The sequence below is a fragment of the Nostoc sp. DedQUE02 genome (assembly GCF_034531035.1).
In the GTDB taxonomy this organism is placed as follows: Bacteria; Cyanobacteriota; Cyanobacteriia; order Cyanobacteriales; family Nostocaceae; genus Nostoc.
In genome coordinates this window covers 115,343-173,013 of sequence record NZ_JAVRBY020000006.1, presented here as the reverse complement: position 1 = coordinate 173,013, position 57,671 = coordinate 115,343, and the positions used below count along the sequence as shown (strand labels likewise).

General features: G+C 42.1%; 41 protein-coding genes and 4 pseudogenes (2 of these 45 running past the window's edge). 19 read left to right on the top strand and 26 right to left on the bottom strand.

Annotation, left to right across the window (positions count from 1 at the left end):
• Positions 1-958 carry the 3' portion of a vanadium-dependent haloperoxidase gene (locus RMX98_RS08615; RefSeq protein WP_322676580.1) on the top strand. Its footprint begins 860 nt before the window's first position, so only the last 958 of its 1,818 coding nucleotides appear in the window; the start codon falls outside the window, past its left edge; its stop codon occupies positions 956-958.
• 320 nt (positions 959-1,278) lie between these two features.
• On the opposite strand, the gene RMX98_RS08610 is transcribed toward RMX98_RS08615, so the two are convergent.
• Positions 1,279-1,431, bottom strand: coding sequence for a hypothetical protein (locus tag RMX98_RS08610; protein WP_322676581.1), 153 nt, complete (start codon positions 1,429-1,431; stop codon positions 1,279-1,281).
• 92 nt (positions 1,432-1,523) lie between these two features.
• Between RMX98_RS08610 and RMX98_RS08605 the strand changes: the two genes are divergently transcribed.
• Positions 1,524-2,111 (top strand): HD domain-containing protein, encoded by a 588-nt coding sequence (locus tag RMX98_RS08605; protein WP_322676582.1) that lies wholly within the window; start codon positions 1,524-1,526, stop codon positions 2,109-2,111.
• Positions 2,112-2,121: 10 nt separating this feature from the next.
• On the opposite strand, the gene RMX98_RS08600 is transcribed toward RMX98_RS08605, so the two are convergent.
• Positions 2,122-3,147, bottom strand: coding sequence for a 2-hydroxyacid dehydrogenase (locus RMX98_RS08600; protein WP_322676583.1), 1,026 nt, complete (start codon positions 3,145-3,147; stop codon positions 2,122-2,124).
• Between the two features lie 567 nt (positions 3,148-3,714).
• Between RMX98_RS08600 and RMX98_RS08595 the strand changes: the two genes are divergently transcribed.
• The 5 genes from RMX98_RS08595 to RMX98_RS08575 all read left to right on the top strand — a co-directional run bounded on the left by RMX98_RS08595 (position 3,715) and on the right by RMX98_RS08575 (position 9,079).
• On the top strand, positions 3,715-4,107 hold the full coding sequence (locus RMX98_RS08595; protein ID WP_322676584.1) for a hypothetical protein: 393 nt from the start codon (positions 3,715-3,717) through the stop codon (positions 4,105-4,107).
• A gap of 255 nt (positions 4,108-4,362) precedes the next feature.
• A complete protein-coding gene (locus RMX98_RS08590; RefSeq protein WP_322676585.1) occupies positions 4,363-5,655 on the top strand; it encodes a DNA methyltransferase in 1,293 nt (430 codons plus the stop codon).
• A gap of 36 nt (positions 5,656-5,691) precedes the next feature.
• Entirely contained in the window at positions 5,692-6,480 is a 789-nt protein-coding gene (locus RMX98_RS08585) for a hypothetical protein (RefSeq protein ID WP_322676586.1), read from the top strand.
• 108 nt (positions 6,481-6,588) lie between these two features.
• Positions 6,589-8,307, top strand: coding sequence for a precorrin-3B C(17)-methyltransferase (gene cobJ / locus RMX98_RS08580; protein WP_322676587.1), 1,719 nt, complete (start codon positions 6,589-6,591; stop codon positions 8,305-8,307).
• A gap of 415 nt (positions 8,308-8,722) precedes the next feature.
• Positions 8,723-9,079, top strand: a complete 357-nt coding sequence (locus RMX98_RS08575) for a hypothetical protein (protein ID WP_322676588.1) — start codon at positions 8,723-8,725, stop codon at positions 9,077-9,079.
• Between the two features lie 414 nt (positions 9,080-9,493).
• Here the strand turns inward: RMX98_RS08575 and RMX98_RS08570 are convergent, their stop codons facing one another.
• The 3 genes from RMX98_RS08570 to RMX98_RS08560 form a co-directional block, all read right to left on the bottom strand.
• Positions 9,494-9,841, bottom strand: coding sequence for a cupin domain-containing protein (locus RMX98_RS08570; RefSeq protein WP_322676589.1), 348 nt, complete (start codon positions 9,839-9,841; stop codon positions 9,494-9,496).
• A complete protein-coding gene (locus RMX98_RS08565; protein ID WP_322676590.1) occupies positions 9,838-12,732 on the bottom strand; it encodes a glycerol-3-phosphate acyltransferase in 2,895 nt (964 codons plus the stop codon). Before RMX98_RS08565 ends, RMX98_RS08570 begins: the two co-directional genes overlap by 4 nt.
• Positions 12,733-13,125: 393 nt before the next feature.
• Positions 13,126-13,302 (bottom strand): hypothetical protein, encoded by a 177-nt coding sequence (locus tag RMX98_RS08560; RefSeq protein WP_176727114.1) that lies wholly within the window; start codon positions 13,300-13,302, stop codon positions 13,126-13,128.
• 247 nt (positions 13,303-13,549) lie between these two features.
• On the opposite strand from RMX98_RS08560, the gene RMX98_RS08555 reads away from it, so the two are divergent.
• A complete protein-coding gene (locus tag RMX98_RS08555) occupies positions 13,550-14,509 on the top strand; it encodes an SGNH/GDSL hydrolase family protein (RefSeq protein ID WP_322676591.1) in 960 nt (319 codons plus the stop codon).
• Between the two features lie 199 nt (positions 14,510-14,708).
• Here the strand turns inward: RMX98_RS08555 and RMX98_RS08550 are convergent, their stop codons facing one another.
• The 7 genes from RMX98_RS08550 to RMX98_RS08520 all read right to left on the bottom strand — a co-directional run bounded on the left by RMX98_RS08550 (position 14,709) and on the right by RMX98_RS08520 (position 21,666).
• The gene (locus RMX98_RS08550; RefSeq protein WP_322676592.1) at positions 14,709-15,632 is read right to left on the bottom strand and encodes a manganese catalase family protein; all 924 of its coding nucleotides are present in this window, start codon (positions 15,630-15,632) and stop codon (positions 14,709-14,711) included.
• A 719-nt stretch (positions 15,633-16,351) separates the two neighbouring features.
• Positions 16,352-16,693 carry a cupin domain-containing protein gene (locus tag RMX98_RS08545; RefSeq protein ID WP_322676593.1) on the bottom strand — a complete coding sequence of 114 codons (342 nt, stop codon included), beginning with the start codon at positions 16,691-16,693 and terminating at the stop codon, positions 16,352-16,354.
• 7 nt (positions 16,694-16,700) lie between these two features.
• Positions 16,701-17,870 carry a zinc-dependent alcohol dehydrogenase gene (locus RMX98_RS08540; RefSeq protein ID WP_322676594.1) on the bottom strand — a complete coding sequence of 390 codons (1,170 nt, stop codon included), beginning with the start codon at positions 17,868-17,870 and terminating at the stop codon, positions 16,701-16,703.
• A 179-nt stretch (positions 17,871-18,049) separates the two neighbouring features.
• Positions 18,050-18,430 (bottom strand): hypothetical protein, encoded by a 381-nt coding sequence (locus RMX98_RS08535; RefSeq protein ID WP_322676595.1) that lies wholly within the window; start codon positions 18,428-18,430, stop codon positions 18,050-18,052.
• 62 nt (positions 18,431-18,492) lie between these two features.
• The gene (locus RMX98_RS08530; RefSeq protein WP_322676596.1) at positions 18,493-19,662 is read right to left on the bottom strand and encodes a zinc-dependent alcohol dehydrogenase; all 1,170 of its coding nucleotides are present in this window, start codon (positions 19,660-19,662) and stop codon (positions 18,493-18,495) included.
• Positions 19,663-19,764: 102 nt separating this feature from the next.
• Entirely contained in the window at positions 19,765-20,463 is a 699-nt protein-coding gene (locus RMX98_RS08525) for an SRPBCC family protein (protein WP_322676597.1), read from the bottom strand.
• Positions 20,464-20,568: 105 nt separating this feature from the next.
• Complete coding sequence (locus RMX98_RS08520; protein ID WP_322676598.1) at positions 20,569-21,666, bottom strand: DJ-1/PfpI/YhbO family deglycase/protease; 1,098 nt, start codon at positions 21,664-21,666, stop codon at positions 20,569-20,571.
• Between the two features lie 347 nt (positions 21,667-22,013).
• Here RMX98_RS08520 and RMX98_RS08515 point away from each other — a divergent pair, with 347 nt between their 5' ends.
• The 3 genes from RMX98_RS08515 (at position 22,014) to ftsH4 (ending at position 26,522) form a co-directional block, all read left to right on the top strand.
• Entirely contained in the window at positions 22,014-22,412 is a 399-nt protein-coding gene (locus RMX98_RS08515; RefSeq protein WP_322676599.1) for a DUF6335 family protein, read from the top strand.
• A gap of 766 nt (positions 22,413-23,178) precedes the next feature.
• A complete protein-coding gene (locus RMX98_RS08510; RefSeq protein WP_322676600.1) occupies positions 23,179-23,670 on the top strand; it encodes an orange carotenoid protein N-terminal domain-containing protein in 492 nt (163 codons plus the stop codon).
• A 986-nt stretch (positions 23,671-24,656) separates the two neighbouring features.
• The gene (gene ftsH4, locus RMX98_RS08505) at positions 24,657-26,522 is read left to right on the top strand and encodes an ATP-dependent zinc metalloprotease FtsH4 (RefSeq protein ID WP_322676601.1); all 1,866 of its coding nucleotides are present in this window, start codon (positions 24,657-24,659) and stop codon (positions 26,520-26,522) included.
• A gap of 38 nt (positions 26,523-26,560) precedes the next feature.
• Here ftsH4 and RMX98_RS08500 read toward each other — a convergent pair whose 3' ends face one another.
• From RMX98_RS08500 to RMX98_RS08485, 4 genes are all read right to left on the bottom strand, one after another.
• Entirely contained in the window at positions 26,561-27,778 is a 1,218-nt protein-coding gene (locus tag RMX98_RS08500; protein WP_322676602.1) for an MFS transporter, read from the bottom strand.
• A 154-nt stretch (positions 27,779-27,932) separates the two neighbouring features.
• On the bottom strand, positions 27,933-28,127 hold the full coding sequence (locus tag RMX98_RS08495) for a hypothetical protein (RefSeq protein ID WP_322676603.1): 195 nt from the start codon (positions 28,125-28,127) through the stop codon (positions 27,933-27,935).
• Positions 28,128-28,491: 364 nt separating this feature from the next.
• On the bottom strand, positions 28,492-29,664 hold the full coding sequence (moeB, locus tag RMX98_RS08490) for a molybdopterin-synthase adenylyltransferase MoeB (RefSeq protein WP_322676604.1): 1,173 nt from the start codon (positions 29,662-29,664) through the stop codon (positions 28,492-28,494).
• Between the two features lie 71 nt (positions 29,665-29,735).
• Positions 29,736-30,194 (bottom strand): M67 family metallopeptidase, encoded by a 459-nt coding sequence (locus RMX98_RS08485; protein WP_322676605.1) that lies wholly within the window; start codon positions 30,192-30,194, stop codon positions 29,736-29,738.
• Positions 30,195-31,092: 898 nt separating this feature from the next.
• Between RMX98_RS08485 and RMX98_RS08480 the strand changes: the two are divergent.
• A pseudogene (locus RMX98_RS08480) lies at positions 31,093-33,951 on the top strand (beta strand repeat-containing protein); the annotation flags it as partial.
• A 1,303-nt stretch (positions 33,952-35,254) separates the two neighbouring features.
• A pseudogene (locus RMX98_RS08475) lies at positions 35,255-36,907 on the top strand (calcium-binding protein); the annotation flags it as partial.
• 92 nt (positions 36,908-36,999) lie between these two features.
• Here RMX98_RS08475 and RMX98_RS08470 read toward each other — a convergent pair.
• A complete protein-coding gene (locus RMX98_RS08470; protein WP_322676608.1) occupies positions 37,000-38,310 on the bottom strand; it encodes an IS701 family transposase in 1,311 nt (436 codons plus the stop codon).
• 934 nt (positions 38,311-39,244) lie between these two features.
• Between RMX98_RS08470 and RMX98_RS08465 the strand changes: the two genes are divergently transcribed.
• Positions 39,245-41,881 (top strand): calcium-binding protein, encoded by a 2,637-nt coding sequence (locus tag RMX98_RS08465; protein WP_409881333.1) that lies wholly within the window; start codon positions 39,245-39,247, stop codon positions 41,879-41,881.
• Between the two features lie 261 nt (positions 41,882-42,142).
• On the opposite strand, the gene RMX98_RS08460 is transcribed toward RMX98_RS08465, so the two are convergent.
• Both RMX98_RS08460 and RMX98_RS08455 read right to left on the bottom strand, forming a co-directional pair.
• On the bottom strand, positions 42,143-43,906 hold the full coding sequence (locus RMX98_RS08460; protein WP_322675871.1) for a WD40 repeat domain-containing protein: 1,764 nt from the start codon (positions 43,904-43,906) through the stop codon (positions 42,143-42,145).
• A 412-nt stretch (positions 43,907-44,318) separates the two neighbouring features.
• Positions 44,319-44,714 carry a hypothetical protein gene (locus RMX98_RS08455; protein ID WP_322675872.1) on the bottom strand — a complete coding sequence of 132 codons (396 nt, stop codon included), beginning with the start codon at positions 44,712-44,714 and terminating at the stop codon, positions 44,319-44,321.
• A 208-nt stretch (positions 44,715-44,922) separates the two neighbouring features.
• Between RMX98_RS08455 and RMX98_RS08450 the strand changes: the two genes are divergently transcribed.
• Both RMX98_RS08450 and RMX98_RS08445 read left to right on the top strand, forming a co-directional pair.
• A complete protein-coding gene (locus RMX98_RS08450; RefSeq protein WP_322675873.1) occupies positions 44,923-45,900 on the top strand; it encodes a dienelactone hydrolase in 978 nt (325 codons plus the stop codon).
• 11 nt (positions 45,901-45,911) lie between these two features.
• Entirely contained in the window at positions 45,912-46,589 is a 678-nt protein-coding gene (locus RMX98_RS08445; RefSeq protein ID WP_322675874.1) for an SDR family oxidoreductase, read from the top strand.
• Position 46,590: 1 nt separating this feature from the next.
• Here the strand turns inward: RMX98_RS08445 and RMX98_RS08440 are convergent, their stop codons facing one another.
• The 6 genes and pseudogenes from RMX98_RS08440 to nrdJ (RMX98_RS08415) all read right to left on the bottom strand — a co-directional run.
• Entirely contained in the window at positions 46,591-47,643 is a 1,053-nt protein-coding gene (locus RMX98_RS08440) for an aromatic ring-hydroxylating dioxygenase subunit alpha (protein WP_322675875.1), read from the bottom strand.
• A gap of 183 nt (positions 47,644-47,826) precedes the next feature.
• Complete coding sequence (locus tag RMX98_RS08435) at positions 47,827-48,264, bottom strand: secondary thiamine-phosphate synthase enzyme YjbQ (protein ID WP_322675876.1); 438 nt, start codon at positions 48,262-48,264, stop codon at positions 47,827-47,829.
• An 87-nt stretch (positions 48,265-48,351) separates the two neighbouring features.
• Positions 48,352-49,542 carry a pyridoxal phosphate-dependent aminotransferase gene (locus tag RMX98_RS08430; protein WP_322675877.1) on the bottom strand — a complete coding sequence of 397 codons (1,191 nt, stop codon included), beginning with the start codon at positions 49,540-49,542 and terminating at the stop codon, positions 48,352-48,354.
• Between the two features lie 388 nt (positions 49,543-49,930).
• Positions 49,931-50,149: a hypothetical protein gene (locus RMX98_RS08425; protein ID WP_322675878.1), complete on the bottom strand. Its 219-nt coding sequence runs from the start codon at positions 50,147-50,149 to the stop codon at positions 49,931-49,933.
• Positions 50,150-50,369: 220 nt separating this feature from the next.
• Positions 50,370-51,443: pseudogene (gene nrdJ, locus RMX98_RS08420) on the bottom strand (ribonucleoside-triphosphate reductase, adenosylcobalamin-dependent); the annotation flags it as partial.
• Positions 51,444-51,798: 355 nt separating this feature from the next.
• Positions 51,799-53,028 (bottom strand): annotated as a pseudogene (gene nrdJ / locus RMX98_RS08415) (ribonucleoside-triphosphate reductase, adenosylcobalamin-dependent); the annotation flags it as partial.
• Between the two features lie 498 nt (positions 53,029-53,526).
• Between nrdJ (RMX98_RS08415) and RMX98_RS08410 the strand changes: the two are divergent.
• The 3 genes from RMX98_RS08410 to RMX98_RS08400 all read left to right on the top strand — a co-directional run bounded on the left by RMX98_RS08410 (position 53,527) and on the right by RMX98_RS08400 (position 55,205).
• The gene (locus RMX98_RS08410; RefSeq protein WP_409880887.1) at positions 53,527-53,760 is read left to right on the top strand and encodes a KGK domain-containing protein; all 234 of its coding nucleotides are present in this window, start codon (positions 53,527-53,529) and stop codon (positions 53,758-53,760) included.
• 60 nt (positions 53,761-53,820) lie between these two features.
• The gene (gene tilS / locus RMX98_RS08405) at positions 53,821-54,819 is read left to right on the top strand and encodes a tRNA lysidine(34) synthetase TilS (RefSeq protein WP_322675879.1); all 999 of its coding nucleotides are present in this window, start codon (positions 53,821-53,823) and stop codon (positions 54,817-54,819) included.
• Positions 54,820-55,037: 218 nt separating this feature from the next.
• Positions 55,038-55,205 carry a hypothetical protein gene (locus RMX98_RS08400; protein ID WP_322675880.1) on the top strand — a complete coding sequence of 56 codons (168 nt, stop codon included), beginning with the start codon at positions 55,038-55,040 and terminating at the stop codon, positions 55,203-55,205.
• 95 nt (positions 55,206-55,300) lie between these two features.
• Here RMX98_RS08400 and RMX98_RS08395 read toward each other — a convergent pair whose 3' ends face one another.
• Positions 55,301-57,671 carry the 3' portion of a tetratricopeptide repeat protein gene (locus RMX98_RS08395; RefSeq protein ID WP_409881332.1) on the bottom strand. It continues 1,133 nt past the right edge of the window, so only the last 2,371 of its 3,504 coding nucleotides appear in the window; its start codon lies off the right edge, out of view; it ends in the stop codon at positions 55,301-55,303.

The following is a 57,671-nucleotide window of genomic DNA, read 5'->3' as shown; positions in this document are numbered from 1 at the left end:
TGTACTAGATGGGCCATACATTTCGCAATTTTTGTTGCAAACTATTCCTTGGGGAACTCAGTCTGTTTCGCCATTGATTCGTACTGCTCTTCCTGGTAATGACTTTCTACTCGATTTCCAAGAATGGTTGACTATTCAGAATGGAGGTAGTTCAGGGAAGTCCATTACATACGACCCCAAAAACCGTTACATATTTACAGTTCGGGATTTAGGTGAGTATGCTCATATTGGCGGCCCTACATACCTTGGAGCTTCCTTGATTCTTAATAGCATCGGGACACCTTTGAATCCGGGCAATCCCTACGTCAGATCGAAAACCCAAATTGGTTCTAATGCAACCTTTGCACTGGGACATTTACAAGCTTTACTTAACTTGGGAAGCTCGCGTGTAATTAGAGTGTCATACTGGCAGAAGTATTATGTACACCGCATTCTGCGCCCGGAAGCCTATGGTGGGCTAGTCTACAACAATATTGTCAATAAAACTCAGTATCCGATTAATTCTGAGGTATTGAATTCTAAAGCTTTGGCTCAGACCTTTAGCACCTTTGGCACCTATCTATTGCCCCAAGCATATCCAGAAGCAGCGCCAACCCATTCATCCTATACAGGTGGTGCAGCCGCCAATGCTGCTGTCAATGTCACACTGTTGAAAGCATTTTTTGATGAAAACTTTGTTATCCCTAATCCAGTAGTGCCTGATCCCAATGACCCCACAAAAGTAATTTCTTACAGTGGGCCACCATTGACTGTCGGTGGAGAGTTGAATAAACTGGCAACTAACTATGCCATTGGTCGTGGTCACGGTGGTATCCATTGGCGTTCGGACGGTTCAGCTGCTTTGGCTTTAGGAGAAGAGGTTGCCATCAGCCTCCTCAGAGATGAAAGACTAGGTTACAACGAAATATTCAATGGCTTCACCTTCACAAAATTTGATGGTTCAAAAGTCACAGTTTAAATTAATTTTCGGTGTTCTAAGTGTGCTGAGTAAAGGTATTTTACTCGGCTTTTTATCGATATCTTTGGTGGCACACATCTCTTTGCTACCTGGATATTGAGAATTTTGCCAAAGTATGAGAAATATAGTAATCCGATTTGATTTCTAAACTTATTTGTGTAGGGGCAATAGGCAATAGGCAATAGTAAAAAAGGTTTCCTAGTTATACCGCAATACGCTTGGGTTAAGCCTTTTTTTCTTCCCCTGCTCCCCCTACCTGCTTTAACAGATAAATTTCCTTAACTGAACTGTATTGAGTTGTACTGAATTTTTTCACGCAATCAAATATGAGTACTAGTATATGACACGCGCATTTGGGGATGTGCCAAAAAAGACAATGGATGCGAACAGATTAACGCGATCGCTTTGTGGCTACGTCTAGAGTTAGGCGGTGTAGATGTCGCTGTGCGCTGGATTGGGGACTGAGAAAACATTCTTCAGCTAATCCCTAATTGGCATAGGTATTGAAAAAATAACTCATATTTGGATAAACTGAGAATTTTGAGATTTACATCAGGAGTATGTAATGTCAAACTCATCTACTAGAAGACCTGTTGCCACTTATACACGAATGGCAGACGGAACAAAAGAAGATTATCTTTTATTACAGGAACACTCTAAACCTTTGTTGAATCAGGTTGCCGATCGCGCATTGACACTTTTAGTTGGCTTGCAAGAGAGTTATCCAGGAAATTTGATTGATCGCTATCAGCATTCGCTACAAACGGCAACAAGGGCTTTTCGGGATGAGGCACAAGAAGAGGTCGTGGTAGCTGCGTTGCTGCACGATATTGGTGATTTACTAGCACCTGGAAATCACGCAGAGTTAGCAGCAGCTATCCTCAAACCTTATGTGAGTCCCGGTACTCATTGGATAATTGAACATCATGGGATTTTCCAAGGCTATTATTTCTGGCATCACACAGGACGCGATCGCTATGCTAGAGAAAAGTTTCGCGATCATCCTTACTTTGACCGCACCGTTGAGTTCTGCCATAACTGGGATCAAGAATCATTCGATCCAAATTATGATAATCTGCCGTTGACGTTCTTTGAGCCGATGGTACGCCGGATCTTCGCTCGTGAACCTTGGGGCCAGCATACAAAACAATAAAGATGCTTTCTTAGCGATCGCCAACCGCTATTGTCGCTGACGGTTGAGCGCGAATTTCATTTGCACAAGGATGACCCTGTTCTATATCAGTAATATTAGCAAAAGTTGCTTCTGCAATATTGTGGAGAGCTTCTGCTGTAAAAAAAGCTTGATGTCCAGTAATAAGTACATTGGGGAACGTTGTCAGACGTTGGAAAATATCATCTTGAATAATTTCGCCAGACAAATCCTCAAAGAACAATTCTGATTCTTGTTCGTAGACATCCACACCAAGATAGCCAATTTTACCAGACTTCAAGCCCTCAATCACTGCTTGGGTATCAATCAGCGCTCCTCGACTAGTATTAATTAGCATCACACCTGGCTTAATCTGTTCTATAGCTTCAGTGTTAATCAAGTGATGTGTTTCAGGAATCAGAGGACAATGTAGGGAGATAATATCAGAGTTAGCAAATAGCTCAGGTAGTTCTACATACTTTCCACCTAGCGCCTCCAATTCTGGATTGTGATAAACGTCATAGGCGAGTAGGTTACAACCAAACCCCTTCATAATCTGTCCTAAAATCAAACCGATTTTGCCAGTGCCGATAATCCCTACTGTGCGCTTATGCAAATTAAATCCCAATAGTCCATCTAGAGAAAAATTGCCTTCTCGGACACGGTTATAAGCACGATGAATTTTGCGATTTAGACTTAGAATAATTCCTACGGCATGTTCTGCTACTCCATAAGGTGAATAAGCAGGAACACGCACAACAGTAACTCCTAAGTTTGCTGCCGCTTGTAAGTCTACATTGTTAAAGCCTGCACAGCGAAGGACAAGCAAGCGAGTTCCCCCTGAGGCAAGAATCTCCAAAGTTGGGGCATCAACCTGATCGTGTACAAATACGCAAACTGCCGGAAATCCGGCAGCAAGGATAGCCGTATCCCGATTTAAACGGGGTTCAAAAAACACTAATTCGTGTTGGCTGAGAGAATTTGCAGCTGACAAAAAATGCCGATCATAAGCTTTTGTACTAAAGACTGCTACTTTCATGCAAAACCTCAGACTGTATGCTGCACGGTGTTCGAGTACATAATACCTTGACGTTGAAAGGAACAATGTCTACGATAAGCGTTGCTGCGACACCTTTGAAGACTACCAGTCTTAGGGATTGGTATTTTTGCAAGCGATTCCAGAACTAAAGCAAAAATTTATAATTCTGAGCGATATCTCATACAACGGGTATTTTGGAAGGATAGGTTTGTTGCTAAATTATTGTTTTACCCAAAATATTTGTAATAACTGCCCTAAAAATAGCAGGACTTACAGCAAGAACTCTCTGAAACTCTTATTCCTTTTTGTTCAACTCTTACGAGACGCTACGCGTAGCTTGCTTCCCCGCAGGGGTATGCGTTTTTTGCGGTTCGTTTTATCATAATTTTGCGTAAGTCCTAAATAAAATGAAATAGCCCTGATTTACAGCTAAGGGAATTCTTTGGTTTAGTGATAGTGACGTACAGTTGAATTTGTACAAGCATTTATTTAACGAATTATAACGATATTATCTTTAGCAAGTTGAAATCAGCGATACACTGAGAAAAATTCCTTGAGGAAGCGTTGATGGCACGGTCAAACGGGGTTACAACTGAAACGTCTGTAGAGGAATTGCCTACAGCTTCAGACAAAAATACGATCACAGCAGTTGAAAATTCGCCTGAGCCAGTGGAGGATGCTCAGGATATTGACGATATATTGAACTCACTAAAAACCTTGCTGAGTTCTTTAGAAAAGCTCCAAAAAGTCCGGCAGGAAGTAGGCGATATCAAGCCGTTGATTGGGCGGATGCTTGATGGAGAACTAGTTGCTGGTGATGAACTTGAGCAACTCAAGATAGGTGTGAGCAGTCTTTCTCGCCTGGTTCGTGCTTATAATGACCATCAAGTAGCGTTGGCGAAAGCACAATCTGCTAGAAACTTGCTAGATCAAGTGCTGAAAGAGCGGAAAGCTAATTGAAGTAGGGACTGGGGATTAGGGACTGGGGAAGAAATTATTTTGAGATTTGGTTGGAGTCCCAATCCTTGAGTCCCAATTTGAAGAAGCGATCGCCTCTTTTGAGAGAATGCGATTTTTATAAAATTCTAAAGCAGTTGGGTATTACAGAGGAACATTTTAACCAATTGTGATAAATACTGTGTACTAGTATTGCAAAACCGCATTTTACCTATTTATTTTCCAGCGATCGCTTCATAAACAATAATAACTATCCACATGAATCTACAATTAGAATTGCCATTTCAGGAATTTTCTTCTTGCACTTCCCAATCCTTGGACATTTCATCTACATTCATTAATAACATGAAACTGCCAGTTCATCGCTGGTTTAGATTTAGTGCAGGTTTCTCTGCACAATGGGTAGAAACTATAATTACCCAAGCTAAAGAACGAGGAGAAACTACTGTCTTAGATCCATTCTCTGGTTCTGGTACAACCTTACTCGTATCTGAAAAGCTTGGAGTTGAATGTTTGGGAATTGAGGCTCATCCCTTTGTTGTGCGTATAGCAAGAGCTAAACTTTTATATCAAACTGACGCTGATGCTTATCTTGAACATATAGAAAAAGTTATAAAATGTGCCGAAAATGTTCAGCCCTGTGTAGATATATACCCGAAACTGATTCATGAATGCTTTAGTATATCTTCACTTGAGTCTCTAGATAGATTGCGCCAATCTTGGGAAAAACTTGCTGATGATTCATCTGAATCTCAGTTAGTTTGGTTAACGCTTATATCAATTCTTCGTCATGTTTCTCATGCTGGAACTGCACCTTGGCAGTACATTTTACCAAATAAAAAGAAACAATATTCTTTAGATGCAATGTCTGCTTTTCGCCTAATGGCAGAGAGTATAGCTACAGATATGAGAATTGCCGGAAAAATGGCGGCTTCTGTTGCTTGTCTTATTCAATCTGATGCTCGGACTTACCAGGGTGTACCTGATAATTTTGCCAACTTGGTAATCACATCACCACCGTATGCTAACAACTATGACTATGCAGATGCTACACGTCTAGAAATGTGTTTTATGAAAGAAATTTCCGGTTGGGGTGATTTACAAAGTGCGGTGAGGCAATACTTAATTCGTTCATGTTCGCAGCATGTAACCAATAAAAATGTAAACATCGACGAAGTTCTAGCATCTCATGAATTATATCCAATCAAAGCTAGTATTATTGAAACCTGTCATAAATTGTCCCAAGAACGACATTTACATGGAGGTAAAAAGAATTATCATTTGATGATTGCCTGCTATTTTTTGGATATGGCTAGAGTTTGGATAGCACTTCGCAGAGTATGCAAAAGTCCTGCAACAGTTTGCTTTATGATTGGCGATTCTGCTCCCTATGGTGTTTATATTCCGGTGATTGAATGGATGGGCTTATTAGCACAAGCAGCAGGGTTTAAATCTTTTAATTTTGAAAAAGTTCGTGACCGAAATGTGAAGTGGAAAAATCGCAAGCATAAAGTTCCTCTTTGCGAAGGTTGTTTGTGGGTTTACGGGTAGGGCAATCACAACACAAATTATTTTTGCACGAATGTAATGGCAGAGTCATTTTCACATAAATGGGGTCAGATTTTAGGACATTTCATCCAGGAATTTATTCGTGAGACACTTCAAAAAGTGGCTGATGAACATGGTTTTTACTTAGATTATCAGAGAAAGCGCAAGGCACGAATCACTAAAAAGGTATCATGGCAGGATCGCTACGGTAACTATCATGACCTTGACTATGTACTGGAACGAGGAGGTACAGAAGATACTCTTGGTCTTCCAGTAGCATTTATTGAGACTGCGTGGCGGCGTTACACCAAGCATTCTAGAAACAAGGTTCAAGAAATTGAAGGAGCGCTTATTCCTTTGGCAGACACCTATAGTCACCTTAACCCATTTTTAGGAGCTATTCTAGCAGGTGTGTTTACTCAAGGAGCGCTTGACCAATTAGAATCTAAGGGCTTTAAAATTCTTTATCTCAAGTATGAAAACATCATTAAATCATTTACATCTGTTGGTATAAATGCATCTTTCAATGAAAATACATTAGAAACGGACTTTCAAAATAAGATTGGGCAATGGAAAAAATTATCAGAGCCAGATATTACTAATATTAAGAATAAAATGCTAAGTCTTGAAAAATTCCAGATAGATAAATTTATCAATACCTTAGAGCAGTCATTTGCTAGACTAGTCCAACAGGTAAATGTCATTGTCTTACATGGGCTATCTCAACAAAGTGCCACTGTCGAACATGCTATTGAATATATTCATAATTATCCAGAGAATCAACCTACATTTGCCCCACCATTAAAATACGAGATTGATATTCGTTAGAATAATGGTGATTTAATTCACGCCATATTTAACAATAAAATTGAAGCGCTCAAATTTCTCAGAACATTTATTTAAAGTGCTAATTAAATAATTCGTAATTAAGTAATAATGAACGTTGCACCCGCCATTGTAATACTAGGTCAAAATAGCGTGACAGTAGCACGCAAAATAATCACTGTGCTACCAGGGGCAACACTATACGGTCTAGCCGATCGCACATCGGGAGTTGATGTCAGCTTCACAAATTTTGGCGAGACGCTGCGCGAGTTATTTGTCCAGGGAAGACCACTGATTGGCATTTGTGCCGCCGGTATTTTAATTAGAACGCTAGCTCCGGTACTGTCAGACAAACGACAGGAACCACCAGTGCTAGCTGTGGCTGAAGATGGTAGTGCTGTTGTTCCCCTATTGGGTGGACTTGGTGGAGTAAACGATTTGGCCCGTCGCATTGCCGAAGCGCTGGATGTCAAACCTGCAATTACGACCACAGGCGATTTACGTTTGGGCACAACGCTGTTATCTCCTCCCCCTGGATACCATTTAGCCAACCCAGATGATGCGAAGAAATTTATCTCAGATGTGTTAGCTGGGGCGCAAGTCAAGCTAGAAGGAATAGCGCCTTGGTTGAACAATAGTAAACTGCCTATAGACCCAAAGGGAGATTTGACCATCCAAGTTACGGAACGCTTGGTTACTCCTACAGCCAACTGTCTTGTTTACCACCCAGCAACGATCGCGATCGCAATGAGTGGCATGATTAATGATCCAGTAGCTTTAGTACACCAACTACTAGCTGATGCCAAACTAGAAAAAGCATCAGTCGCTGGCATATTTGCACCCATCACTGCCGCAGCCGATCCCGCAATCTACGCCGTAGCTAACGCTTTGAAAGTACCTGTCCGCTTTTTTACCTCAAATCAGCTAGAAAGTCTCTTATCACAAGGTTATAGCCCCGCCCAAGCCTCAGCGATCGCCGCCACAGGTACATCTCCCTTATCTCCATCTCCTGACATTGCGATCGCTATTGCCCCCCAACCAATTGACCCCAACATCATCGGTCAGCCACGCGGACGGTTAGCGATTATTGGCACTGGCCCTGGTGGTCAAGAGTGGATGTCTCCCGAAGTAAAGGAGATACTCAAGTCGGCAACTGACCTCGTGGGTTATAAAACTTATTTAGATTTAGTTGGTTCTCTGGCTGATGGCAAGCAACGGCATGAGTCTGACAACCGCGAAGAAGAAGCACGGGCAAAAATGGCCCTTGATTTAGCAGCATCTGGACGATATGTAGCTGTAGTTTCATCTGGCGACCCCGGTATCTATGCAATGGCAACAGCAGTTTTTGAAGTCTGCGATCGCTATGCCAAACCCGAATGGGACAGTATCGATATTCATGTGGCCCCAGGCATTTCTGCTATGCAAGCCGCCGCCGCCGCCATTGGTGCGCCCCTGGGACATGACTTTTGTGCTATTTCCCTGTCTGATATTTTAAAACCTTGGTCTGCGATCGCACAACGAATTGCTGCTGCTGCTGAGGCTGATTTTGTCATTGCTTTCTACAATCCTGTTTCCAAAAAGCGTACATGGCAACTGGCAGAAGCGAGAAATATTTTGTTGCGACATCGAACACCGGATACACCAGTAGTGTTAGCAAGGAATCTCGGCAGACCAGGACAGACGGTGAAAGCGATCGCACTTGACGAGTTAACATCTGCAAGCGCTGATATGCGGACAATTATTCTCGTCGGTTCCACAAAAACCCGAACCATCAAGCGCCGCGATGGTAGCATCTGGGTTTATACGCCGCGTCGTTATACTGATACATAAAACTGCACAAAATCAGGCTTGATGAGACAAGTTGCTCAAGCAACTTGCTCTTGCAACCTCACATTAATCGATATTAGAGATTCTAAAGAACCCCACCCCGCCTTTGACTTGCCGTCAAAGTCTCCCCTCCCGAAGAGCGGGGAGGGGCTGGGGGTGGGGTCTTAGTGCCCTTTTGTAAGAGAAAGTTGAAGGCGATCGCCGGAAGATTTTTGGTAAATTCAGGTATGTTTATATTGACTAAAATACTGTTTTAGTATATAAATTCAGCTTTATACCTCCTGCCTACCAACAGATGCTAAAATGTGCCGATACTTAGGAACTTCTGAGTTAACGCAATATTCCTGATAAATATTTACTTGCACTGTAAGATTTAATCGGATAATCTGAGCGATCGCAATTGTTTTCTAAAGAACCCATGAACAAATTCATCCTGAGTTTGCTTTCTTCTCCTGTGCTGATTAGCTCTATTCTCTCTATGGGAGTAATGCTCAATCAAGCACAAGCTATGGAGCCAGAAGTAAGAGCCAAAACCACAGACAGTCTATCTTGTATACGCAATAAACATAAAGTAGGTTTAGTGTGTGCAAGAGCTTCTGTATTGGCTCAAATTCCTAAATATCAACCGGAAATAGAATTTTCTCAAGAAGATGCTCCCATGCTGGAGTTTAACGATCAAGAAAGCGATATGGCAATCAACTTATTTGGTTGCGACTGTGCTGCCTGTATAAATTCTTTACGTCAGATGCGCGGCGCGACACCTTTGGTATATTAAACATCTCCAGAAATTAATGATGCGTTATCTCAGACCCTTGTAGAGACGTTACATGTAACATCTCTACATTTGTTTTCACTCATATAGCGCTGGTTCACCAAGTATAGCAAGGGACTGGGTGAAAAGTCTTTTTGTGTCTAAGTTTCATCAACAGATGATGTCCTGACCACCAAGGCTTGTGCTATACGACGAGGAAAAGAGAACAAGAACAGAATTCATAAACACGAATGATTTAGGATTTCGGCGTTGCTGATTCCATGTATGATGTAGGATTTTGCATAATACCAAAATCCTTGTAGAGACGTAGCAGTGCTACGTCTCTACATCCAAATTCATACTTTAATTCAACAACGCCAGGATTTCTATATCTTTATTCACCCAAGTCGCTAATTAATGCACGTTTGTAACTGATGATTAGCCTGATTTTTCAACTCGCAAACCAAAGTATGTCAAAACAAGTTCAGTTGAGCCACTATTGACAACTTCGTGTACTTCTCCTGGTTCGATGGCTACGCAGTTTCCCGGAAGCAAGGGGTATTCTTTACCATCAATGTGAATTACTCCTGAACCAGCTTCCACAAAGAATACTTCGCACATATCTTGATGCGCGTGTGCTGATGCGGTTTGTCCAGGAGCAAAACGTGCTTGAGAAAAGTTAGTCAGGTGAGGTAAATCGCCGAAGCGTAACATCACCTTTTTCTTGATTTCGGCATTGTGAGAAACCGACTCTTCAGGCAAGTCTTTCAGGGAAGTGGTAATCATTCTGGTCTTAAATCATTAGATAATTCCACAATACCCCTAGATCCATCAATCCTGACTCGTTGACCATCTTGCAAGAGCCATGTAGCACCGCGAACATCCATCACTGCGGGGATTCCATACTCACGAGCAACGATCGCACCATGAGAAAGCCTGCCACCAGCTTCGGCAATTAATCCTCCAGCTCTTAACAATAATGGGGCCCAGCCGGAATCTGTGTAAGGTACTACCAGAATTGTATCTCGATCGATTTCTGGCACGTCTTGTAAATTTCGCAACACCTTCACTCTACCTTCAACTTGTCCATGACTGGCTCCAATACCTTGCAAAATTTGGTCAGAATAGAGTTCAGAGGGAGCTAACGGGTGAGGAGGTGTATTACCGTAGACTAAAAGAGGTACTTGAATAATTTCGCTATCTTGCAGAAATTGCGATCGCCTGAATTCCACTAACTCATCCAACTGCTCGATTAAGCTGGAATCTTCATCCACAATTAAACGCCGCACTTCATCAAAGTTGAGAAAAAAGATATCACCTGTTTTTCTGAGTAAATCAGACTTTAACCAAATTTTCTCTAAAGCCACAAAACTCCAACGCAATTCCGCTAAAAGCCGGGAATAAACTTCGGTAACTCGTCCTTTGATATCTACACGCCGTTGCACAAAAGAGCGTTTGCGCTTACTGGCAAAGATACTATTAATCGCGTCTTTAGCGCCTCCTTGTGGTTCGTTCCCCTGCATTAACTGCACAAACATCTGCTTAATCATCTGAGGATTTTCTCGCCAAGTGGGAACGGAGATATCAGTTCCTACTTCACTTAAATAGCCATAATCCTGAAGTAATTCGTTAAATTCTTGGAGAATCTTCTCTCCCTCTGGAGTTTGCTTTAATTGCTCAAATACCTGCTGTGGATCAAACTCAAGCAATATCTGTTTGGCATCTGTAGCTATTGCACTGAGCGATCGCAATGCTGCAATCTCTGGCGTGACGCTATGATCGATTTGCCCATCCTTCACCCGGAAAATCGCCTGTCTCAGAGCCGCACTCAAGGGAGCTAAAATGCTGTAATATGTTCCTCGGTGTAGTAACTCCAGAATAAAATCAATTCTTGTCAACAGCTTGGATGGTTCCAAGTTCTCGACATCTTCCTGCGCCAATTGCGACAACCCAGGAATAAAAAGTTTATAGTAATCTTCCTTGAAGTCTTTTTCTAAGCTTAATTCCCGCTTCAGCAACTTTCCTAATCCTGGCAAGTTTTTCCAGGTTGACTGCAAGGACGGTTTACTTAATTTCGCTCCTCTGGTTAAAAATTCCAGACTTTCCGGCGGCAATCCCATACGGAGAAAAATATCTCCTAAGAGGGATGCATTAAAATAAGCTCTGGAATAGTGCAGACTCGCTGTTTCGGTGAAATCTAACCCGGAAGCGCGTTCGCCCAAAACTATAGTAAAAAGTTCTCCCCAAACTCCACAAGTTAAGGGACGATTAATCGACCATGTTAAGGGATGAATTACTCCTGGAATCACTTCGGCGGCGATTTTGCGTGTCCAAATGGGCAACAGAGTCGTGATCGGTCGAGATTGCAATACCCAAAGCGTTTGACCATCGTAACTCCACTCGATATCTTGAGGAGTGCCATGATAACGTTTTTCGAGTCGGTAGGTAAGGTAAGCAACTTGTTTGATTAATGCTTGGGGGACTCGTCCTTGACCCTCTAATTGTACAGAGTAAGAATTTTCTGTTTCAATGACAAAGGCGCGATATTGTTCTGGTGTGACTTTTCCAGAAACGACTTGCGTCGGGCTGCCTGGAAGGGCTTCTATGATAATTGCATCACCTTGTTGGGTGATGGGATCGCGGCTGAAAGCAACACCAGAATATACACTCTGGACTTGTTGTTGAATCAACACAGCCATTGCTGTATCGTTTAAACCGCGATCGCGCCGATATTGGACGGCAGATGGATGATTGTAGGAAGCTTGAACTTGAGCGATCGCTTGCTGCAATTCCTCCGGGCTGGTTACATTTAAAATTGTTTGATATTGCCCAGCAGCAGAAGCCTGTTCCGAGTCTTCTCCAATAGCAGAAGAACGCACCACCAAGGGGGATAATTCTGATGGCTGGAGAAATTCTGTTAACAGTTGGGGATCGTCGATTGGGGCGAGTACCCACCCCTTCGGCACTGGATAGCCCCAGCGCTTAATTTGAGATAACGTAGCTGCTTTTTCTCCGACAATGGCAGCATCCAACTCTTCATCTAAAGAAATCATTGCGCGATTGCCGCGTAAAAATTCCAACATTGCTTGCGATTCTGTTTGTGCCTCTTGGGCTGGCAGTTTCATATCATCAGGAATTTTGATATAAATCCAGCCCATTAAACTAGCTAAGGCGACAGCAGCGAGGATTCTGGGAATATCGCTAATGTGTAGAAGTGCCACAAACAGAGGAAAAAGAAGCAAAACCCCAAATTTTACTACCTTTCTTGATTGCAGAATTGTCAAACTAATACCTGCAAAGAAAGATACAAATATAGCCACCAGTGGATCGTGTACGACAAATCCCCAGACAACATTTGTCGTACCCGCCCCTCTGCCGATCCAGTATCTACCGATTACTAGAGCGATAAGGGCAAGCAATTCCCAAGCAGATCCATCTGGAAAGAAAGCGCGGCTGAGTAACACTGCCGCCACTCCTTTAAAAGCTTCTGACAAGACTGCCAGAATTCCGACAAATTTACCGCCATGATAAAAAGCAGCCGATACACTAATGTTTCCTGTACCAACTTGTGATAATTGCTTCCGCGTCAGCGCGTAAGTAATCCATGCAATCAGGGGTAATCCGCCCAAGAGGGGGCAGACAATTAAAATAACTAAGACACCCCAAGGTTCAAACATTCTGGATTTTGGATTTTAGATTTAAATTTTCCATCTAAAACCTCAAATCTAAAATCTAAAGTTTTGCTGAAATTTTTGATGGTTATTAGGGCGTTTTTATCAAAAAGAATTCAGGAGTCAGGAGTCAGGAGGAGCCAGTGCGGTCTTGGGGTTTCCCGAAGTGGAGCAACTGGCGTTCAGAATGATGACTAGAGCATAAACACGGGGGTTCAAAAACAATCCAAATTATAGATTTAGAAATCTACAATCAGCTAGTGGTTTGAATCCCCCAAGGAAAAGCATTCTGGATTCTGGATTCTGGATTCTGGATTCTTCAATTACTAGTTGCTAAATGGACACTTGGCTACGACGGAAAGCGTTTAAGACAAGTGTCCTTTTAGGCGACTAATGGTTTTAGTTTAGCGCATAGGCAGCTTGCAGCGCCCAAATTATGAGAGCAGCGATCGATCCCAAAAGCAACACGGTAGAGATAGTGACTACTTTTGGGGAATCTGCCCCCTCGAATTTCATAATTCCTCGATTTAAGTCGGACATAGCTTTGTAATCCTCTGTTGTTGGAGCATGAAACATTTTGTCCGCTTTGATTGTAGTCCTTCTCTTTGCGGATGATGTTAAATTCCTAATACTATTTTGTTTAACCTTCACAATTTTTAAAACCCCACAATTACTTACTTCGCTAGAGGTAGTAGGATTATTTATACAAAATGGGCTGAAGACTGGCGCAAACAAGGAGAATAACCATGCCCAATCCCCAATTCCCAATCCGTCAGTTACTATCGTTGAACAGTAACTCAGTATAAAAGGGTGCAAGTAGGTGATGGCATTGATCGTAATTTCGGCAGTGGTTGTGGGATTGTTTGTGGTAGTTGAGATTGGACTGCGATCGCTGTTTGGTTTTGGTAATCCCCTGATTTATATTGGCGATGAGCAGATTGGTTATTTGTTGGCTCCTAACCAGCGTACCCGTCGTTTTGGTAATCGCATTGAAATTAATGAATATTCTATGCGAGGTAATCCGATAAAAAAGATACCCGCACCTGCTGGGCTGCGAGTTTTACTGTTAGGTGATTCTATAGCTAATGGCGGCTGGTGGACAGATCAGACGAATACAATCTCTAGTTTGATGATGCGTTCACTAGCATCATCTACTAATAGTAATTATCAGGAAGTAGAAGTGCTAAATGCTTCCGCCAACTCTTGGGGGCCAAGGAACGAATTAGCTTATTTAGAGAAGTTTGGCAATTTCAACGCGCAAGCTGTAGTGTTATTAATTAATACCGATGATTTGTTTGCTACTGCTCCTACTTCTTTACCAGTAGGACGCGATCGCAATTACCCAGATAGTAAACCTCCCCTGGCATTAGTGGAAGTGTGGCAACGTTATATCGTTAAGCAAAAGCCAATTCCCGAAATACAAGCCTTGCAAAATGAAGCAGGCGATCGCGTAGGGATTAATCTGGAGGCGATCGCTAAAATTCAAACCCTAACTCGGCAAAGCAACAGCCAATTTTTGCTAGTCATGACTCCCTTACTACGAGAAATTGGTGAACCAGGCCTCCGCGATTACGAAATTCAAGCACGTCAGCGCTTGAGCGATTTTACCAAAGCACAGCAAATTAACTATATAGACTTTTTGCCGAGCTTCAATTCAACCAGTAACCCGCAAGGTTTGTTTCACGATCACATTCACCTCAACTTGCAAGGCAATAAATTTGTCAGTGAAATTATAGAGCGATCGCTTTTGGAAATACTGAACGAATCGCCACTTTGTCACTAACAGGACTTACGCAGGAATTACGGAATAACAAACCGCAGAGGCTCTGACTGGTTCGACGTTCTTAATCTATCAAACTACCAAGTGAGTGCTAGCTAACTGATGAATCTTCATCAAAAATTCCCCCAACCCTCCTTTGTAAGGAGAATTGGGGGAATCAAATGTTATTAGGACAGATGTGAATGCAACTCTATGCCAATGATTAATCACCGATACTTGTTATACGGTCAATCAAAGAGGGTGCGCTTGAAACATCGCCTTGTGCCAGTGGCATTTTCGATGTACCATGCAGTCGTGGATCGGGTACAGGAGGTTGTGGTTCTGGGCCTAGTGGTTGGGGATTTTCCACATACTCGAATTCGCCTTTGCCATCCATTGAGGGGCCTTTTGCCCAACGACCTTCAGAACTTTCTGTGCCTTCTGAGTGATTCCAGAACTGATAAGAAAACTCGCGTTTCTCCAATTCTAATGGGAAGGAACTGGGAACTGGCGTGGTTTCCAATCCAGAGCTTTCTAAATCCTCAATGGTTGCTAGCCACAAATTTTGATGCATGGTATCACGAGCGATCATAAAGCTCAAGGTATCTTTCACCCCTGGATCGTCGGTCATCTCATACAGTCGTACTGCTTGCAAACGTCCCTGACTTTCGGCGTGAAGATTAGACCGAAAATCTGCCAACAAGTTGCCACTGGAGACAATAAAACGACCGTTCCAAGGATAACCGACGCTATCAGATGGTGTTGCACCCAAACCAGACACAATAGCGTGTTGGGGGTTCATCGCCGCCGCCATAATTACATCTCGTGGGCTACTACCGCCCATCACAGCACCTACTACCGCATCTTTTGCACTTTCTTCTTGCATTTTGATCGGCGCTTTATCTAGAAGATGGGCAATCATCGTCGCCAGCATCTCAATGTGACCGATTTCCTCAGTACCAACATCTAGCAGCATATCCCGGTACTTGGCAGGGCCTCGACAGTTCCAACCTTGAAACAGATACTGCATCATCACGGTCATTTCACCAAAAGTCCCGCCGATGAGTTCTTGAATTTTCATTGCGTAAACTGCATCTGGTTTTTCTGGCGGCTTAAAATACTGGAGTTTCTTATTGTGATAAAACATTTGAATTCCTCGTTAATTGCAGATGTTGCTGACGCAAAATCAAAACAGTTGCCAAACTTTTATGCGATTTTGTGTAGCTTCTTATTACTAGGAAACTAATCAAATGCTTTATCTTCATCAGCCTCTAGTCAGATAAAAAAAATACTTTTAAATAAGTATTCCGACTAGGGCTTTTTTATTTATAGTTCTGTCTAGGAAAGGATTTCAGAAAACCCTGGCTTCTTTCGAGAAAGGTATAACCAAAAGACAGTAGGGTAGTACAGCTGTCATTGGTGTCAACTTAAGCTAAAAGTAGCTTAACTGTTAGCTTCCTCACCCGCCCTGAAATAAATTTCAGGGCTAATAGCTAAAGTCTACTTCAGTAGACTAAATATTCCTAAAAATCTTTAGTCTACTTTAGTAGACTTTAACTATTAGCAAGGAACTTCAGTTCAAGGCGGGACATGGCTTTTACGTTAAGTTAACACGTATACACATCTGTGCGCCCTTACGAAATGCCTACATTAAACATTTCCGAAAATGAATGTAGAGACGTTGCAATGCAACGTCTCTACAAGGGTTTCAGGTAACGCATAATTAATTTCTGGAGATGTCTATTAAACACAATTGAAAACGGCTACATAGCGTTTTTGGGTTGAGTGCAATATAGACCTAACCCCCAGCCCCTTCCCTGCAAGGGAAGGGGAGTAAGATTCAAACACCGCTATAATGTTTGCGGTTTAATTTTCATCTCGTCCGTGGACTTGAGCGGGTGGACTGGTTGCTTCAACAGCAGTAAATGGTTCCAAAATTTTGTATGTGTGGCTGGCTCCTTTGGGTACAACCCAAGAACTACCAGGCTCTAGCAAAATCATTTGCCCTTCAATGTGCAATTCGGCACGACCATTAATTACATAACCAACTGTTTCATAGTCGCGCGAAGCTGGTTCTTTGTCTTCGTTTGGTTGTTCGTCTTCCCAAAGACGCATGGAAAGAGATTTACCAGAAGCAAGATACTTCTGACCGAGTTTACCTTTAGGGGAATGGGTAGAATCTACTTTTTTAATGCTGGTATCGCTCATAATCACCTTATGGTTTTAGTACAACTTTGATGCAGTTATCTTTCTTGTGCTTAAAAATTTCGTAGCCGTGGGGAGCTTGTTCTAGAGGTAAAGTATGGGTGATGATAAACGTTGGATCAATGTCACCATTTTGGATGTGTTCTAGCAAAGGTTTTAGATACTTGTGGACGTGCGTTTGTCCCATTTTGAAGGTTAATCCCTTGTTCATGGCAGCACCCATCGGGATTTTATCTAAAAAGCCACCGTACACACCCGCAAGTGATACGTGACCCCCTTTGGCAGCAGATACTATTACTTGCCGTAATGCCGTCGGACGGTCTGTTTCGAGACGCACTGTTTGCTTTACTTGGTCGTAGAATGCCATAAAATCTGTGCCGTGTGCTTCCATTCCCACTGCATCAATGCAAGCATCGGGGCCACGACCGCCAGTCATTTCTTTGAGTGCTTCGCCTATATTTACTTCTTCGTAGTTAAGAACTTCTGCTTTGCCGTATTCTTTAGCCATTTGCAGCCGTTCGGGAACGCGGTCGAAGGCGATGACCCGTTCTGCGCCTAACATATATGCACTTCTGATGGCGAATTGTCCAACTGGGCCACAACCCCAAACAGCAACAACATCGCCAGGTTTGATGTTGCAGTTCTCGGCTGCCATGTAGCCTGTGGGAAAAATATCTGTTAAAAATAATACTTGTTCATCCGTTAAACCATCGGGAATTTTGAACAAACCGACATCGGCAAAGGGTACTCGTGCATACTCTGCTTGACCACCAGCGTAACCGCCGAATAAATGAGAGTAGCCAAATAGACCTGCTGGCGAATGACCCATTTGCTTTTCTACTAACCAAGCATTGGGGTTAGAGTTGTCGCACAGTGACCATAAATCCCGATTGCAGAAAAAGCAGCTACCGCAAGATATAGTGAAGGGAACAACGACGCGATCGCCTACCCTCACATTTTTAACTGCACTTCCAAGTTCTACGACTTCCCCCATGAATTCATGACCAAGGATATCGCCCTTTTGCATGGTGGGAATGTAGCCGTCATAAATATGCAAATCCGAACCACAAATTGCCGTGGAAGTAATTTTAACAATGGCATCGCGTGGGTTAATAATTTTGGGGTCGGGAACTGTATCAACCCGCACATCGTTTGCTCCATGCCAGCAAACTGCTTTCATAATATTTAGTCCTTACTTATTAATTCTGGCTCGTTAATATCAAGATAAACACTCGATTTAGCCTGATTTTGAGACGCGATATTTATCGCGTCTCAGTAAATTTTCAAAGGTTGTTTTACAGTGTATGAGTCAAAAAGTTAGACTCAAAGGTTTTAACGAGTCTAGACTCTATCTCTCTGTTACTTGCTAGGAGGAGTTCGGTAATAACCTTCTTTAGTTTGAGTCAATGGCTGACCTGCTTCTTCGACTTTATTTTTTGTAGACTTCAGAAACTCTTTTGTAGAGCGAGGAGCCTCTTCATCCAAGTTTAGTTTTTCGCGGATAGTGTTAGCAGCTTCTTTTAAGGGATTTTGGGTTTTTGTGGTTTGGCTATCGTTTCTAATTTCACCTTGCCCTTCTGGTACTCCTTTATAATAAGTGCCTTCTGGAGTTGTAACATCAGCTTGGGCTACATCAACATAGGTAAAAGCTTGACCTAGTAAAAACATAAATCCTACCAGGAAAACTACAACGATTTGGGAAATACGAATATTTCGCAGCCAAGAAGTTAATCGATTCATAAAAGACCTCAATTCTATTATGTAAGGTGTACAAATCCAAACCTTAAATGACTATTCGCCATTTAGGGTTTAAGAACAACTTTGATGCAGTTATCCTTTTTTTGTTGAAAGATGTTGTAGGCGTGGGGTGCTTGCTCTAGAGGCAATTGATGGGTGACAACAAAAGATGGATCTAGTTTTCCATCCAAAACCATCTGCAATAACAAATGCATATATTTTTGCCCATGCATTTGTCCCATTCTGAAGGTTAGACCCTTGTTGAAGGCTGCACCCAATGGTATTTTGTCTACAAAACCACCATAAACACCCATGATTGAAAGAGTCCCGCCTTTCCGACAGGCGACCATCATTTCCCGCAAAACGTGGGGACGGTCGGTTTCCAATTTGAGCTTTTGTTTTGTTTCGTCATAGAAGCCTTCTAAACCAACACCGTGTGCTTCTAAACCAACAGCATCGATGCAAGCATCGGGGCCACGACCACCAGTCATCTCTTTCAACGCTTCGCCAGCATTAACTTCTTCGTAGTTAATCACTTCTGCTTTGGCAAACTTTTTCGCCATTTCCAGGCGTTCGGGAAAGCGGTCTATACCGATCACTTTTTCGGCTCCCATCATGTAGGCGCTAATCATGGCAAATTGTCCAACAGCACCGCAACCCCAAACGGCTACAGTATCACCCGGTTGAATATCGCATAATTCTGCACCCATATAACCAGTGGGAATAGCGTCGGAGATGAATAACAACATCTCATCCGGCAAATCTGGCGGAACTTTGACGACACCTACATCAGCAAAGGGTACACGGATGTATTCTGCTTGTGCGCCTGCATACCCACCTAGCATGTGGGAGTAGCCATAAATGGCTGAGGTGATATTGCCGAATAACTTTTCTTGAATCCAACCGTTAGGATTGGAGTTATCGCACAATGACCACATATCACCTTGGCAATAATGGCAATTACCACAGCCAATCGTGGAAGGAACAACTACGCGATCGCCTATTTTTAAATTGTTGACTCCTCTGCCAACTTCCACGACTTCCCCCATGAATTCGTGACCAATAATGTCACCTTGTTGCACTGTGGGAATATAGCCACCATATATATGTAGATCAGAGCCACAAATCGCCGTGGAAGTAATTTTAATAATCGCATCACGCGGGTTGAGAATTGTCGGATCTGGTACCGACTGCACCCGCACATCATTAGCACCGTTCCAGCAGACTGCTTTCATAGTTATTAGTCCTTAGTCATTAGTCATTCGTAATTGGTCATTAGTCATTTGTCATTGGCTTTAGGCAAAGGACAAATGACAGAGGACAAAGAACAAATAACTCTACTTGCGTCCAGAAGGTTGACCTTCAGTTGTAGCGATTTCGCCTGCTTCCATTAGCATTTTGAAGCGGCGTAATTCATCACCAATTTGCTGTTCTGGTTCTTCACCAAAAAGTTTAGCTACGGTAGCTGCCAATGCTCCACCGGGGAGGTTATATTCCAAAACAACCTTAACTTCCGTGCCGCGATCGCCTGGTGCTTTTGTGAAGCGGACAAAACCAGAATTATCAACATCTGCACCTTCTACAGAAGCCCAAGAAATAAATTCATTTTCCCGGTCTTCGAGAATATCTGCATCCCATTCTACAGTATTATCTAAGGGTGCATTGGCAATCCAATGAGAACGTTTTTCGTTATGCACTTTGACAGATTTGAGATGCTTCATAAATGTAGGCAAATTCTCAAAGTCGTGCCAAAAGCGATACAGTTCTTCTGCCGATTTATTGATAGTTACCGTCTTTTCAACTTTGATGGGTTGGTTTAGCCCTATTGCTTCCTGTGCTTTCTGGATTGTGCTTTGCTTCGTTGCACCTTGATAAACCAAACCGCCACCTGCTAAAGCTGTCAGCGCTCCCCGCAATGAACCTTGCCTTAAACCCATTAGCACCATTGCACCGCCACCAATAAGGGATGCCCAACGCTCTACTTCACTAGCTTCCGGCTGGTTTGTATTTGATTTATCCCCTGAGGTTGAAGTCACTTTTTATATCTCCATTACTGTAAATTCACCAGAGAGGCGCAAATACCCTCTTCTTTCTCGTGTGTTATTTACGCCTCTTCGGTAGCCGTCTAGGTTCAAAAAACCTTACATTGATACAGCAGCTCCTGTAGTCGGCTTAGGAGCCTGAATCTGAGCTACTGTCCGCACCCGATACAGTTCTACTAATCGCTGTTCGTATTTCAATAAATCGTGATAAATTTCTTTGAAAATAGCAGTTGCTACTGGGTCAGTGAACATTGCAGACAAATTGCCAATATCGCCGATACCAGTTTGCACATCACCTAAAGCAGAACGTAACTGATATATATCATCACTTCCGGTCATGGCAGTTTTCACCTTGGCATATTGATTGGCAATATTTGCGCCTAAAGAGGGTTTTTCAGCCAATAGCTGAAGATAATTTTCCAGTTTTTGAATGTGGCGCTGTTTATTAGCAATTATTTCTTGAAAGACTGAGTTAACTTCGTTATCTGATTCCTTTTGCAAGTAGTTTTCAAATGCTTCTAGCGAATAACGTTCACCAGCAAGGGCATTATTTAAACCTTTGGCGATTTCACCTTTAGTTGAGCCACCCCAAGCATCAGCCAGTTTCCACCATTCAGCACTTGTGTCTTTTTCATTTGGTAATGCAGCATCTTTGCCACCATAACCCAGACGGCTTAATATCGCTGTGGTGAAAATTGGTAAGTCTCCCGGTTCACGGGATGTAATCAAATTTCCGTCAACTACTATCGGCTCATCTTGATATTTTGCGCCAGCGTTAATCATGTCCTTGGCAATAGCGATAAAACCAGTAGCTTGTTTACCTTTGAGCAAGTCGCCTTCAATCAAAACTTGTGGCCCATGACAAACAGCAGCGACTAATTTTCCTTGTTGTATAGCTTCTTGGACAAAGCGTACTGTGTTAGTGTTCCGTCGCATTCTGTCGGGAGCCATCCCACCAGGAATGATCACCGCGTCGAATTCAGATGCGATCGCTTCCGTTGTAGTACCATCAGCTTGGATGTTAAGTTTACCGCGTTTACCTTTATATTTTTCATTCATTCGAGAACCGAGGACTATTACCTCCATTCCTGCTTGTTTTAGTCCATTATAAGGAACTATAAATTCTCCATCCTCTACCGCCTGTTCAATGAGAATAGCAACTTTCTTTTTACCAGAATGATTGTTATAGCCAGTCATAGATTTTATTAGCTGTTTATTTCTAATTTCAATATTTCGGTTAACATTTTTTTTAAGATGAGCCAAAACTAAAATGCTCAACTTAAATTTTGATGGTTGCAAAATAAGAAATAGTTATGAGGCAGAAGTTTGCTACTGATAATTTCGGCTTGATAACTCCCAACTCATAACTAAAAGCTTCAACTACAAGTTGCTTGACCATGAATTTACACATACAATCTTATGGCGCGATCGCTAGTTTAGCTTCGTACCCAGGGGATAGATTATTTTCTCAGCTATACATCTCTAGTTAGACAAATTGGTGACGGTAAAACGTTATTCTGATAATGCACAAAAAGGCTAATATTATGGCAAAAAAAAATCATCCTGATAAAAATGAAACCAATGATTTGCCACAAGAAATTACCGAATCCTACGGTACTGGTGTGAAAGACTTGCCGGGATACAATATTGGTGGACGTTCAATAAAAGCAGAAAGAGACGAGTACACAGAAACTAGTCCTGAACTGACTGGTGGAGATGTTGATGCTTATTGGCAAGATGCAGATGCAGTTGGAGATGAAGCTGTTGGTGGTAGTACTTCCACTCCCGATAAAAATGTAACAGAGGAGCTAGAAACAGCAGTAGGGCTAGAAATGGCTGATTCTGAGTTTCTCCATACCAACGATATTTTAGAGGATCGTGATGGCGATCGCTGGGAGTTAGATCCAAAGTCTTCTGAAGATTATCAAGATCGACGAGAATAAGCTTAAGAAAAGCAGAAGCTGTATTCTTGCTCTACATTAACAAATTGGGCGTTGCTGATTCCATATATGAAAACGATTTTGCATAATACCAAAATCCTTGTAGAGACGTAGCAGTGCTACGTCTCTACATCTAGATTCATACTTCAATTCAGCAACGCCAAAAATTGGATGTTGCCGTTAATAAATTAACGTGAGTTCGACAAGTATTATTTGACCTCTCCCCCAACCCCTCTCCGTGTCGGAGAGGGGAGCAAAAGCTGAATTTTTCGTTGCTCCTCTGAAACGGAGAGGTTCGTCGAACTCAAGTTAAATTACAGCAGAATTCAGGAGTCAGAATTCAGAATAAGCTGCGCTAACAGAAGTAAAACAGCTTTTATACCTGGCTTTGAGACGCGAGCTTGTGTACAACACTTTCCTTTAAATCTGCTGTAATCTTAAATAATTGGACAGTGTTTACAAAAGCACTGCTCTAAAAAAATTAACATCTATCTAGAGAAATACTCTTAAAAATATCTAAATTTTTGTAGCATTTCCATTGCTAACTTTTTCACATATCTAAAGTCAAGGATTACTTTAGATTTTGATGTAATGTATTTATTTAACTGTAATACTCCTAATGCAGGACTACACTTTGCCAGATTTATGTTCTGCTTATCATTTGTTCTTCTTTCTGATTACAATACATCTGTCTTCAGTAGGGTAAAACGCTAAATGTACATTTGATAACCTTGCTAATGAAATTGATTAATTGCAACCGGAGTTAATAATGACATCTACACAAACTGGCGATCCTACTATTCGTGAACATGTTCAAGCTTGGCAACAGTTGGGTGTGGATCAACAACTGGCTTTGTTTTGGTTCATTTACAAAGAAATGGGTAGCTCGATTACGCCGGCGGCTCCTGGTGCTAGCACTGTTTCCCCAGAAATTGCTGAAGGTTTGTTTAATCAAGTTAAGGAATTATCTCACGAACAACAATTACAAGTTCAGCGTGACTTAATTAATAAAGCGGATACGGAAATTTCTCGTGAATATGGCTCTTTGGGCGATACCACTAAGCTCCTATTTTGGTATAGATTATCTCAAGGTATGGATAATGGTACTATCATTCCTGTACCTTCTGACTATGAACTTCCCTCAGAATGTAAAGCGTTGTTTGGCAAAATTCAAGGATTAGACTTTGAGCAACAGATTACCCTTTTCCGTGATTATGTTTCGCCAATGGGTGCTGAAGCAAAAGGCGGTGCTGAAATTTAGTACTTTTGAACTGGAATTTTGAACTTTTTAAGTTTTAGCTAACCATACTACTCCTTACTTATAAAAGTCGAATCTAAGGGGTAGAGGACAGAATTTTTGGGCAGATCAACAACCTGGTTTTTCTACTCATATCATGTCTGCTGAATTGCTCATAAAAAACCTCAAGGAGCCTGTAGCTACAGCTACAGGCTTCGCTTTATTAATATTGTAGCTTGGGTTAATCAAAGCCCAACCCAACAAAGCGCCGGAAATGTTGGGTTTCATTCCTCAATCTAACCTACACAATTTAAATTTTTTGGCACTAACGCAAGCATATTGTGTCATTATCCACTCATTCGCAGTGTTTTAGACGATGCGATCGCTATTGCTACCCTCTAAAATTAGAGGTTGTTTGAAAAGTATTTCACTGTGACTTTAGACACTTTCAGATTATCCTTTTTGACAGTGTTTTCTTTACTTAAGTTCTCTAATTTAGAGTGGTGTCAATACTTGTAGGGTTTTGGGGAAAGAGGAAAGAAAAAACCTTTACCCTTTACCCTTTAACCTTTTCCCCAAACTCAATTCCGAGTTAAAAATGCAAAAACCGAGCAGTATTTCGAGTGATATTAATTCTTTGAGTACGGTAAACCGTATTTGCTTGTTAGTTCCCAAAGATTAATTTAATTGTTAAGTTTAGTTACATAAATAAAAAATTGCTGCAAACATTGCTAGTTAGGAGAAATTATGAGAAGAGCTAGTATTCTTGATGATCTAGACAAACTGAACAACTTTGCTCTAGGCTAGCGCGCACTTCGGCTGCGCTCAGTGACCGTCGTAGATATCGCTGAGATTGGGCTAATATACCAGCATTTTTGACCAGTCTTTAATCAAGTTTCTCAAAGCGTTAAGGGAGATAAGGAAGCAGTGGGCAGAAGAACCAATGCCCTATACCGCATTCTGAATCCCCTATTTTCAAGTTAGTTTTCATTTTAAGGATTGGTAAATCTATGGCAATTAAAGAACAGCCTAAGTCACCTCGGTTTCGGATCATTGCGAATATATTACTGGCACTATCAGGGCTATTCTTGCTCTTAAATTTATTTTTGCCTGGTTTATTTGCTTCTGGCCCTAGTGGTGTTCCATATAGCTTATTTATTCATCAAGTTCAAGAAGGGGAAGTCAGCCGCGTTTCCGTTGGTCAAAACCAGATTATCTACCAATTAAAAGCAGAAAATGCCGAACCTGCTCAAGTGTTTGCAACGACACCAATCTTTGATTTAGAGTTACCTAAACTTCTAGAAGAAAAGGGAGTTGAGTTCGCTGCTACACCTCCACCCAAAAATACTTGGTTTACAACCCTCTTAAGTTGGGTGATTCCACCACTGATTTTTATTGGTATTTGGCAGTTCTTTCTTTCTCGTGGTGGTGGCGGTGGCCCTCAAGGTGCGCTTTCCATTGGTAAGAGCAAAGCTAAGGTTTACGTTGAAGGCGAATCTGCCAAAATCACCTTTGCAGATGTGGCTGGGGTAGAAGAAGCGAAAACTGAATTAGTGGAAATTGTAGATTTCCTCAAGACTCCGGCACGGTTTACGCAAATTGGCGCTAGAATTCCCAAAGGTGTGCTGTTGGTTGGCCCTCCAGGTACTGGTAAAACGCTGTTAGCGAAAGCCGTAGCAGGAGAAGCAGGAGTTCCATTCTTTAGTATCTCTGGTTCTGAGTTTGTCGAATTGTTTGTCGGTGTAGGTTCTTCCAGAGTGCGGGATTTGTTTGAGCAAGCTAAAAAACAAGCTCCTTGTATTGTATTCATTGATGAATTGGACGCCATCGGTAAGTCTCGTAGTAGCAATGGCTTCTACGGTGGTAACGATGAGCGAGAACAAACGCTCAACCAATTACTAACAGAGATGGATGGATTTGCAGCTGGGGATGCAACGGTGATTGTGCTAGCAGCCACCAACCGCCCGGAAACTCTAGACCCTGCATTGCTGCGTCCAGGTCGCTTTGACCGCCAAGTGTTGGTAGACCGTCCCGATTTATCTGGTCGTGAAGCAATCCTCAAGATTCACGCTCAAAAGGTAAAATTAGGAGATGATGTAAATTTAAAAGCGATCGCTACTCGTACCCCCGGTTTTGCTGGCGCAGATTTGGCAAACTTGGTGAACGAAGCCGCATTATTGGCAGCCCGCAATCTGCGTGAAAGAGTTGCTCAAGAAGACTTTGCCGAAGCAATTGAGCGGGTAGTCGCCGGTTTAGAAAAGAAGAGTCGCGTGATGAACGACACTGAGAAAAAGATTGTTGCATACCATGAAGTTGGTCACGCAATGGTCGGGGCACTCACAACCGGAAACGGTCGCGTAGAAAAGATTTCGATTATTCCTCGTGGGATGGCAGCTTTGGGCTACACTCTGCAATTACCAACTGAAGACCGCTTTTTGATGAATGAAGCAGAACTGCGGGGTCAGATTGCAACTTTGTTAGGTGGACGTTCCGCCGAAGAGATTGTATTTAACAGTATTACCACAGGTGCTTCCAACGATTTGCAACGAGCAACTGATTTGGCAGAACGGATGGTAACAGCTTATGGGATGAGCAAAGTCTTGGGGCCATTAGCTTATCAACAAGGACAACAGGCAGCATTTTTGGGCAATGGTACTACTAATCCTCGGAGATTGGTCAGCGAAGACACGGCAAAAGCGATTGATATCGAAGTCAAGGAAATCGTGGAAACAGCCCACGAGCAAGCCCTAGAGATTCTCAGACAGAATCGAGACTTGCTAGAAGCGATCGCTACTCAACTCTTAGAAACAGAGGTCATTGAAGGCGAAAAACTGCACGATTTGTTGAGTCAAGTGAAACCCGTGGCTAATTCGTAATTCGTACATAGAGGGATGCAGAGGATAACTTTGCGTCCCTATACGTTAAACCTCTGCGTTTCAGAAATGCCACTTACCGCAATGCAAATACCAGCCAGGAAAAATGCCAATCCACCCCCAACAGCACCAACAAAAGGTGTTATTTGTTGCAGTTGAGGAAATATAACGCCAAACAAACTCATCGCTAAAGCGAACCCACCAAAATACATCCCAACTCCTAATCCCGCCCACTGCTGGGGTACTAGCCCTAAAGCAAAAGGAATTGCCCCGTTAACAACTAAACTAAAGCCAGCAACGATTAACACAATTATTGGAATTTGTGCGCCCACAGATATCATCAGCAATAACGAGGGAATGATTGCACAGATACCACAAAGCATTGCTTGACGATTGCCAATTTTGACGGCGAAGATACCTGCTGGTATGCTGGCAATAGCGATCGCTATTCCAATCCAAACCATCAGCACATCAATATTATCAGTATTCAGTTGGGCTTTCAGCACTTTTCCCAAGACATCCATGAGAAATCGGATACCCCACGCGACACCAAAACCAGTTACTAAAATCAAAGCCAATTTCTGTAAGGGCAACTTTACTGTTTCTGCTTGATGTTTATCCACTGGTGCTTCTGGAGGATTAACTAACCGCAACACAGCCGCCGCCCCCAACATGACAAAAGAACCAATTGCAAAGGTATAAACTGGCCCTAAACTCAGAATAAACTTGTAACTTATCGGTCTAAAAGCTCCAATCAAACCACCAGCTAAAGTGACAAAACTTACTGCTAAAGGTAACTGGGCTGGTGTCGAATACATTCCCAATAGGCACATAACTGGAGAGCGAAATATTGTCATTGCCAATGCCCAAGCTACCAATACTATAGGTAAGAGCGATGCCTGCGGCGGGCTATGCCAACGCATCACGGTAGTAGGCGGGATCAAACTTACAACGCATGGTATGGCAATGAACAAAGCCGATGCGAGAATCATACCTACTGAGATGAAAGGAAAACGACTTCCTATCCAGCGCCTAGCTTGATCTGAAAGCGCACCCATCAAGGGTTCTAGCACTGCACCCAAGGCATTTTCAAATATCACCAACCCAACTGCCAATGAGGTGGGAAAACCAAATTCAGTCAAAAGTTGGGGCAAATATATATTATAAATTAACCAGGTAAGGGTAATTGCTCCCTGCACCCCTGCCAACACCCAAACTTGCACCCATAAAATATTGAAACGAGATGTCGAGGTAGTCAAGCGCTTCGCTCCAATTAAAAATTAAAAATGATTAATTAAAAATTACCAGACGCTCTCTACGAGATGCTGTGCGTACCTTGCTTTGCCGTTCGCGTAGCGTCCCGTAGCACCGTGTGCGACTTTCTTTCAAACCTAACCCCCAGCCCCTTCCCTGCTAGCGTTGAGAAGCAAGAATCAAAGCCTCTTGACCTTTCGGGGAGAGGAATAGAAGTGGTGTTCCAACAATAAGTTGCACATCGCGTTCCCGTAGGGGAAGAGTACGTGGACTCGCTAACACTGCGCTATCTATCATTGTTAGGGAAGTGCGGGTTAATAGTGTCCCAACCAGACGGGTTTCGACTGCGCTCAACCCTCAACTTTCGACAGTTGAGCGCAGCGATGCACTGAGCATAGTCGAAGTGTCGAAAACTTGGTTTATTGGTACTTTATTTTCACGCAAGTCCCTTAGCTTTGGACTAAAATTAATTAAAAATTATTCTTTTTCTTAACTTTTAATTCCAAAAAGGTCATCAGGAGATGGGGAAGTGAGGATTTAAACCGCAAACTCGCTCTACTCACAGCAGGAAACAGAGAGCAATATTTTCCCTGCCTCCCAATCGTTCGGTTAAGGAATTTTTTGGTTGAGGCAGGCACGGGGAAAGAAGAATTACTGAACAATAACCTTCTTTCCTCCCTTACCTGCCCTGCTTCCCCTGCTTCCCCTGCCTCTCTTGTTAATACTCTGGAACTGAAGGATCGATTTCTCGACTCCAAGCGGTAATTCCGCCTTTGACATTCGTACCGACAATCCCGGCTTCCTTGAGGATGGCGAGGGCTTTTGCCGATCGCCCGCCCATCTTACAATGAGCAATTAAGCGGTGGCCGTTTAATATTTCCTTCACCTTTGCAACACCATTCCCATTTTCAATGTCTGGTAAAGGTACCAACACTGAACCCGGAATCTTGGCAATATCATACTCATTAGGGTTGCGGACATCCAGCAGTACGAAATCCTTCGCACCGCTATCTAGCAATTCCTTCAAATCCTTGACGGTTATTTCTTGACTTTCCAACTGTTGTTTTGCCTCCTCTGCTTTAGCTTGGGGAATCCCGCAGAATTCTTCGTAGTCTATCAGCTTTTCAATTACTGGGCGAATCGGGTTAGGACGCAGTTTCAATTCCCGAAATTTCATATCCAAGGCGTTATATAGCAGCAATCGTCCACTGAGAGTGTTACCTTGTCCGAGAATGATTTTGACAGTTTCCGTTGCTTGGATTAAACCAATAATTCCTGGCAAAATTCCCAATACGCCACCTTCTGCACAAGAGGGAACCATCCCTGGTGGTGGTGGTTCTGGAAAAAGGTCACGATAATTCGGGCCACCTTCGTAGTTAAATACAGTCGCTTGCCCTTCAAAGCGTAAAATTGAACCGTAGACGTTGGGTTTATTCAGCAATACGCAGGCGTCGTTAACTAGATATCTGGTGGGGAAGTTATCAGTGCCATCTACTACGATATCGTAAGGTCGCAGGATTTCCAAGGCGTTTTCGGAAGTCAGGCGGGTTTCGTATAAATCAACCTGGCAATAGGGGTTAATCTCGTGAATGCGGTTTTTTGCCGATTCAATCTTAGGTTTACCCACCCAAGATGTACCGTGGATTACTTGGCGTTGTAAGTTGGAAGTATCGACAACATCGAAATCGACTATGCCGATGCGTCCAATACCTGCCGCCGCCAAATATAAAAGTAGTGGTGAACCTAGTCCACCTGTACCGATACACTGTACGCTGGCAGCTTTTAGGCGCTTTTGTCCTTCTAATCCTACTTCCGGCAAAATCAGGTGTCGAGAGTAGCGTTCGTAATCGTCTTTGGTCAACTGGATTTCATCCAGGTTGGGATTTAGCATAGCATTTATGATGTGCGAGAGCGGGAATATTAATCCTATCGAAAAACGATATCCGTCTTGAAATTAAGCCGTTAAATTATATTTTCAATTGCCTCTGGTTGGAAATGATGAGTATCATCAAGACTCCAGCTTTGGAGTTCTCCAGCTTTACCGTTTTGGACGGAGACTATTATATACGAGTATCCCTGCCAAGCGTATAAGCGATCGCATTCTGAAGGGATAGCAGGATGATCTGGATGGGAGTGAAAAATGCCGATAATGTTCAATGAGCGATCGCGTGCTTGCTTTTGTGTTTTTAGCATAACTTCGGGTGCGATCGTATATTGCCGTCTTTTACTTGCTGTTGTCTCTTCCCCTGGAAACTCAGCCACCGCTTCTGTATTCCAAGCATTTTCTGTTGGCATGACTTCCACCACAGTTTTGCCCTCATTAGCCAGATAGCCCAAAATTATACCACAGCACTCATCTGGGTAGGTGCTTTCGGCATGAATGCGGATCGTTTGCAAGTGTTCTTGGCGAAGTTGAATCATGTCTGCGTTTTGAATTATAGCAACTTCTAAAGATTCTCACCCAGATACAAAACATTAACCACGCGTAGGCGTAGCCCAACCCAGGCATCTCCGCTTCAAAGACTCAAACATGTATTATTTATCACTCTTTAAAACATTTGCTTACGCTTTCTGCTTTCTGATTGACTATCAAAATGTGAAGAATAGACAAAGTTCTGTATGTCTATATACATTTATTGACAAATAATGTAAAGAGTATGCAAATAAATGTATTGATATCTAAGTACATATGTTAGTATGTAGCCATTGTCGGGTTATTAGATGTTCCCTATTTTCAAGCTAAACACCCACGGGCAATAGCCTACAGCGACAGTATAAAAATATCTATCTTTCCTTATTCCCTGTCAACTGTTCCGTATTTTCAAGATAGTAGGACTTACGCATTGACAAAAAAACCAAACATCAAGTGTGAGTTTTAGGCATTCAATCATGATTTGACAACGCTTTTTGTGCGATGCCTGCAGTGTTCACTGAGCTTTGTCGTACCACTTCGTGGAAGCAAGCTACGCGGAGCATCTCGCAGAGAAGTGCGGACTATGCCGACGCTGGGTGGGCGTAGCTGCTACTACTGAATCAAGGATGATTAAAAAAGCCTAAAACTATGTGTTTGACTGAATGCACACGCTGATGAATTTGTACAATGCTTAAGACTTAGATAGTCGGAGATAGTAAGATTGAGTGCTACGTAAAAGGCTTTTCATCGGGTGAATTTTCGAGAAAAATTACTGTTCCTCAAGAGTGACGTATAAACTATGCCGAAAACCTCAAATTTAGGTGAGTTTTTTCTGCCCTAAAACAGCACTAACAGCAACTTGAGAATTGTAGTTACTGAAAAAATCGATTTAGGTAGGTAAAAGTTATGGCAAATATCATTGGAACCAACGGTAATGATACTCTACTGGGTACTAACAGCGCGGACACGATTAAGGGTCTTGCAGGCAACGATACTATCACAGCTAAGGAGGGCAACGACACCCTGACTGGTGGCGGCGGCAAGGATATATTTGTTTACAACAACTTCGGCGACGGTACTGATACTATCACTGATTTCGGTGGCATCGGTAAAGGAACAAACCCAACAGCAGGAGTCATTGCCGAAGTCGATACCATCAAATTCCTTGGTGCTAATTTCACTGCCCGAAATCTGCTGCTCACCCAGAATGGCAACAATCTGGAAATTACTTTTGAAGGGGTGGCTGATGCTAAAGTCATCCTCAAAAACTTCAAACTAGAAAACTTGGAGAACCTGAGAGCTTCTGGTACAACACCAGCTATAGGTAATATTCTGTTTGATGGGCAAAATAGTATCACCGACAGCTTTAATGTCCTCGATGCCAACTCCACTGATACTACTATAGGCATCAAGAATACAGTAACTTTCCTCAATGACCTCGACAATGACATTACGGGTTTAGACGATTCAGATGATGTCGTTAATGGTCAAGGCGGTAATGACAAAATCGATGGCAAAAGTGGCAACGATTTGCTGCGAGGTGGTACAGGCAATGATACTCTAATTGGTGGTGCGGGCAATGACTCCCTCGTTGGTGATACGGGCAATGACTCCCTCGACGGTGGTACTGGTAACGATCTGCTACGGGGTGGTGTGGGGAACAATACCCTCAACGGTGGTACTGGTGACGATTACTTGAATGTTGATGACTATTCAACAGGCAATAACCTGCTGTTTGGAGGCGATGGCAATGATGATCTCTCTGCCTATTACATCTCTGGCAATAACACCCTTAAGGGTGGTGCTGGTGACGATTATTTCAGTACTTACCAATTAACAGGCAATAATCTGCTTTTTGGGGACAATGGCAATGATTCCTTCTATTTAAGTGCCTCAAAGCCTGCCCCCTCTGACTTAGTGACTCAAACAGTAGATGGAGGAACAGGTGACGATTACTTGTCGTTCTATAACGACGGTGCTACTGAGGGAATCACTTCGACTTTCAATGCCACTACTAACATTGGCTCTATTACGATAGGCACGAATCGGGTTAGCTACAAGAATATCGAACGATTATATATCTCAACTACTGTCTCCGATGACTTTATTGTGGGGACCAATGGCAATGATACGTTCGTCGTGGGCACTGCTCTCGATCTGGAGCACGACGCGGGCATTAGCGGCAATGATACGATAGATGGAGGGACAGGTGACGATACCTTGTCGTCCTATAACGGGAATGCTACTCAGGGAATTACTTCGACTTTCAATGCCACTACTAACATTGGCTCTATTACAATAGGCACGAATCGGGTTAGTTACAAGAATATTGAACGATTAGAGATCAGAGGTACAGCCTACGATGACTTTATTGTGGGGAGCAATGGCAATGATAATCTCGACGCGGGCGCCAATGGTAATAATACGATTCTTGGCGGTACAGGTAACGATGGATTGACTGCTTCAAATGGTAATAACCTGCTCTCTGGTGACGATGGCAATGATTATCTCTCTGCCTCTGGCTACCCCGTCTACAACCCCGACTCCGACCCCTACTTCTCCATCTTTTTTATCTCTGGCAATAACACCCTCAACGGTGGCACTGGTGACGATAACTTGAATGTTGAGATTTCATCAGGCAATAACCTACTGGATGGAGGCAATGGCAATGATTCTCTCTTTGCCTCTGGCGACACATACTCTTACGAGAGCGGAATTTATACTGTCTTTGGCGATAACACCCTTAAGGGTGGTGCTGGTGACGATTACTTGAATGCTAGCTATTCATCAGGCAAGAACCTACTAGATGGGGGCACTGGTAACGATTACTTGATTGTTGAGAATTCATCAGACAATAATCTGCTTTTTGGGGGCGATGGCAATGACTCCTTCTATTTGAAAACTCCATATATTGCCCCCTCTTCTCTAGTGACTCAAACGGTAGATGGGGGTAAAGGTGACGATTACTTAACCGTAGATTTTAAGGACGCTGATGGAGGAATCACTTCGACTTTCAATGCTACTACTAATATTGGTTCAATTACGGGGGACACGAATCTAGTTAACTACAAGAATATCGAACGATTAAATATCTCAGGTACAGCCTACGATGACAACATTGTGGGAAACAATGGCAACGATACGCTCTCTGGGGGCTATTATGGTGGCAATGATACGATAGATGGGGGGATAGGTGACGATTTATTGTCGTTTGATATTTACTATGCTACTGAAGGAATCACTTCGACTTTCAATGCTACTACTAATATTGGCTTGATTACGGTTGGGAGTAGTAGGGTTAGCTATAAAAATATCGAACGATTAAACATCTCAGGTACATTTTTTTATGATGACAAGATTGTGGGGAGCAATGGCAATGATACGCTCAACGGTGACGATGGCAATGATACGCTCACAGGTGGGAACGGTAATGACAGCCTCTATGGAGATGATGGTGCTGATACCTTTGCTTTCAATAGTTACAATGAAGGTGTTGATACTATTTATGACTTCAACGCCACTAATGAACTGATTCAGGTATCGGCTACTGGTTTTGGTGCTGGGTTATCAATACCTTCACTTCAGACAAGTCAGTTTACCCTTGGAACATCCGCAACGACAAGCAATCAACGATTTATCTATGACTTCACTACAGGTGCACTATACTTTGACCAAGATGGCAGTGCGTCTGGGTTTACTAAGGTAAAATTTGCACAACTATCAGCTGGATTGTCACTAACCAAAAATAACTTTGTGGTTGTTTAACCGGAATTAGCATTCTTACATCACTAAGCGGCAGGAATTGCAAGGTGCGGAAAATAGTACCTTGCATTTGATTTATCAATACAATTAGTGTTAACAGAGAGTAGATGTTGGGTTTAATTCCTCACTTTTGGTATAGTGCGGATGGTTGCAAGTGTTCTTAGCTGAGTCTCATTATGTCTGCGTTTGTAACTTTGTTAACCTCTAACGATTCTTGCTTAGATACAATGCATCGTCATGCGTAGGCGTAGCTTAACCCAGGCATCGCTTGAACTTCATCCTCGCAAGCAAGAAGGAAAATACGTATTTTTTGAGCAATCCTTCGAGCATTCCCAAAGTTTGCTGCCTTGAAGCCTGCCTGCGCTCAAACTTCTTTGTAACTGCTGTCTGCGAATTCTTTACCATAAACTACGTGAGTTCGACGAACCTCTCCCTGCCTTGAACTAAAGTTCAAGCCTGTGCCTCTGGTAACTGGAGAGGGACGGTTTTACTACGTAAAACCAGGGAGAGGTTTTTTAATTAGACCAAGACTATATAAGCCGTCGAATTCACGTTAAATTCTTAAAATGTGAAGAATACCCTATTAGCACTTACATTTCTCGGCATATAATGTAAAGAATATGCAAAGATAGTTCTTTACCTATAGACATCTAAGTAAATATTCAGTTATTTAGTTAGTATCAGGTTACTTAAATGTTCCCTAATTTGAAGCTAGAACTGCACGGGCAATAGTCCACAACGAGGATATGAAAATCCCTTTTCCCATAAAGAGTTAAGTGTTACCTATTTTCAAGACGGCTAGGACTAGCCTTTTCAAGGTGTTATGTGAGTTTCAGGTATTTAAGCTTGATTTGACGGCGCTTTTATAGTGATGCCTTAGTTAAGCTAAGGCTACGCTGTTTTATCAACGATGATTATAAAAAACCTGAAATGACTTATTTCAGTTTATTTATATGGTCATTAATTTATGTAGCTTATAATACTTTGACACTTAGGTAAGTGCTACTTGTAAGCTGTTCAACAAAGTGGATTTTCGAGAAAAATTACTGTCCTTGATCGGGTTAAGACTTACGGACTGAAAACCTGAAACCTATATCTTCTATAACCCTCTTTAAAAAGTGGGGAATCCTAAAAACGCCATTTTTTAATGGGGTTGGGGGATCTTATTGTGCGTAAGTCCGAAGGATGACATAGAAAGTATGCCGAAAGCGTCAACTCTCGGTGAGTTCTTTTGCTCTGAAACAGCACGAACTTTGAGTTGAGAATTTAAAGTTACTGAAAAAATTGATTTAGGTAGGTAAAAGTTATGGCAAATATCATTGGAACCAACGGGAATGATTCTCTACTGGGCGGTAACAGCGCAGACACAATTAAGGGTCTTGCAGGCAATGACACCATAACTGGTAACGGTGGAAAGGATATATTTGTTTACAACTTGGGCGACGGTACTGATACCATTACCGATTTCGGTGGCATCGGTAAAGGAACAAGCCCGACAGCAGGAATCATTGCCGAAGTCGATACCATCAAATTCCTTGGTGCTGGCTTAAATGCCCGAAATCTGCTGCTCACACAAAATGCTAACAATCTGGAAATCACCTTTGAAGGAGTGGCTGATACCAAAGTTATCCTCAAAAACTTCAAATTAGAAAACTTGGAAAACCTGAAAGCTTTTGGCACAACACCAGCTATAGGTAATATCCTGTTTGATGGACAAACTAGCATTACCGACAACTTTAATGTCCTCAATGCTAACTCCACTGATACTAACCTGGGTATCAAGAATACAGTAACTTTCCTCAATGACCTCGACAATGACATTACGGGTTTAGACGATTCAGATGATGTTATCAATGGTCAGGGCGGTAATGACAAAATTGATGGTAAAAGTGGCAACGACCTGCTGCGGGGTGGTGTGGGCAATGATACTCTAATTGGTGGTGCAGGGAATGATACTCTCATTGGTGGTACGGGCAATGACTCCCTTGTTGGTGGTATAGGTAATGACTGGCTGCAAAGTGATGCGGGGAATGATACTCTTATTGGTGGTATTGGTAACGATAATTTGAATGTTGACTTTTCACTAGACGATAGCCTACTGGATGGTGGCAATGGTAATGATACTCTCTCTGTCTGTGGCTACTTAGAAGGCGATCGAGTAAGCGATTACGATCGCCGCTCGTCTGGTAATAACACCCTTAATGGTGGTGCTGGTGACGACAACTTAAGTGCTAAAGGTTCAGTAGGCAATAACCTACTGTCTGGAGGTGATGGCAACGATACTCTCTCCGTCTCTGGCGAATACCAGACTTACTACGATGAATACCAGGGTCGCTTCTTAGGCTTTCATAGCGATCGCTCCTTTGGTAATAATACCCTTAACGGTGGTGCTGGTAACGATAATTTGAGTGCTAACAATTCAATAGGCAATAACCTACTGTCTGGAGGTGATGGCAATGATACTCTCGAAGCATTTGGTCTATTAAGCGATTACACCCTCAATGGCAATGATACTCTTAACGGTGGCGCTGGTAACGATAACTTGAGTACTAGGGGTTCAACAGGCAGTAACCTACTCTCTGGGGGTGATGGCAATGATATCCTCACAGGTGGTTATGGTAATGACACCCTCTATGGAAATAATGGTACTGATACCTTTGCCTTCAATAGCTTCAATGAAGGTGTTGACACTATTTATGACTTCAACGCTACTACTGAATTGATTCAGGTATCGGCTGCTGGTTTTGGTGGCGGGTTATCAATAGGTTCACTCGCTGCTAGCCAGCTGAAACTTGGAACATCTGCAACCACAAGCAATCAACGATTTATCTATGACAATATCACAGGTGCATTGTTCTTTGATCAAGATGGCAGTGCGTCTGGGTTTACTCAGGTAAAATTTGCACAACTATCCACTGGATTGTCACTAACTAAGAACAATTTTGTGGTTGTTGTTTAATTTTATAACTCTACGCATGGAATAGGAGGTACTCAAAATAGCACCTCCCATTCGATTAGACATAGAAGTGAAATTAACCCTCTTTTGTCACTCTAGGCAGAGGAAAAATAGAAATAAGGGATATTGAAGTTTTGAAAAATTGAGCAAGTCAGATTATTAACAATCATTTGAAGTTGAAAAAATCCCTCAGATAGCTTAGGGACTGTAAAGACCTCTAACCAAGGTTTTATTAAGTTAAATAGTGTAAATGGTTGAAGTATCAAACGGAGGTTATTCAGAATACTATTCCAACCATTACTTTGATTCCACCAAGGATGTGATGAAAATCTAGATTCAGATTGTGGTGGTAATTTTAGCAGTTGTTCGGAATGAAGACTAACCAACAGATAGGCACTAAAAACAATTTCCCACCATTTTTCTATTTGTGAATAATGAGTTAGACGAAAATCTGCCCATCCTAATTCATTTTTACTTTGTTTTAAACCATATTCTACCCAAGTTCTTAAACCGTAAAAATTACCAACTTCTCTTGGGGTAATTTCTGGATATTTACTCATTACGTACCAAGTTGTGTTTGTCGGAATCTCTTCAAAATCCGTTGTTATTTGCCAATATTTGATATTCGATTTTTTCCCACATATTATCTCTCTAATATATCTATTCTCTGAACTTAAATCCGAGAAAACACGCTTGAATCTTTGCCAATCTGAGTATTTTACTTTTGAGTCTGTAATTCCCCATGCTCTGTGGTTTGAGCGAATCGCTACAATGAAATTAAGATTTAATTCATTTAGTACGCTTAAAAAGTTTTTACCACTTTCACCATATAAACTATCCGCCAGCACCAGATTGAATCTAAACCCCATCGACCGCAATTTTCTGATCATTATCCCGGCGATTTCAGGTTTGGTTAAATATTTCTCTCCTGGTTGTAGTCTTTCCCTCGGTTTATATACTTCAAATATTAGAGGAAACGTCATTCCAGATAAGACTGCATATGCTGTAACCGCCACAATACCGTTATCTGTTTTACCTAAATTTCCAATGTACTGTCGTTTCACATAATCAGTCGTATTTCCTTTTTTCTTATCCCCTGTCTCATCAATAATTAGTATTATTGAGCGACCTTGAAGTATATATAATATTAATTCTAACCTTTGCCTCCTTAATTCTTGTACATCCCAGGGTGATTCTGTTAAAAAATGGTGTAATGCTTGATGATTATCTAGCCCTACAATTTTCGCTATTTCTGGTAAAGTTTTACGTTTTATATCAGAAACACATCCCATGTGTAGGTACTTAAAAGCTTCAAAGCTTCTAACTTCTGGAAAGAGGTTTTGATACAACTGGCAGTATTTGTCCACAAATTTTACTGTGGGTGCAGGTGGGCGAGGCTCAACCATACTCTCTGTCTGGTGTTTTTGCGATCGCTCCTAATTATACTTTGTCGAGAGTGATAAAAGAGGGTTAAATATGCGTTATACCAAAACCCTTGTAGAAACATAGCACTGCTGCGTCTCTTTTTTTTTGCGAATGTCTGCACCATACGTAGGCGTAGCCAGTTACAGGCATCGCTTGCCCTTGATTGTATCTGTTAGATGTAGCTTAATCCAGAGGCAGGCATCGTAGCATCCAAAAGAAAAATATGTATTTTCTATCACCCTTTCAAACATTTGCCTACTGCTTTGTGTTTGTTTATTGCCTAGATAAAAGAATATGAAGAATATACAAATATCAGTACTTGTATATGCATTTGGTAAATAATGTGAAGATTATGTGAAGATGGTTATTTGTGCTTAAACATCTAAGTAAAATATTGAGTATGCAGTTATTGTGAGGCTCTTAAGATTTTCTCTATTTTCAAGATTTCTACTCACTAAGAATAGCTCACAATGAAGGCATAAAAATCTCTTTCCCGATCAAGAGCCAACTGTTGATAACTTTCTCTCCTAGTAAGACTTAAGCGCTGGCAAAAAAACAAACATGAAGGATGAATTTTAGGCATTTAATTGTCAAATTTTTTGATGATTGTCAGAGTGATTTATACTGAACAAAGATGATTAATTTAGCATGAAATCACCGATTATCCTGAATGTACATGCTCATGATTTTGTACAGTGCTTAAGATTTAAGTAGTAAGAGAATAGTTAGATAAGTGCGGCATAAATGCTTTTCGATCAGGGAAATTTTCGTGAAATATTACTGTTTCTCAAACATGACGTAGAAAATACGTCAAAAACGTCAAATTTCGGTGAATTGTTTGTGTCCAAAAGTAACACCAAACTCAAGGTTGAGAACTGAAGTTACTGAAAAAATCAATTTAATCAGGTAAAAATTATGGCAAATATCATTGGAACCAACGGTAACGATACTCTAGAAGGTAGTGATGAGGCGGACACAATTAACGGTCTTGCAGGCAACGATACCATATATGGTAATGGATATGGTAACCGTGGTAACGACACCTTAACTGGTGGAGGCGGTAAGGATAAATTTGTTTACTACGACTACTACAACAACAAGAATACTAATATCATCACCGATTTTGGTGGCGTAGGTAAAGGAACAAACCCAACAGCAGCAGTCATTGCCGAAGTGGACACCCTAGAATTTGAGGGCGATGGTGTCACTGCCCAAAATCTACTGCTTACCCAAAATGGCAACAATCTGGAAGTCAGCTTTGAAGGGGATACTGCAACAAGGTTTTTTGGTCCGAAAGTTATCCTGAAAAACTTCAAATTAGAAAACTTGGAGAACCTAAAAGCTTCTGGAGCAACACCAGCGATCGGCAATATCATATTTGATGGCCAGACTAGCATCACAGACAGTTTTAATGTTCTTGATGCCAACTCCACTGATACTAGTATAGGTATCAAGAACACAGTAACCTTTCTCAATGACCTCTCTAACAATATTGTGGGTTTAGACGACTCAAATGATGTCATTAATGGTCAGGGTGGCAATGACATCATTGACGGCTTGAGTGGGAACGACCTTTTAAGAGGTGGTGCGGGGAATGATACTCTCATTGGTGGTACAGGGAATGATACTCTCGTTGGTGGTGTGGGCAATGAATCCCTCGTTGGGGGCAATGAATCCCTGATTGGTGGTACTGGCAACGATTACTTGAATGTTGAATTTTCAACAGGCAATAACACCCTCAACGGTGGTGCTGGTGACGATTACTTAGATGCTGGGGCAACATCTGGCAATAACTTACTTTCTGGAGGCGATGGCAATGATTCTCTTTACGCCTCTATTGTTCGTAACAGCGCCGACCCTTACATCTATTACCCCTCCTCAAGCAATAACACCCTCAACGGTGGCGCTGGTGACGATACTTTGAATGCTCAGTCTCCATCGGGAAATAACTTACTCTTTGGGGGCGATGGTAATGATTCTCTCACCACCTCTGGAATTACAACTTATAGAGGAAACCCTAATTTTAGGGCATCAGGCAATAACACCCTCAACGGTGGTGCTGGTAACGATACCTTGAATGCTGGCATTTCAACAGGGAATAACTTACTCTCTGGGGGTGATGGTAATGATTCTCTCTCCATATCTGGCGATATTATCCACTTGAGCGCTCTAGACTTTTATTACCTTTCTTCAGGTAATAACACTCTCAATGGTGGGGCTGGTGATGATACCTTGAGTGCTGAATATTTTACAGGCAATAACTTATTCTCTGGGGGCGATGGGAATGATTTCTTCTATTTAAACACCACATCCTCAGATACGCCCCTCTCTGATTTAGTGACTCAAACGGTAGATGGAGGTAAGGATGACGATTTGTTGTCCGTTGATTTTTACTCGGCTTCAGGCGGTATCACAACAACATTCAATCCGACTACAAACATTGGAGCAATTACGGCTGGCAAATATCGAGTCAGCTACAAGGATATCGAACGATTAAATATCTCAGGTACTGGATACAATGACAATATTTTAGGGGGCAATGGTAATGATACACTCTCTGGGGGTGATGGTGGCAAAGATACGATCGATGGGGGTAAGGGTGACGATGTGTTGTCCGCCAATTACAATGCTACAGAGGGTATCACAACGACATTCAATGCCACTACTAACATTGGAGCAATTACGGCGGGTACAAGTCGGGTTAGCTACAAGAATATCGAACGATTAAATATCTCAGGTACTGGATACAATGACAGCATTGTTGGCAACAGTGGGAACGATACGCTCTCCCCGGGCACTGGTGGCAAAGATACAATCGATGGGGGAGCAGGTGACGATGTGTTATCCGTTGATTACAGCTATGGTTCCGTGGGTATCACAACAACATTCAATGCCACTACTAACATTGGAACAATTACGGCGGGCACAAGTCGGGTTAGCTACAAGAATATCGAACGATTAAATATCTCAGGTACATATTACAATGACAACATTGTTGGCAACAGTGGAAACGATACTCTTGGCGGAGTCTATGGTAATGGCAATGATACGCTCGATGGGGGAGCAGGTAACGATCGCTTGATTGTTGACTCTTCATCAGGCAATAATCTACTCTCTGGAGGCGATGGCAATGATACTCTTACAGCCAGTGGTGCATCTGGTAAGAACACCCTTCAAGGTGGTAATGGAAATGACTACCTCACAGGTGGTTATGGTAATGATAGCCTTTATGGAGGAGCTGGTACAGATACCTTTGCTTTCAGTACTTTGAATGTTAGTGTAGATAGTCTTTATGACTTCAACACCACTAATGAAATCATTCAGGTATCGGCTGCTGGTTTTGGTGGCGGGTTATCAATAGGTTCACTTAAGACGAGTCAGTTTACCCTTGGAACATCTGCAAGCACTAGCACTCAACGATTTATCTACAACAACATTACAGGTGGACTATTCTTTGACCAAGATGGCAGTGCATCTGGGTTTACTCAGGTAAAATTTGCACAACTATCTACTGGATTATCACTAACCGCAAATAATTTTGTGGTTGTTTAATCATAATTAGCACTCTGCCATCACTAAGTGGTACAGGTTGTGAGATGCCCAAAAGGGCATCTTGCATTCGATTTATCAATGCAATTAGTGTTAACGAAGAGTAGATGTTAGATTTTGTTGCTCAACTTTTAGCATAGGTGTAGATATTTTGCAACTGTTCTTGGCTCTGTTGACTCATGTCTGCGTTTGTGATTCTGGCTGAGATACAATGGTCATATATAAGCGTAGCCCGCCGTAAGAATCGCAAATTACGAATTACCATTAACTACGTTGCCAAATTTTAATTGTCTTATCTAAACTCCCGCTAACCAGCATTTCACCGGAAGCTGTGAAGGCTAATGCTGTAACTATATTCCCATGACCTGTAAATGTACCCAGCAATTCCCCGGTTTGTAGATGCCACAACTTGATAGTTTTATCAGCACTACCGCTCGCGATAATTTGTCCATCGGGACTTAAGGCGATCGCATATACTTTATCTATATGTCCTTTAAGGGTACGAAGTAATTCCCCAGTCTCCAATTGCCAAACTTTAATCGTTTGATCCCAACTACCACTCACGAGCAGTTTAGCATCTGCACTGATTGCTAAGGAACAAACGATGTGAGAATGACCCATAAGGGTATGTAGTGGTTGTGCATCTTTTAAACTTTTGATTCCCGTTTGCGGTGAGGTGCGCCAAACTTTGATTTTGCGGTAGCTACCTGTAACGAGAGTTTCGCCATCTCGACTTAAAACTAGGGAATGAGCAGCTGTATCATCTAAAGAAAGTGCGATCGCAACTTGACGATGCATCAAATCCCAAAAGAGAATTTTCCTGTCATCTCCCCCTGTCGCTAACATTCTGCCATCTGGGGTGAAAGCAGCACACCGCACTACCCCATTGTGTTTGTGCAAAATATCTATCAAGTCTAAAGCGCCTACGTGCCAAAGCTTAATTGTCGAATCTGCACCGCAACTTACTAAAGTTTGTCCATCTGAACTAAAAGCTAGGGAATTCACTTCATCTACCAGCCCAGATATTACCCAAGGATACTCTGATAAGGTCTCTATTAATTCACCCTTGCTTAAATCCCAGAGTTTAGTTTCTCCACGACTACCACTTGCCAAAATGGGTAAGGCTTTGCCATTGTTACACCCGGAACTGAAAGCTAGGCAATTAATGCCTCTGGTGTGTCCTTGCAAAGTCTGCCAGCATTCCCAGTCACCGACTATAGCTTTGAGACAATGTTCTGATGGTAGAATCTGTATTGTATCTGCGATCGCTCTTGAGTTAATTACTGGCGACGTGTCTTTTTTACCCATCAGTGATTCTAAATACCAACTTAACCCGCCTGCATATAACAAATTACTCGGAGTCACATACAGTTTTGGTTCGCTAAATTCAAGTTGATTTGTAGGTAAAAATCCCGTTATTATACTTTGCTTCTCGTAACCTAAATTACCTGTAGATGGATAAAATAAACAAAGAAAAATTAATACTTGGTGATTTTTTAAATCTTCTTGAGTAACTGACCACCTAATTTTGTCTTTCTTAATACCATTAAAACTTTCTCCATCAGCAACGTAAACTTGAACACTTAACTGAGGATGATCTTTGAGTATATAAGGAAATTTACTTTCGCCACCCAAATTTCCCTCGTCATCTAAAATCATGTTTTGCAAAGTATCTTGCGACACCTTTTTTACTAACTTGCCCAAGCGTTCACTTATTACCCTGTCAACAATATGCTCTCGAAAAAGATAATCTTGGGCTTGTTGTTGGAAGTATTTAGGAAAAGGTATCGTCCAGTCAGGAGGCTCAGGATATTCCGGCGGTGTCGGCGGCGGATTTTTAGCGAGAACTTCTGCTTGTTGACGAGAAAGTTCTTGGAGTCTAGCCAATGGCTCGCCCCAAAAGGCTATAACTTCAGTGTGACAACCTTTAACTTGACTTTCCAGCAAAGATAAGTCATAAGTTTTAGGTTTTTTCACACGTTGAAGGAAGTCAATTTGTTGAGCTTTGAGTAAGCTAATCCAATCCATCTACATTCCTGCGGCAAACTATTGCATACCTACGGTAAGCTATACAAACGCAATTACTCAAGTTTATAACCTTAGTTAATTAAAAATTCAGTAATATTAACAGTCTAATAAAACACAGCCATTGACAAATGTTTCCGGGAAAGAGATAGATGGATAGCACTTAGACATTTCATGAACTGATGCAGTTGAAGTATATAGAATTAAATGATATCAGTCAATTCTAACGGAGATAGAGATCGAGATACTGTTTCCCTAGAAACACTTCTGGCTGTAAAGGAAAGTTGAATTTGAGACGGATTTTTAAGATTGGAGTAAGCTTAAGCCAGCAAATAGCTACATAAAAATAACTTAGTAACGATAATTCTCGGAAATATCATCTGAAATCGAAATAATTAGTGACGATTGGCTAATTTTAACCTTTGCGTTTTGGTTGTCTGGGTGTAATACTGACATCAGAAGAGTCGCCAAAAGTATCCCTTGCTTCGATCTGTTTAATTTTCGTTTGCAAGTTCAAGTCATCGCTGCTAACAATTGTTTCTAAATTCGCTAATCTCCGTTCTAGGAGTTCTATTTGCTGCTGTTGCAAATAGTTAGTTTTGGATTTTTGCTCATCAGAACGCCAAACAGCAACTGTACCAACAGCTGCGCCACCAATAGCAACTAAAGGAAGAATAGCACCGCTTCTAGTAACGGCTGACAGTGGGACGCAAACTCCCAGAATCGCTACTGTGATTACCCAAATTCTTGTGGTAGCAGATAATCTGACATCTTGGTATTGTTCTAGATTGGGTTGAGATTTTTTAGCCATAAGTTTATCCAAAGAAAAGTTATTTGCTACATTTGCACAAATGTTGACTAAATTACTTCCTACAATCGGGTTAAGTATAATTGCTATCCTAATATTATTTTTGTAATTATGGTTACTAAGTTATTTACGATCGCTAGATTAGGATTGCTGGGAGTAGTTGTACTGGGTAATAGAAGAATTTTCCGAAAATGATATTAGGAAAAACCAGATGACAGTTGATAATTTTTTCCAAGCTGCTAAAATCGAGGGTTTCCAGTCTCCTTACGATACCATTCACCTGAAAATTTTCTATCCAGCACAGATGCCGAGCCAGATAGAAATAAATAGGGAAATTTTACCAGTTGATTTAGAAAAAGCACCTTTTCCAGTAGTGATTTTCTTCAACGGTTTTAACTGTGATGCTCAACAATATCAATGGTTGGCGGTTAAACTTGCTGAACGTGGACTAGTAGTGATTCTCTTTAACTGGATTGCAGAAGTTATGCCAGGAATAATTAGTCTGACTCCAGGGATTGATTTTGAAAAAAGGAAACCAACAATTTATCGTACTGTTGCGACTGCTTCGGCTTTGCCTACACTGCTAGCGAAAGTTGAACAGTTACAGTCTGAGGGTATTTTAGCTGGAATGCTCGATCTACAACGAATAATTTTAGGTGGACACTCCGCAGGTGGTAGAGTCGCACTCGAAAATGCCGATCCTGATTTTTTCCCTCATATTGTAGCATCTTTTGGCTATGGTTTACACACTGGGGGAACGTTATTACTGGGGTACGAGGCAGGTACTATCTTACCCTTACCAGACTCCCTACCACTTCTACTTATGGGAGGAACCTGTGATGGAATAATTGCGAACAGCTGCGATCGCTATGGTATAAGTCCTGGAAATGCTACCACCCCAGTCATCCGTACATTCCAAGAAGCAATTACTGGCGGACGAAATGATAGTTATCTACTACTTTTAGAAGGGGCAAATCACTTTTCGATAAATCAGCCAGACTCCACCTCAAAGACACCCTTGCTGGACTTTCCCGCCACCCAACCTCAAGAAAGTTTCCGTTTGCTGATGGGTGAAATCATTAGTTTGTTTATTGACACTCATGTTCGCCATCAACCAGAAGCATCTCAGTCGCTTGAGCAATTATTAAATACTGCCAATCCTCTGATAAAATCCTTTGAGCGTAAATAATTAAATTTATTATGACAAGTGCATCTTATATTTTTCTGGCTGGAGCAAGTCGCGGTGTTGGTCGAGAAATTGCTCAATATCTGACAGCGCAACAGCTAAAGGTAAAAGCACTCTTGAGAACAGCAGCAGTTGCTAATGAACTAGAAAAAATCGGTGTTGAGGTAGTTTTGGGAGATGCCTTGAATCTTGGCGATGTCGAACGCGCCATCGTCACAGATGAACCTATTCACACCGTTATCAGTACAATTGGCGGTTTACCATCAGATGTAGAAAGACCAGATTACCCTGGTAATCGAAATCTGATCGATGCAGCAGTGAAAGCTGGGGTGCAAAAGTTTATTCTTGTATCTTCCATAGGCGTTGGCAGTAGTGTTGTTGCTGCCTCACCCCAAGTTTTAGAGGTACTGGGAAAAGTTTTAGCCGAGAAAGACAAAGCTGAACAACACTTAATTGCCAGTGGACTCACCTATACAATCATCCGTCCTGGTGGACTCAAGTCAGAACCAGCAACGGGTAATGGCGTTTTGACCGAAGATCCGCACATTATTGGTAGCATTAATCGTGCAGATGTCGCGCAGTTAGTTGGTCGCAGTTTAAATAGCGATCGCGCCAATAATAAAATATTGTCAGCCGTAGACCGAAATATGCTATTCGGACAAAGAGAATTTGCCGAATTTACTTTGGAGTAATTTAAGCACGCCAGCGCAGTATTTGACCCTTGACAGGATTGACAAATTCTCGTCCTTCAGCCACAGAACGAGCATATTCCCGCTTTAACTGGTAGTACCACTGCGCCTGCATATCTGAGTCTTTAATCAGCCGTAGCACAGGATTATATTTCAAACCAATTTGCTGTTTTTCCACAACCGTTCGGTCTTGGCCAATGAAAGTCCGCGCCAGCACGTGTAACAGTGGCTTGAAAAATCCTACCCAAGGAAGTGTCCAGTAAAGAGCAAAAGTTACCTCCGTTTCTGTGTCTGAAATCGGTGTAACTGCTGTCAAATTAACGACTCGATTATTACCAATGGTGGTTTCTTCAATTCTGACTCCAGGTAAACGAAAAGAAATCTCTGTTTCTGGGACACCACCGCCAATCAGCCAGTATAATCTACCCCCATTTGCTGGTAATCGATGTCGTCGCATCGTAAAGCCGTAGGACGAAGCATCAAATTGCTTTACTTCTTCGTGCAATTGCTCATTTCGCCACCACCAAGCGCGATGAACATAAGGTGAATGAGCCGGGTCCATCAGACCTACCACTGCATGATCTATGAAACAAGGGAATTTTACCACCTCTACAAACTGGTGAGAGCGATCGCCAAACCCTGGAATTACCGGAATTTCCATCTCAGATGCAGGTTGAGGGTTATCGGGATCGGGCATATATATCCAGATATTTCCTTGGGCTTCGCGAACACTATATGACTGCACATCAAAGCGACTCAAATCCATTTGCTGTTCCTCCACAAGAGAAGGTATCGCAGTACAGCGCCCAGCAGAGTTAAAGCGCCAACCGTGGTAACAGCATTCAACTTCTTGCCCATTGAATCTCCCACAACTCAAGGGCACACCACGATGGGGACAAATGTCCGTCATTGCAGACACTTTGCCATCTTGGCCGCGAACTAACAGCACCGGTTCTCCTAAGAAAATGCGGCTGATCATCATACCTGGCTTGATTTGATTGCTAGGCAGGGCATAGTACCAAGTATTACGTAATACAAAATTATCGTTATTTTTCATAACTAATGGCCTTTGCCTTTGACACAACAAAAGTCCTGGTTTGTGGAAAGGAAGGTGATGCTGGAAAACATTCTTTCAGGTTTTTAATTGCTGTAGGTAACTTCAACTGATGTACTGATTACTCGTGTTCGTAATTCTCTCAGATTTAGGTTGTTCTCAGAGCATTGCGGGTATGAAATTGCATTATTCTCCAGAAATTTGTAAAAATATCGTTCTTTTACGCGGGCCATCCAACTCAAAAAACAACACAGATTGCCAGGTTCCCAAAGCTAATTTACCATCCACAATGGGAATTATCTCACTCGTGGTCAGCATCATTGCCATCAAATGAGAGTGAGCATTAATCGGCTCATCTTGCGGGACATCTCTTAAATGCAAGTCATTATGCAAATAACGGTCTGATTCTGGTGCTAATTTCTGCAAGAATACTTTTATATCTTCTAATAATCTGACTTCATTTTCGTTGATAGCTAAGGCTGTTGTAGTGTGTCGAGAAAATACTAAAACTTGTCCATTTTTAATTGATGTTGAGGCAATAAAATCTTGAATTTGTGGGGTGATATTATGAATATTAATTTTTGGCTCAGTTTCAATTTCAATTAACTTATTAATAATTGGCATCTGTTGAATTTTATATTTGAGATTGGAGGCAGGAGGCAGGAGGTAGGAGGCAGGGGACAGGGGGCAGGAGGCAGGAATGGATGACTCCTAGTTTCTAACTATAGTTTCCAAACCTTGTACTAATCTCTCTATACCTTCTTTTGCCGTATCTTTTTGCAACGCCCCATAAGCAACACGTAAATAGCATCCGTCATCTATGCCAAAGGTTGTACCTGGAATAACTGCGACTTTATGCTCCTGGATCAGTTTTTTAACTAACTCAAAAGCATCCATTTGGGTATGAACTTTAAGAAAAAAGTAAAAAGCGCCATTTGCAGGAATAATGCTACATAAGCCTTGTAGACGATTAAGGGAGTCTAATACTAGTTGGCGTACTTGAGCGATGCCTACGGCGGGCTGCGCCAACGCTCCTATATGACTCTTCAAATAATCCTCTTTTGCCTGCAATGCCCCTAAAGCTGCATATTGAGAAATGACTGGCGGACAAATCAAAATTGTATCTTGGACTTTTTTAACAGCGACAAGTAAGTGTTTAGGAATCACCATGTAGCCAATGCGCCAACTAGCAAAACCGTATGCTTTGGAAAGGCTATAGAGAGAAATGGTGTACTCGCTACTATTACTAAATGCACCAGGGGAAATGTGTTTTACCCCGTTATAAGTAAAGTATTCATAAGCTTCATCGCTGATGTGGTAAATACTGTGAGTAGCACAAATTTGATTTACTTGGCGCAATGCGGCTTCAGAATAGACAACTCCAGTGGGATTATTCGGTGAAATTGTCACCACAGCCCGTGTTTTGGGTGTAATTGCTTGAGCGATCGCTTCTGGGCATAGTTGGTAATTTTCATCTGTCGCCACTAACACTGCACGACAACCAGCCATTGCGATCGCCATTTCATGGTTGAAATAGTAGGGGGTATTCAGAATAATTTCATCGCCTGGGTTAGTAATAGCCAGAATGGCATTCATAAATCCCATATTGCTCCCTGCTGTCACAACGATGCAGTTTTCACCGTTGATTTCAATCCTGTTGAAGGCTTGCAATTTTCCTGCAAGTGTTGTCAGTAAAGGGGGAATTCCCTCAACTGATTTGTATAAATTATTGGCTGGTTCGGCTAAAAATTTGGACAAAAATTCTATGGCTTCCGGTGGTGGGTTGTAAGAAACAACACCTTGTCCTAGAGAGATGGTTCCAGGGGAGTTTTTAATCAGTTCCCCAACCACAGGAATAATCGGTGACTGTACCGCCTGCATACGAGAGGTTAGGGATTCCATGTTTTCATGCCTATTTATCTGATTTTAGTATCTTTTGCTAAGGAAGCAATTGACTAGTACCACAAGGCAAAAGTCAAAAGTCAAAATGGATACAGAGCAAGAGTTTCATTGATTTAGAATAGGTAGTTTATTTAGGGACTTCCAAATAAAAAACTCACGAAAAAACTCTCTCTTCCTTATTCCTCTGTGTTCTCTGTGTCTGGAGTGGTTCGTTTCATTTGGGTAATTTATTTCTTGGAAGTCTCTTACGCCGTAGTGTACTAGTAGTCATATATCCCGACTGCTCTTTATTGAAAGAGACGCAAAGAGCAACAGAGTAGAAGATATGGAGAATTCCTCTCTCAAATTCCTATGTAAGTGCATCCCCGCGTCTCCCGAATTTCAAAATTTAGTCAATCGAAATCTGCTGAGGGCCGGTGGCTTTGCCATTATGTGCCTCCGTTGTGTTACTGGTGTAACTATTCGAGCGGATCTGTTTATCTAGCCAGCCTTTAACGGGATCGTCTGCAAGATTGAGCCGAAGCACACCAGAGAAAAAACCACCCACAAATGAGACTGGATGCTGAGTAAATTCTTTGAATATAGGTGACAATTCATTAATGAACATTAAGAGACTCCTGGCACTGCCGTAAAAAGTTATTACTTCTTAATTGATCGTAACGTGTTGAGCGATGTAGGGTATGGGGCATTAGGCAAAACCCTTCGGGTAGGAAAAAGGGAAAAGGGAAAAGGAGGGAGCTTTCCTTTCCCCTTTGCCCCTTGCCCTTTCCCCTTTGGCGTTGCCATCTCCCCCTGCTCCCTTATCCCCACTCCCTAATCATTTCGCCTTATGAGCTTGGTTGCTGATCGGGAAACATACACTTATCAGAATCACAACCACTAGGGCCAGCTTCTGCCATTTCACCTAAATCGTAGCGACTTAAGACTGCACAGAAATCATCTGTTTTGCGTCGTGCTTTGACTTCTTGATTCAAGCGGTTATAGGTTAATTTGTCTATTGGTTCAAACGGCAAACGTGGGAATGATTGCAGATCGTCAAAACGGGCTAAAAGAGCGGCTGAAATATATCCTTCATCATTCTGGATAGTTTCGTAGATGCGCTGTCCTAATGGTTCGATTTCATCAGAGCGAAGTTCTAAAGTTGCTGATGTATTGTGAGTCACGTACCAACGTTGAACCTGAAGGACAAAATCAAATTGGGCTAAGACTGAAAACTTAGAAACATCAATTTCATCAGCCCCTGGTAAATCAGCCCAAGATACAGAAACAGGGATTTCTACTAACCATTCACTCACCCGTGAATCAAAGGGATCGTTAAGCAAATTGCCTTGTTCATCTTTGTCTGATTGAGAGGGAATGACATTGTAACCATAGTCAATACAAGCTAAAGCTACTGGGTCATTTTTGCCGAAGGTAATGCGGCGAATAAATCTTTGCGCTTTGGGAGGATGCCACCCTGAACTAGCATTAGTTAATAATGCTTTTGTGCCACTAGGTTGAACTGTGGTACAGCGATTTGGACGCTTAAGATTGTGGCGATCGCAGTAATCCCAAACTACCCGATGTACAATATCTCTCCAAGAACTGAGATATTTCTCTTCCTCGCGCTTGAAAGCTAATCCTTGTGGAGTTGCAGGTCTTCCTGCTTCCCACCAGCGCAGCCAATCAACACCAAAAGCATGGACAAAGAAATCAAATAAACCTGTAAAAGAAACTCCCACAATCGGGTCTAGTTCACGGCTGTATTGATAGCGTGGTTCCAGGAATTTGTGATTTAAAAGTGCCGCTACAGATAGCGCTCCAGCAGTGAAAGCCTCCTCTTGTTCTTTGTAGTTATGTGGATCGATTTGATTGAGGTGAACCTCTGACAAATTGCAGTGAAAATTACTACCGATGATTTCCTTTCTTTGTTACCCTAAAGGCTTTTTATCCCCTAGTTCTACTGCTTGATTATTTGCAGTAGCTCCGCGTACCTTTTACAGATGTGACTTCAGATAATAAAAGTGTTTCGGCTCCCTTCTCTACGAGAGGCTGCGCCAACGGCTACACTCAGGGCAAGCCGCTCAACACAAGTGTTTTTCACATCCGCCCCCGCACTCTTGGAGAGATTATATTCTAGACACTAATTTCGGATGTAATCTAGTTTCACTCTCTACGCTGTACGGTGTCAAAGACTTTTTAATTCCTTTGATTACCACGGGATTAGCATCTCAGCTTTCCCCGTTTTTGCGAGGTTTTTAACGTGAGGCAAAATCACTTACCACACGGATTTAGCCCATAGCGAGCTAAACGATGTTCTAACTCACTAGCATCAAGATTTGAATAACGTTCTTTTAACCACTGTTTTGCTGTTCCTTGTTCATAAGCTTGTAAAAACTCAACTTTCAGAGCGTGTGTTGGCAGCAAATCAATATTCGATCGCGCGACAGCTTCACCAGCCCATTGAATCGCTCCCTCGCCACTATAATATTGTTTGCGGACGGCATTAAGACATTCTTCTAAGGTCGGCTTGCGGTGAAAAACTCTGGTATGGTTTGCCATCCTAAGTGCATCACGCTCTGGATCAATTCGCCAGTTGCCACTTTCATCTTGCTGCCATAAGTTATCTTTAGCAGTGGCTCCTTGTTCATCGTCAGCAAGAAACTGACGCATCCCCGCGCTTCTTCGGATGTTACCTGCAACAATTGTTACAGCAGCTTGGTCGATTAATAGACAGCATTCAACTGAATTTAATTGTCTTCCTCTGGCTTTATTCAGGATGGAGGCACAACGCTGATAGAGTCCGGGTAATTTAACAGGATTAGCAACTCCTCCAAAGCCCTTGAGAGTTTCTCCTGATTTTCGGACATCACTGATATCAACTAGTACTTCAACTTCTGCTGAAAATTGCTGCTCAGTGGAGAGTTCTAATAAGGCTTGATATGATTCAACCCAACCTTCACGGCTATCTCCAACGTGAATAGTGACGTTATTGCCTTGTATATGAGTTTGAGTATATTCACGCCGTTGTTGCACAGGAGTGCTGCCAATCTCACCTGTTACAGTGACATTCAGATGATTACGGATAGGAGGTAACTGGTTAATAAATTGTGGTTCTAGGACGGCTCCAGTACCACAGCCCATCATTGCCAAATCCATCATTAACCCGAAGGCACTCCAGTCTTCGAGATTGGTAGAGGTGCAATTATAAGCCCCGGAAAAGTTTTTTGGCTTGGTTATCCAATCTGTACCACCAACCCATAGCCAGCGCCCACTCGGCATAGCTTTCAACTTACGCTGCATCTTATCAAGTGTGGCAGCTTCTTCTTGAGTTAGCTTTCCCAACTCGACTAAGCCAAGTATAGTGCGATCGCATACCTCATCCCATGTTTCCCTTAGTCCCGCCTTTGTACGGCGGCTATAAGTTCTAAAAAATACAGGATTAGCAGCCGGTGCAGTTTCTGGAAACTTTGCACTCTGGCGTGTTCTTTCGAGATTCTGAACCATATATTAAGTGTCTTGCGTTCTTCTTGCATGCGGACAGATTATGACTATACGCCAAGTAGTTTGAGTATTAAAGATTGTCAAATTGTCCACTTTACGCTAGCTCTAACCTGTACTAATTACGATATAAATTTATGATGTATAATATTCCTCACCCTTGGGTAAGAAATATATACTAGGTTTTAATTAGCACATATTTAGCTATGAGTAAATAATCTCTATCGCCTCATCTTCAGATTGGTAATCATTACTCAACGCTCAGTATTCAGGAATCTTCATTACTTTCTCACAGACAGTTAAACAAATTGTGGCTGCAAGTTGAATCCAAACAATTAATTGCGAATTCTTGGGAACTATAAATTTAGTTACAGGAAATTGATTATGAATGATGAATGGGAACCTCTAAATGTTGATGATGATGTTGTGCATTTTCACCAAGAAGCATTTGAAAACTTACCTCGAACTCAAATAGCGTTTCAGTTATTAAAGTAAGTCAAGAAAATTTGGGCAAAACACTGTACATCTTCAGGAGCAAGAGTATTTGGAGAAGGATTTGAATGTTGTGTTTTAATACCTGGTCAACAATGGCAAACAGGTAAAATTAGAGTTCGTCTAGAATTTTGCCCTGATGAAACTGAAATCGAAGACAAACAAGAAGATAATCAATTAAAAATCAAACAGGAAAGCTCTGTGCTCGACGACCTTCGGCAACAACTCAATAAAAGCGAAAATTAATACCAAAATTGAGACACCGATATAATAGAAAATTATCTTTGTCTGTGTGCGCGGAAAAAAATGGTATGGACTCCCCTACATGCAAAAATACATCGCACCATCCGATCGCGCCACTTATTTGAGCGCAATCAACGGCTATTAATCGCTGTCTCCGGCGGACAAGATTCTTTGTGTTTAATAAAATTACTTTTAGATTTACAATCCAAATGGGGATGGTATCTAGGTATTGCTCACTGCGATCATCGTTGGCGTTCTGACTCCGAAGCTAATGCTCATCATGTCGAAAATTTAGCTAAAACTTGGGAAACATCCTTTTATTTAGAAACAGCGAACCAACCGATAAATAGTGAAGCTGCTGCACGCGATTGGCGCTATCAAGCTTTAAATGCGATCGCCCAAGCAAATAATTATCAATATATAGTTACAGGACACACGAAGAGCGATCGCGCCGAAACTCTTCTCTACAATTTAATTCGCGGCACTGGTGCTGATGGCTTACAAGCCTTGACTTGGCAACGCCCTCTAACTACAGGTATTGTCTTAGTGCGTCCACTTTTAGAAATTACTCGCATACAAACAGAGCAATTTTGTCAAGAATTTAAATTACCAATTTGGGAAGATTCCACCAATCAAGATTTGCAATATGCCCGCAATCGCATTCGCCAAGAATTAATACCATATTTGCGAGAGAATTTCAACCCTCAAGTAGAATCAGCCTTAGCCCAAACAGCAGAACTTCTCCAAGCGGAAGTGGAATATTTGGAAAAAGCTGCCCGGGAGTTGCGTGAAAAGGCTATGGAAACGGGCATTGGGTATGAAGAAGATTCCCTTACTCTTCTTCCCTTGAGGTTAAATCGTCGGGTATTGCAGAAAGCACCACTGGCTCTGCAACGTCGTGCGATGCGTCAAGTGTTGCAGCAAATACTGACTGATGCGCCCAGTTTTGAACACATTGAAAAATTAACGGCTTTAATTATAGCGCCCAACCGATCGCAAACCGATCCATTTCCCGGTGGTGCGATCGCTCAAGTAGAAGGCGACTGGATCTGTTTGAAATAGTTTTGAGTATTGCTATTGCAAAGCAGGGAGAGGTTTGTCGAATTTATGTTAAATCACACTCTCGCGTTCTTCTAAATTGCTATCAAAATTTATTAATAGCGATCGCTCGGCATAGATCCTGATTCTCTGTCCTGAATTGCTATCAACACTCATTCACGAGTATTAAAGACTCTCGCACGAATATCAAAGACTCGCCGACGAATATCAAAGATTCTCCCGTGAATATCAAAGACTCTCGCGTGAATATCAAAGACTCTCGCGCGAATATCAAAGACTCTCGCGCGAATATCAAAGATTCGCCGACGAATATCAAACATTCTCACGCGAATATCAAAGACTCATTCATGAGTATCCAAGACTCATTACAGCAGTTTTCATTTACCTAAATCACACTCATGCCTTCTTCTTTGCGCCTTTGCGCCTCTGCGTGAGACAAAAATCTTTCAGGAATTACGAACTTGTACTGAGCGTAGCCGAAGTATTACGAATTACGCATTACCCTATCAAGACTTGCACTCACACTTTCAGCATCCGGTGACTTCAATCGCTGCAAAATCTCTAAAGCTGGTTGCAAATAGGATATCGCTTTAGTGTATTCACCCTGCTGTTCTGCCAAATCTCCTAACCTCCGCAGAGTCATTGCTTTGCCTTGGACATCTCCAATGCGTTCTTTTATTTCCAAAGACTGATTGAAAAGTGCGATCGCTTGCTCCACTTCCCCTTTGTCAGCGTAGAGTATTCCCAGTTGGTACAATATCGTTGCTTTGGTTTGGACATTACCAATGCGTTGAGTTATTTCCAAAGATTGATTGAAAAGTGCGATCGCTTGCTCCATTTCCCCTTTATTCGCTGAAATAATTGCTCGGTTATACAAAGTATTTGCTTGGCTTTTGACATTGCCAATGCTTTCTGTTATTTCTAAAGACTGCCTGACAAGTGCGATCGCTTTCTCCACGTCCCCTTTGTTGGCGTAGATATCTGCTAGATTCTGCAATGTCGCCGCTATGCCTTGAAGATTACCAATGCGTTGAGTTATTTCCAAAGACTGATTGAAAAGTGCGATCGCTTGCTCCAATTCCCCTTTGTTGGCGTAGATATGTCCCAGTTCGTGCAACGTAACCGCTTTGCCTTGGAGATTACCAATGCGTTGAGTTATTTCCAAAGACTGATTGAACAGTGCAATAGCTTCATCCACTTCTCCCTGATTAGCATATACAATTCCCAGTTGGTTTAACGTTGCCGCTTTGCCTTGGACATTCCCAGTGCGTTCATCAATTTCAAGAACTTGATTGTAGAGTGCGATCGCTGCTTCCACTTCCCCTTTGTTGGCGTAGATATGTCCCAAACAGTGCAACGTCGCCACTTTGCCTTGGACATATCCAATGCGTTCAGTTATTTCCAAAGACTGATTATAAAGTGTGATTGCTTCATCCACTTCCCCCTTGTCGGCTTTTAGTATTCCTAAATAGTGATAGATTGACGCTAATTCTCGTTCGTCTTCTGCGGGACAAAGATTTAAAGCTTGTTGGTAATAGTTTAATGCTCGATCAACCTCACCCATTTGGTGTTCACAATAAGCAATTTCTTTAAGAACACTATGGTTTTTAGTAATTTCTAAGGTTGATTTGCACAGAAGTATTGCTTCCCGAAATCGACTTTTATTCCGAAAGTGCCCCGCCAATGAATTACCTATTTTCCCCGCAATGTCTTCATCCTTACCCAGGAACGCCAAGCGATGAATTTCTAACATTTGTGCTTCCGTTGCAGTTTTCGCCTCTTCCCACCACAGGCGATACAAAATTTGTGCAGCTTGTTTATACAACTCTTCACCCTTAGGGTTTTCTGGAAACTTTAGCAACGGTGACAAAATCCGGGGAACACGATATAACCTCTCTGTGTTGTTGGTGAGCGTAACTTCCAACAAACCCAAAATTTCAGCGCGTTGAATATGACTATCCCAACTTGAGATATCCTCACAAATCGGGTCAATAGCAGCTTGAGGAACAGGTAACTCATACACCAACAACTTCCCCAGCATTTGACGCAAAGCTGGAGTTTGCTGCTTCAGCAATTCCTGTGCCAAAATATCCTCACGAAATTCCTTTTCCTTATCTGCCATCTTTTGCAGAATCATCTCAACTCCCCTCATATACCCCTCCTCGCTTGCGGGGAGGGGTGCCGTAGGCGGGGTGGGGTTCTGGGAATTTTGCAAAATCTTATCTAACCATTCCAACAGCCGAGGATTTCCATCTGCTGCTTGTTTGGCACGTTCCGGCAAATCTGGCTGAAATTGCCAACTGCCATTAAACGAATCCAGACGATTATACTTTTTAATTAAATCTGCCCCACCCAAAGCCCCCAGAGATTCGCGGTACAGACGATGATTCAGTTCCGACAATGTGAAATTGTAGCGACAGGTAATAATTACCTTGTGGGGAAGTTGGGAATTTTGCATCGCCTTCAGCAACGACAGCAGTACATCCACAACTTGTGGTTGCAAGACATAAACCCCATTTCGTAAATCCAAATTAGCCTCAAAGTCATCCAGCACAAAGGCAAAGCGCTGTTCTTTGGTATTGAGTCCTTCAGTGAAAAACTTGGTGAGACGCTGCATCAAGGGTAACTTGCCATTGAGAATTTCATGCCCCCGTTCCGAGGTACATTGTTCAGCAAGGGTTTTGAGCAGTTTGTCCTCATCCAGTTGCCGAAAGTTCACCAGCCTGTGATAGCCAACCATCCTTTCCAGAAGTCGCGCCGTCACAGTACTCTTACCCACACCCCCCAGTCCGTGAATGAGTACCCCTAATGAAGTGCGAATCGCTTTGAGACAACGTTGCAAAGTCCGCCGTCTC

Bases quoted from the DNA above. Each gene is read 5' to 3' on its own strand.
- RMX98_RS08610 (WP_322676581.1), bottom strand. From the start codon at position 1,431: ATGTTTTCTCAGTCCCCAATCCAGCGCACAGCGACATCTACACCGCCT.
- RMX98_RS08605 (WP_322676582.1), top strand. From the start codon at position 1,524: ATGTCAAACTCATCTACTAGAAGACCTGTTGCCACTTATACACGAATG.
- RMX98_RS08600 (WP_322676583.1), bottom strand. From the start codon at position 3,147: ATGAAAGTAGCAGTCTTTAGTACAAAAGCTTATGATCGGCATTTTTTG.
- RMX98_RS08595 (WP_322676584.1), top strand. From the start codon at position 3,715: ATGGCACGGTCAAACGGGGTTACAACTGAAACGTCTGTAGAGGAATTG.
- RMX98_RS08590 (WP_322676585.1), top strand. From the start codon at position 4,363: ATGAATCTACAATTAGAATTGCCATTTCAGGAATTTTCTTCTTGCACT.
- RMX98_RS08585 (WP_322676586.1), top strand. From the start codon at position 5,692: ATGGCAGAGTCATTTTCACATAAATGGGGTCAGATTTTAGGACATTTC.
- cobJ (WP_322676587.1), top strand. From the start codon at position 6,589: ATGAACGTTGCACCCGCCATTGTAATACTAGGTCAAAATAGCGTGACA.
- RMX98_RS08575 (WP_322676588.1), top strand. From the start codon at position 8,723: ATGAACAAATTCATCCTGAGTTTGCTTTCTTCTCCTGTGCTGATTAGC.
- RMX98_RS08570 (WP_322676589.1), bottom strand. From the start codon at position 9,841: ATGATTACCACTTCCCTGAAAGACTTGCCTGAAGAGTCGGTTTCTCAC.
- RMX98_RS08565 (WP_322676590.1), bottom strand. From the start codon at position 12,732: ATGTTTGAACCTTGGGGTGTCTTAGTTATTTTAATTGTCTGCCCCCTC.
- RMX98_RS08560 (WP_176727114.1), bottom strand. From the start codon at position 13,302: ATGTTTCATGCTCCAACAACAGAGGATTACAAAGCTATGTCCGACTTA.
- RMX98_RS08555 (WP_322676591.1), top strand. From the start codon at position 13,550: ATGGCATTGATCGTAATTTCGGCAGTGGTTGTGGGATTGTTTGTGGTA.
- RMX98_RS08550 (WP_322676592.1), bottom strand. From the start codon at position 15,632: ATGTTTTATCACAATAAGAAACTCCAGTATTTTAAGCCGCCAGAAAAA.
- RMX98_RS08545 (WP_322676593.1), bottom strand. From the start codon at position 16,693: ATGAGCGATACCAGCATTAAAAAAGTAGATTCTACCCATTCCCCTAAA.
- RMX98_RS08540 (WP_322676594.1), bottom strand. From the start codon at position 17,870: ATGAAAGCAGTTTGCTGGCATGGAGCAAACGATGTGCGGGTTGATACA.
- RMX98_RS08535 (WP_322676595.1), bottom strand. From the start codon at position 18,430: ATGAATCGATTAACTTCTTGGCTGCGAAATATTCGTATTTCCCAAATC.
- RMX98_RS08530 (WP_322676596.1), bottom strand. From the start codon at position 19,662: ATGAAAGCAGTCTGCTGGAACGGTGCTAATGATGTGCGGGTGCAGTCG.
- RMX98_RS08520 (WP_322676598.1), bottom strand. From the start codon at position 21,666: ATGACTGGCTATAACAATCATTCTGGTAAAAAGAAAGTTGCTATTCTC.
- RMX98_RS08515 (WP_322676599.1), top strand. From the start codon at position 22,014: ATGGCAAAAAAAAATCATCCTGATAAAAATGAAACCAATGATTTGCCA.
- RMX98_RS08510 (WP_322676600.1), top strand. From the start codon at position 23,179: ATGACATCTACACAAACTGGCGATCCTACTATTCGTGAACATGTTCAA.
- ftsH4 (WP_322676601.1), top strand. From the start codon at position 24,657: ATGGCAATTAAAGAACAGCCTAAGTCACCTCGGTTTCGGATCATTGCG.
- moeB (WP_322676604.1), bottom strand. From the start codon at position 29,664: ATGCTAAATCCCAACCTGGATGAAATCCAGTTGACCAAAGACGATTAC.
- RMX98_RS08485 (WP_322676605.1), bottom strand. From the start codon at position 30,194: ATGATTCAACTTCGCCAAGAACACTTGCAAACGATCCGCATTCATGCC.
- RMX98_RS08470 (WP_322676608.1), bottom strand. From the start codon at position 38,310: ATGGTTGAGCCTCGCCCACCTGCACCCACAGTAAAATTTGTGGACAAA.
- RMX98_RS08465 (WP_409881333.1), top strand. From the start codon at position 39,245: ATGGCAAATATCATTGGAACCAACGGTAACGATACTCTAGAAGGTAGT.
- RMX98_RS08460 (WP_322675871.1), bottom strand. From the start codon at position 43,906: ATGGATTGGATTAGCTTACTCAAAGCTCAACAAATTGACTTCCTTCAA.
- RMX98_RS08455 (WP_322675872.1), bottom strand. From the start codon at position 44,714: ATGGCTAAAAAATCTCAACCCAATCTAGAACAATACCAAGATGTCAGA.
- RMX98_RS08450 (WP_322675873.1), top strand. From the start codon at position 44,923: ATGACAGTTGATAATTTTTTCCAAGCTGCTAAAATCGAGGGTTTCCAG.
- RMX98_RS08445 (WP_322675874.1), top strand. From the start codon at position 45,912: ATGACAAGTGCATCTTATATTTTTCTGGCTGGAGCAAGTCGCGGTGTT.
- RMX98_RS08440 (WP_322675875.1), bottom strand. From the start codon at position 47,643: ATGAAAAATAACGATAATTTTGTATTACGTAATACTTGGTACTATGCC.
- RMX98_RS08435 (WP_322675876.1), bottom strand. From the start codon at position 48,264: ATGCCAATTATTAATAAGTTAATTGAAATTGAAACTGAGCCAAAAATT.
- RMX98_RS08430 (WP_322675877.1), bottom strand. From the start codon at position 49,542: ATGGAATCCCTAACCTCTCGTATGCAGGCGGTACAGTCACCGATTATT.
- RMX98_RS08425 (WP_322675878.1), bottom strand. From the start codon at position 50,149: ATGTTCATTAATGAATTGTCACCTATATTCAAAGAATTTACTCAGCAT.
- tilS (WP_322675879.1), top strand. From the start codon at position 53,821: ATGGTATGGACTCCCCTACATGCAAAAATACATCGCACCATCCGATCG.